Source organism: Sinorhizobium sp. Y406 (genome assembly GCF_058732025.1).
In genome coordinates, this window is record NZ_CM178974.1 from 3,352,501 (window position 1) to 3,410,171 (window position 57,671).

43 protein-coding genes, 1 tRNA gene, 2 rRNA genes and 2 pseudogenes (1 of these 48 running past the window's edge) are annotated in these 57,671 nt (G+C 62.5%); 30 read left to right on the top strand and 18 right to left on the bottom strand.

Features of this window, described 5'->3' with window-relative positions; translation table 11 throughout:
* The first annotated feature begins 89 nt into the window (after positions 1-89).
* The 17 genes and pseudogenes from AC4P1R_RS15750 to deoA all read left to right on the top strand — a co-directional run bounded on the left by AC4P1R_RS15750 (position 90) and on the right by deoA (position 19,462).
* Positions 90-2,886: ribosomal RNA gene (locus AC4P1R_RS15750) — 23S ribosomal RNA — on the top strand.
* A gap of 236 nt (positions 2,887-3,122) precedes the next feature.
* Positions 3,123-3,237, top strand: a 5S ribosomal RNA gene (rrf, locus tag AC4P1R_RS15755).
* Between the two features lie 222 nt (positions 3,238-3,459).
* Positions 3,460-3,536, top strand: a tRNA-Met gene (locus tag AC4P1R_RS15760).
* A 479-nt stretch (positions 3,537-4,015) separates the two neighbouring features.
* Entirely contained in the window at positions 4,016-4,276 is a 261-nt protein-coding gene (locus AC4P1R_RS15765) for a DUF4212 domain-containing protein (RefSeq protein ID WP_069459975.1), read from the top strand.
* A 15-nt stretch (positions 4,277-4,291) separates the two neighbouring features.
* Complete coding sequence (locus AC4P1R_RS15770; protein WP_151611822.1) at positions 4,292-6,058, top strand: sodium:solute symporter family protein; 1,767 nt, start codon at positions 4,292-4,294, stop codon at positions 6,056-6,058.
* A gap of 92 nt (positions 6,059-6,150) precedes the next feature.
* Positions 6,151-7,980 carry a DUF294 nucleotidyltransferase-like domain-containing protein gene (locus AC4P1R_RS15775; RefSeq protein ID WP_151611823.1) on the top strand — a complete coding sequence of 610 codons (1,830 nt, stop codon included), beginning with the start codon at positions 6,151-6,153 and terminating at the stop codon, positions 7,978-7,980.
* Positions 7,981-7,991: 11 nt separating this feature from the next.
* Complete coding sequence (locus tag AC4P1R_RS15780) at positions 7,992-8,516, top strand: hypothetical protein (RefSeq protein WP_151611824.1); 525 nt, start codon at positions 7,992-7,994, stop codon at positions 8,514-8,516.
* Positions 8,517-8,529: 13 nt separating this feature from the next.
* Positions 8,530-10,668, top strand: a complete 2,139-nt coding sequence (locus AC4P1R_RS15785) for a 3'-5' exonuclease (protein WP_192803724.1) — start codon at positions 8,530-8,532, stop codon at positions 10,666-10,668.
* Positions 10,669-10,820: 152 nt separating this feature from the next.
* Positions 10,821-12,010, top strand: a protein-coding gene (locus AC4P1R_RS15790) for an IS3 family transposase (RefSeq protein WP_106407708.1) whose coding sequence is annotated in 2 segments (ribosomal slippage) — positions 10,821-11,073 and positions 11,073-12,010 — 1,191 coding nt in all. Because the reading frame shifts where the segments join, the coding sequence is not laid out codon by codon here.
* Between the two features lie 232 nt (positions 12,011-12,242).
* Positions 12,243-12,401 carry a hypothetical protein gene (locus AC4P1R_RS15795; RefSeq protein WP_192803725.1) on the top strand — a complete coding sequence of 53 codons (159 nt, stop codon included), beginning with the start codon at positions 12,243-12,245 and terminating at the stop codon, positions 12,399-12,401.
* Between the two features lie 294 nt (positions 12,402-12,695).
* Positions 12,696-12,891, top strand: a pseudogene (locus tag AC4P1R_RS15800) (hypothetical protein); the annotation flags it as partial.
* Positions 12,892-13,301: 410 nt separating this feature from the next.
* Positions 13,302-14,837, top strand: a complete 1,536-nt coding sequence (locus AC4P1R_RS15805; protein WP_492177182.1) for an ABC transporter ATP-binding protein — start codon at positions 13,302-13,304, stop codon at positions 14,835-14,837.
* Positions 14,834-15,967: an ABC transporter permease gene (locus tag AC4P1R_RS15810; protein WP_069459966.1), complete on the top strand. Its 1,134-nt coding sequence runs from the start codon at positions 14,834-14,836 to the stop codon at positions 15,965-15,967. Before AC4P1R_RS15805 ends, AC4P1R_RS15810 begins: the two co-directional genes overlap by 4 nt.
* A 3-nt stretch (positions 15,968-15,970) precedes the next feature.
* Complete coding sequence (locus tag AC4P1R_RS15815; RefSeq protein ID WP_151611827.1) at positions 15,971-16,942, top strand: ABC transporter permease; 972 nt, start codon at positions 15,971-15,973, stop codon at positions 16,940-16,942.
* 3 nt (positions 16,943-16,945) lie between these two features.
* Positions 16,946-17,341, top strand: a complete 396-nt coding sequence (locus AC4P1R_RS15820; protein WP_151611828.1) for a cytidine deaminase — start codon at positions 16,946-16,948, stop codon at positions 17,339-17,341.
* Complete coding sequence (locus AC4P1R_RS15825; protein WP_151611829.1) at positions 17,338-18,135, top strand: purine-nucleoside phosphorylase; 798 nt, start codon at positions 17,338-17,340, stop codon at positions 18,133-18,135. Before AC4P1R_RS15820 ends, AC4P1R_RS15825 begins: the two co-directional genes overlap by 4 nt.
* A 16-nt stretch (positions 18,136-18,151) precedes the next feature.
* Positions 18,152-19,462: a thymidine phosphorylase gene (gene deoA / locus AC4P1R_RS15830; RefSeq protein ID WP_492177184.1), complete on the top strand. Its 1,311-nt coding sequence runs from the start codon at positions 18,152-18,154 to the stop codon at positions 19,460-19,462.
* On the opposite strand, the gene AC4P1R_RS15835 is transcribed toward deoA, so the two are convergent.
* Both AC4P1R_RS15835 and upp read right to left on the bottom strand, forming a co-directional pair.
* On the bottom strand, positions 19,455-19,979 hold the full coding sequence (locus AC4P1R_RS15835) for a retropepsin-like aspartic protease family protein (RefSeq protein WP_492177185.1): 525 nt from the start codon (positions 19,977-19,979) through the stop codon (positions 19,455-19,457). The two genes, deoA and AC4P1R_RS15835, sit on opposite strands and share 8 nt — an antisense overlap.
* 226 nt (positions 19,980-20,205) lie before the next feature.
* Positions 20,206-20,835: a uracil phosphoribosyltransferase gene (upp, locus tag AC4P1R_RS15840; RefSeq protein ID WP_069459960.1), complete on the bottom strand. Its 630-nt coding sequence runs from the start codon at positions 20,833-20,835 to the stop codon at positions 20,206-20,208.
* A gap of 545 nt (positions 20,836-21,380) precedes the next feature.
* Between upp and AC4P1R_RS15845 the strand changes: the two genes are divergently transcribed.
* From AC4P1R_RS15845 to AC4P1R_RS15855, 3 genes are all read left to right on the top strand, one after another.
* Positions 21,381-22,589 (top strand): efflux RND transporter periplasmic adaptor subunit, encoded by a 1,209-nt coding sequence (locus AC4P1R_RS15845; protein WP_106407902.1) that lies wholly within the window; start codon positions 21,381-21,383, stop codon positions 22,587-22,589.
* 10 nt (positions 22,590-22,599) lie between these two features.
* Positions 22,600-25,740, top strand: a complete 3,141-nt coding sequence (locus tag AC4P1R_RS15850; RefSeq protein WP_151611833.1) for a multidrug efflux RND transporter permease subunit — start codon at positions 22,600-22,602, stop codon at positions 25,738-25,740.
* A gap of 162 nt (positions 25,741-25,902) precedes the next feature.
* A complete protein-coding gene (locus AC4P1R_RS15855; protein ID WP_492177186.1) occupies positions 25,903-26,562 on the top strand; it encodes a TetR family transcriptional regulator in 660 nt (219 codons plus the stop codon).
* A 44-nt stretch (positions 26,563-26,606) separates the two neighbouring features.
* Here the strand turns inward: AC4P1R_RS15855 and AC4P1R_RS15860 are convergent, their stop codons facing one another.
* Both AC4P1R_RS15860 and AC4P1R_RS15865 read right to left on the bottom strand, forming a co-directional pair.
* Positions 26,607-26,993: a response regulator gene (locus AC4P1R_RS15860; protein WP_151611835.1), complete on the bottom strand. Its 387-nt coding sequence runs from the start codon at positions 26,991-26,993 to the stop codon at positions 26,607-26,609.
* Entirely contained in the window at positions 26,977-30,465 is a 3,489-nt protein-coding gene (locus AC4P1R_RS15865) for a chemotaxis protein CheB (protein ID WP_273362826.1), read from the bottom strand. The genes AC4P1R_RS15860 and AC4P1R_RS15865 overlap by 17 nt, the downstream gene beginning before the upstream one ends.
* 285 nt (positions 30,466-30,750) lie before the next feature.
* On the opposite strand from AC4P1R_RS15865, the pseudogene AC4P1R_RS15870 reads away from it, so the two are divergent.
* Positions 30,751-31,766 (top strand): annotated as a pseudogene (locus AC4P1R_RS15870) (chemotaxis protein CheB).
* Between the two features lie 63 nt (positions 31,767-31,829).
* Here the strand turns inward: AC4P1R_RS15870 and polA are convergent.
* Positions 31,830-34,844 (bottom strand): DNA polymerase I, encoded by a 3,015-nt coding sequence (gene polA / locus AC4P1R_RS15875; protein WP_225190767.1) that lies wholly within the window; start codon positions 34,842-34,844, stop codon positions 31,830-31,832.
* 416 nt (positions 34,845-35,260) lie between these two features.
* Here polA and AC4P1R_RS15880 point away from each other — a divergent pair, with 416 nt between their 5' ends.
* The 3 genes from AC4P1R_RS15880 to AC4P1R_RS15890 all read left to right on the top strand — a co-directional run bounded on the left by AC4P1R_RS15880 (position 35,261) and on the right by AC4P1R_RS15890 (position 38,428).
* Entirely contained in the window at positions 35,261-35,704 is a 444-nt protein-coding gene (locus tag AC4P1R_RS15880; RefSeq protein ID WP_034853331.1) for a MarR family winged helix-turn-helix transcriptional regulator, read from the top strand.
* Positions 35,705-35,820: 116 nt separating this feature from the next.
* Entirely contained in the window at positions 35,821-37,212 is a 1,392-nt protein-coding gene (locus AC4P1R_RS15885; protein ID WP_151611838.1) for a dipeptidase, read from the top strand.
* A 268-nt stretch (positions 37,213-37,480) separates the two neighbouring features.
* Entirely contained in the window at positions 37,481-38,428 is a 948-nt protein-coding gene (locus tag AC4P1R_RS15890) for a lysylphosphatidylglycerol synthase transmembrane domain-containing protein (protein ID WP_151611839.1), read from the top strand.
* 56 nt (positions 38,429-38,484) lie between these two features.
* Here AC4P1R_RS15890 and AC4P1R_RS15895 read toward each other — a convergent pair whose 3' ends face one another.
* Entirely contained in the window at positions 38,485-39,876 is a 1,392-nt protein-coding gene (locus AC4P1R_RS15895) for a leucyl aminopeptidase family protein (RefSeq protein WP_492177187.1), read from the bottom strand.
* Between the two features lie 222 nt (positions 39,877-40,098).
* Between AC4P1R_RS15895 and AC4P1R_RS15900 the strand changes: the two genes are divergently transcribed.
* Entirely contained in the window at positions 40,099-40,923 is an 825-nt protein-coding gene (locus AC4P1R_RS15900) for a tetratricopeptide repeat protein (RefSeq protein ID WP_492177188.1), read from the top strand.
* 389 nt (positions 40,924-41,312) lie between these two features.
* Here the strand turns inward: AC4P1R_RS15900 and AC4P1R_RS15905 are convergent, their stop codons facing one another.
* The 9 genes from AC4P1R_RS15905 to AC4P1R_RS15945 form a co-directional block, all read right to left on the bottom strand.
* Entirely contained in the window at positions 41,313-42,296 is a 984-nt protein-coding gene (locus AC4P1R_RS15905) for a type II secretion system F family protein (RefSeq protein ID WP_492177189.1), read from the bottom strand.
* A 12-nt stretch (positions 42,297-42,308) separates the two neighbouring features.
* Positions 42,309-43,319, bottom strand: coding sequence for a type II secretion system F family protein (locus tag AC4P1R_RS15910; protein WP_069459948.1), 1,011 nt, complete (start codon positions 43,317-43,319; stop codon positions 42,309-42,311).
* Positions 43,320-43,361: 42 nt separating this feature from the next.
* Positions 43,362-44,840 (bottom strand): TadA family conjugal transfer-associated ATPase, encoded by a 1,479-nt coding sequence (locus AC4P1R_RS15915; RefSeq protein WP_069460042.1) that lies wholly within the window; start codon positions 44,838-44,840, stop codon positions 43,362-43,364.
* Between the two features lie 43 nt (positions 44,841-44,883).
* On the bottom strand, positions 44,884-46,164 hold the full coding sequence (locus AC4P1R_RS15920) for a CpaE/TadZ family protein (protein ID WP_069459947.1): 1,281 nt from the start codon (positions 46,162-46,164) through the stop codon (positions 44,884-44,886).
* Positions 46,165-46,212: 48 nt separating this feature from the next.
* Positions 46,213-46,857: a CpaD family pilus assembly protein gene (locus AC4P1R_RS15925; protein WP_069459946.1), complete on the bottom strand. Its 645-nt coding sequence runs from the start codon at positions 46,855-46,857 to the stop codon at positions 46,213-46,215.
* A gap of 56 nt (positions 46,858-46,913) precedes the next feature.
* Positions 46,914-48,461 carry a type II and III secretion system protein family protein gene (locus AC4P1R_RS15930; RefSeq protein WP_069460041.1) on the bottom strand — a complete coding sequence of 516 codons (1,548 nt, stop codon included), beginning with the start codon at positions 48,459-48,461 and terminating at the stop codon, positions 46,914-46,916.
* 18 nt (positions 48,462-48,479) lie between these two features.
* Positions 48,480-49,289, bottom strand: coding sequence for a Flp pilus assembly protein CpaB (cpaB, locus tag AC4P1R_RS15935; RefSeq protein WP_492177190.1), 810 nt, complete (start codon positions 49,287-49,289; stop codon positions 48,480-48,482).
* Between the two features lie 135 nt (positions 49,290-49,424).
* Positions 49,425-49,937, bottom strand: a complete 513-nt coding sequence (locus AC4P1R_RS15940; RefSeq protein WP_069459944.1) for an A24 family peptidase — start codon at positions 49,935-49,937, stop codon at positions 49,425-49,427.
* A 113-nt stretch (positions 49,938-50,050) separates the two neighbouring features.
* On the bottom strand, positions 50,051-50,233 hold the full coding sequence (locus AC4P1R_RS15945; protein ID WP_069459943.1) for a Flp family type IVb pilin: 183 nt from the start codon (positions 50,231-50,233) through the stop codon (positions 50,051-50,053).
* A gap of 251 nt (positions 50,234-50,484) precedes the next feature.
* Here AC4P1R_RS15945 and AC4P1R_RS15950 point away from each other — a divergent pair, with 251 nt between their 5' ends.
* The 5 genes from AC4P1R_RS15950 (at position 50,485) to AC4P1R_RS15970 (ending at position 54,717) form a co-directional block, all read left to right on the top strand.
* Complete coding sequence (locus AC4P1R_RS15950; RefSeq protein WP_069459942.1) at positions 50,485-50,910, top strand: pilus assembly protein N-terminal domain-containing protein; 426 nt, start codon at positions 50,485-50,487, stop codon at positions 50,908-50,910.
* A 159-nt stretch (positions 50,911-51,069) separates the two neighbouring features.
* Positions 51,070-51,690: a TadE/TadG family type IV pilus assembly protein gene (locus AC4P1R_RS15955; RefSeq protein ID WP_069459941.1), complete on the top strand. Its 621-nt coding sequence runs from the start codon at positions 51,070-51,072 to the stop codon at positions 51,688-51,690.
* A 157-nt stretch (positions 51,691-51,847) separates the two neighbouring features.
* Positions 51,848-52,312: a TadE/TadG family type IV pilus assembly protein gene (locus tag AC4P1R_RS15960; RefSeq protein ID WP_492177755.1), complete on the top strand. Its 465-nt coding sequence runs from the start codon at positions 51,848-51,850 to the stop codon at positions 52,310-52,312.
* Between the two features lie 213 nt (positions 52,313-52,525).
* Entirely contained in the window at positions 52,526-53,746 is a 1,221-nt protein-coding gene (locus AC4P1R_RS15965) for a phosphopentomutase (RefSeq protein WP_069459940.1), read from the top strand.
* Positions 53,743-54,717: an adenosine deaminase gene (locus AC4P1R_RS15970; RefSeq protein ID WP_492177191.1), complete on the top strand. Its 975-nt coding sequence runs from the start codon at positions 53,743-53,745 to the stop codon at positions 54,715-54,717. Before AC4P1R_RS15965 ends, AC4P1R_RS15970 begins: the two co-directional genes overlap by 4 nt.
* A gap of 14 nt (positions 54,718-54,731) precedes the next feature.
* On the opposite strand, the gene AC4P1R_RS15975 is transcribed toward AC4P1R_RS15970, so the two are convergent.
* The 3 genes from AC4P1R_RS15975 to AC4P1R_RS15985 all read right to left on the bottom strand — a co-directional run.
* Positions 54,732-55,766, bottom strand: a complete 1,035-nt coding sequence (locus AC4P1R_RS15975; protein ID WP_225190771.1) for an ABC transporter ATP-binding protein — start codon at positions 55,764-55,766, stop codon at positions 54,732-54,734.
* A 117-nt stretch (positions 55,767-55,883) separates the two neighbouring features.
* On the bottom strand, positions 55,884-56,948 hold the full coding sequence (locus AC4P1R_RS15980; protein ID WP_225190772.1) for a Gfo/Idh/MocA family protein: 1,065 nt from the start codon (positions 56,946-56,948) through the stop codon (positions 55,884-55,886).
* Positions 56,945-57,671, bottom strand: partial view of a carbohydrate ABC transporter permease gene (locus AC4P1R_RS15985; RefSeq protein ID WP_069459936.1) — the 3' portion only. It continues 113 nt past the right edge of the window; 727 of the gene's 840 nt are visible here — the last part of the coding sequence; the start codon falls outside the window, past its right edge; it ends in the stop codon at positions 56,945-56,947. Before AC4P1R_RS15985 ends, AC4P1R_RS15980 begins: the two co-directional genes overlap by 4 nt.

A 57,671-nucleotide genomic window follows, 5' to 3' on the forward strand; every position in this document is an offset into this window, starting at 1 on the left:
GGATAGTCAGGTTTGGCTGCCCCATGAGCGCAAGTGAATGGGATAAGCTTAGCCAAATCCAAATAAGGATGAGCATTGGCAATGAGAACGATCAAGTGTCAAAAGGGCATTTGGTGGATGCCTTGGCATGCACAGGCGATGAAGGACGTGATACGCTGCGATAAGCCGTGGGGAGCTGCGAATGAGCTTTGATCCATGGATCTCCGAATGGGGCAACCCACCTTAAATACTTGGAAAATTTAAGCCGTGCGCGAGCACGGCTTAAGTTTCCAAGTATTGTTACAAGGTATCTTATTCTGAATACATAGGGATAAGAAGCGAACGCAGGGAACTGAAACATCTAAGTACCTGCAGGAAAGGACATCAACCGAGACTCCGCAAGTAGTGGCGAGCGAACGCGGACCAGGCCAGTGGCAATGCGGAATGAAGTGGAATGATCTGGAAAGGTCGGCCGTAGCGGGTGACAGCCCCGTACACGTAGAACACGCATTGTCCTTGAGTAAGGCGGGACACGTGAAATCCTGTCTGAACATGGGGAGACCACTCTCCAAGCCTAAGTACTCGTGCATGACCGATAGCGAACAAGTACCGTGAGGGAAAGGTGAAAAGCACCCCGACAAGGGGAGTGAAATAGAACCTGAAACCGGATGCCTACAAACAGTCGGAGCCCGCAAGGGTGACGGCGTACCTTTTGTATAATGGGTCAACGACTTAGTGTGACATGCAAGCTTAAGCCGGTAGGTGGAGGCGTAGCGAAAGCGAGTCTGAAGAGGGCGCCTTAGTATGTCGCATTAGACCCGAAACCGAGTGATCTAGCCATGAGCAGGTTGAAGGTTGGGTAACACCAACTGGAGGACCGAACCCGCATCTGTTGCAATAGATTGGGATGACTTGTGGCTAGGGGTGAAAGGCCAATCAAACTCGGAAATAGCTGGTTCTCCGCGAAATCTATTTAGGTAGAGCGTCGACCGAATACCCCCGGGGGTAGAGCACTGGATGGGCTATGGGGACTCACCGTCTTACTGATCCTAACCAAACTCCGAATACCGGGGAGTACTAGTCGGCAGACACACGGCGGGTGCTAACGTCCGTCGTGAAGAGGGCAACAACCCTGACCTCCAGCTAAGGTCCCCAAGTCATGGCTAAGTGGGAAAGGATGTGAGGATCCCAAAACAACCAGGATGTTGGCTTAGAAGCAGCCATCATTTAAAGAAAGCGTAACAGCTCACTGGTCTAAACAAGGGTCTTTGCGCCGAAAATGTAACGGGGCTGAAGCCATGCACCGAAGCTGAGGATACGTCGCAAGACGTGTGGTAGCGGAGCGTTCCGTAAGCCCGTGAAGGGATACCCGTGAGGGGTCCTGGAGGTATCGGAAGTGCGAATGTTGACATGAGTAACGATAAAGAGGGTGAGAGACCCTCTCGCCGAAAGACCAAGGGTTCCTGCTTAAAGTTAATCTGAGCAGGGTTAGCCGGCCCCTAAGACGAGGCGGACACGCGTAGTCGATGGGAACCACGTTAATATTCGTGGGCCTGGTGGTAGTGACGGATCGCTTGACTTGTCCGGACTTATTGGATTGTCCGGGCTTGGACGCGGTTCCAGGAAATAGCTCCACCGTATAGACCGTACCCGAAACCGACACAGGTGGTCAGGTAGAGTATACCAAGGCGCTTGAGAGAACTATGTTGAAGGAACTCGGCAAATTGCACGCGTAACTTCGGAAGAAGCGTGACCCCATTATGGGCAACCATGATGGGGTGGCACAGACCAGGGGGTAGCGACTGTTTATCAAAAACACAGGGCTCTGCGAAGTCGCAAGACGACGTATAGGGTCTGACGCCTGCCCGGTGCTGGAAGGTTAAGAGGAGGGGTGCAAGCTCTGAATCGAAGCCCCAGTAAACGGCGGCCGTAACTATAACGGTCCTAAGGTAGCGAAATTCCTTGTCGGGTAAGTTCCGACCTGCACGAATGGCGTAACGACTTCCCCGCTGTCTCCAACATAGACTCAGTGAAATTGAATTCCCCGTGAAGATGCGGGGTTCCTGCGGTCAGACGGAAAGACCCCGTGCACCTTTACTATAGCTTTACACTGGCATTCGTGTCGGCATGTGTAGGATAGGTGGTAGGCTTTGAAGCGGGGACGCCAGTTCTCGTGGAGCCATCCTTGAAATACCACCCTTATCGTCATGGATGTCTAACCGCGGTCCGTCATCCGGATCCGGGACAGTGTATGGTGGGTAGTTTGACTGGGGCGGTCGCCTCCGAAAGAGTAACGGAGGCGCGCGATGGTGGGCTCAGAGCGGTCGGAAATCGCTCGTCGAGTGCAATGGCATAAGCCCGCCTGACTGCGAGACTGACAAGTCGAGCAGAGACGAAAGTCGGTCATAGTGATCCGGTGGTCCCGCGTGGAAGGGCCATCGCTCAACGGATAAAAGGTACGCCGGGGATAACAGGCTGATGACCCCCAAGAGTCCATATCGACGGGGTTGTTTGGCACCTCGATGTCGGCTCATCGCATCCTGGGGCTGGAGCAGGTCCCAAGGGTTTGGCTGTTCGCCAATTAAAGCGGTACGTGAGCTGGGTTCAGAACGTCGTGAGACAGTTCGGTCCCTATCTGCCGTGGGTGTAGGAATATTGACAGGATCTGTCCCTAGTACGAGAGGACCGGGATGGACATATCTCTGGTGGACCTGTTGTCCTGCCAAGGGCATAGCAGGGTAGCTATATATGGAAGGGATAACCGCTGAAGGCATCTAAGCGGGAAACCCACCTGAAAACGAGTATTCCCTCGAGAACCGTGGAAGACGACCACGTTGATAGGCCGGGTGTGGAAGTGCGGCAACGCATGAAGCTTACCGGTACTAATCGTTCGATCGGCTTGATCGTTCCCATTGCTCATGCTCATCGAAGATGAGCTTTTAGCCCTCACGGCGATCCGCTGTCGCGGATGCCTCCGGGAGGGCGCGCCAAAAGGCGCGACGGCCTTTGGCCTTGCGGAGCTAAAGCTCCGATGAGTGCCCCAAGCGCCGTCGAAGACGTGTTCAAAAAAACGAAGCAATCGCTTCACCAGCTTCTCGAAATCAATTTGCGCCCTTAGGGCGCAAAAGCTTGCGCTTTGCCGACCTGGTGGTTCTGGCGGGGTGGCTGCACCCGTTCCCATTCCGAACACGGCCGTGAAACGCCCCAGCGCCGATGGTACTTCGTCTCAAGACGCGGGAGAGTAGGTCGCTGCCAGGTCTGCAAAGCGCAACAAAAACGCCGCTCCCCTTCACGGCAAAGCCGTGAAGGACAAGGCAGCGGCGAAAACAAAAAACATCTTCTCTCACACGCCGACAAAACGGCGAAACAAACCATTCGAACCATAACGCGGGGTGGAGCAGCCCCGAACGCCCGCAGGCCGAACGGCCGAGGACGGGCAAACAGACAAACAACCGGGCAAGAAAACCCGGACAAGCATAACGCGGGGTGGAGCAGCCCGGTAGCTCGTCAGGCTCATAACCTGAAGGCCGCAGGTTCAAATCCTGCCCCCGCAACCAAACTACACAACGCCCCGTAAAGGGGCGTTTTTGCGTTCGGCGACACCGGCTTGAAGGCCACGCCACCATTCGACGGCCGCGAGCGGCTTCCGCTTGCCGGCGATACGTTGTCGTCCGCCGGCGCATCGGCTCAGAGATCCGAACGGCTTCTCTGTTCCTCCCGAAGTACGACGCTCAGTCTCAAAAGCCTGCACCAGCGCCGTGCGCCCCGATAAACGCATGTGCTTGCAATCCCTTTTTGACCTTTTGTCGTTTGCGCCATCCCAGTCGTGCCGGTGACACGGGGGAGCGGATGCATCGGCCGATGCCCTGACCGGCGGCAGGCGCCGGCGTTCCGCAAGCGATCTGCGACTAACGACGAATATACCAAAGGTTTCGGAAAGGTTACTTGTTGTTATTCGTCCATTCCTGCGTGGAGGCGGGACGGGTGGGGAGAAACGGCGCCCGCCGGGCGCCAATCGTGAAAGGGAGGAGCACACGTGGCGGACACATCTTCGTCCAATGCCTACTGGGCAGCCAATATTCGCATAATCTACATTTGCCTGGCGATCTGGGCGATCGTTTCCTATGGATTCGGCATCCTGTTGCGCCCGGCGCTTTCGAGCATTGCCGTAGGCGGAACCGATCTCGGCTTCTGGTTTGCGCAGCAAGGTTCGATCGTCGTCTTCATCGCGCTGATCTTTTTCTACTCGGCGTATATGAACAAGCTCGACCGCCAATTCGGCGTCGACGAGCAATAGGGGCGGGACACGGTTATGGATCAGTATACCCTCAATCTGCTGATAGTAGGCGCGTCCTTTGCGCTCTACATCGGCATCGCAATCTGGAGCCGGGCAGGCTCAACCGCTGAGTTCTATGCGGCGAATCGCGGCGTCAATCCGGTCATGAACGGTATGGCAACCGCCGCCGACTGGATGTCGGCTGCCTCTTTCATTTCGATGGCCGGCCTTATTGCGGGTGTCGGCTACATCAACTCCACCTACCTGATGGGCTGGACCGGCGGTTATGTGTTGCTCGCGCTTCTGCTTGCGCCCTATCTGCGAAAGTTCGGAAAGTACACGGTTCCGCAGTTCATCGGTGATCGTTTTTACAGCCAGACCGCGCGCCTCGTGGCGGTTGTCTGCCTGATCATCATCTCGATCACCTACGTAATCGGGCAGATGACCGGCGCCGGCGTCGCCTTCTCCCGCTTCCTCGAAGTCGAGGGCTCAACCGGCCTGTGGATCGCCTCCGCCGTGGTATTCGTCTATGCCGTTCTGGGCGGTATGAAGGGCATCACCTATACACAGGTGGCCCAGTATGTGGTCCTAATCATCGCCTATTCTATCCCGGCGATCTTCATTTCCATGCAACTCACGGGCAACCCGCTGCCGTGGCTCGGACTCTTCTCGACCCACACGGAGTCGGGTCTGCCGCTCCTGCAGAAGCTGGACCAGGTCGTCACCGACCTCGGCTTCAATGCCTATACGGCACAGGGCTCCATGCTCAACATGACGCTGTTCACCCTGTCGCTGATGATCGGTACGGCCGGTCTGCCGCACGTCATCATCCGCTTCTTCACGGTGCCGAAGGTGGCTGATGCGCGCTGGTCCGCCGGCTGGGCGCTGGTCTTCATCGCGCTGCTCTACCTTACAGCTCCGGCCGTCGGCGCCATGGCACGACTGAACATCATCAACACGATCTTCCCCGGTGGTCCGCAGGCCGAAGCCGTCCTTTACGATGACCGGCCCGACTGGATGCGTAACTGGGAAGTTACGGGTCTCCTGAAGTTCGAAGACAAGAACGGCGACGGACGTATCCAGTATTACAACGATGCGGCTGCCGGCTTCGCAGAAACCGCGGCCTCGCGGGGATGGAGTGGCAACGAGCTGACGATCAACAACGACATCCTCGTTCTCGCCAATCCGGAAATCGCACAGCTTCCGGGCTGGGTCATCGGCCTCATCGCCGCCGGCGGTCTGGCTGCGGCGCTGTCGACGGCTGCGGGCCTGTTGCTTGCAATCTCGTCCGCCATCAGCCACGACCTCATCAAGGACTGGTTGAAGCCCGGCATCTCGGAAGCAGGGGAGCTCATGACCGCGCGCGTGGCGATGGCAGGCGCGATCCTGGTGGCCACGCTGTTGGGCCTCAACCCGCCTGGCTTTGCCGCCCAGACGGTGGCTCTCGCCTTTGGTCTCGCGGCCGCCAGTATCTTCCCGGCGCTGATGATGGGCATCTTCTCGAAGCGCATCAATGCGGCGGGGGCAACGATCGGCATGCTGGTCGGCCTGATCGTGACATGCCTCTACCTGTTCACCTATCTGGGCTGGTTCTTCATCCCGGGTACGAACATGCTCGAGAACGATCCGGCCAATTATCTGTTCGGCATTCCGCCGACGGCATTTGGCCCGATCGGCGCCTTGCTGAACTTTGGTGCCGCCTACGTCATTTCGGCGATGACTGAGGCTCCGCCGCGCCACGTACAGGAGCTTGTCGACTCGGTGCGCGTACCGCGAGGCGCCGGTACAGCGACGAGCCACTGACCGTCAGTTGAAAAGCGGGAGCGGGCGGCGTCAGCCGCCCGCTCTCCCCTTCCTCAAGGGCACGGCCGCCGGGATGGCTGCGCGAGGACACAATGGAAGACACGTACCCGGACATCGCACGGTTCCTGGAAACCGCTCATCCCTACGACAGCCTTCCGCGGGAGGAACTGGAGCACATAGGCCGGCAGTTCCGAAGGCTCCTTTTTCCTGCAGGCAGCGAGATCTACAAACGAGGCGATCCGCTTCCGGGTCTGTTTCTCGTGATGCAAGGCGCGGTGGAAGTCCGCGATGCCTCCGGTACGGTCGTTTCGCAGCTATTTCCGCGCAACTCGCTGGGCGAGCGCGGGCTTCTGGCCGACGGCCGCGCGGTTACCAGCGCTTCCGCATTGCAGGATACCATTCTATTGATGCTGCCGGTGACCGAATTCAGGCGGCTGATGGCCGAGCATCCGGTCTACAGCCGCTTCTTCACCCGCGGCCGCGAGGCTGCCTCCCGGCGCGCCGACGTCACGATGCGCAAGGTGAAAGACCTCATGTCCTCACCGCCCCGCTTTTGCGCGCCATCCGACAGCGTCCGTGCCGCGGCGGAGATGATGCGAAAGCTGAAAATCTCCGGCCTGGCGGTGGTGGAGCACGGCAAGCTGACCGGCATCGTGACGACGCGCGATCTGACCGCGCGGGTCCTTGCAGAAGGGCTCGACCCGGCGGCGACCCCTGTTTCCGCCGTCATGACCGCAAACCCCCTCAGCCTGGAGCAGGAAGCACTGGGCTCGGACGTGCTCAACCTCATGCTGGAGCGAGGAGTCGGGCATTTGCCGGTCGTTGCCGGAGAGCGGCTTGTCGGCATGATCACGCAGACGGACATCACGCGGTTTCAGGCATTGTCATCCGCACTCCTGATCGCGGACATTTCCGCGGCGGAGACGGTCGCCGACTTGCGGGCGAATACCGCGCATGTTCCGCAACTGCTTCTCCAGCTTGCCGGCGCCAATGCGCCGCACGAGGTGGTGACAAGGCTGATCACGGACGTGACGGACGCGGTCACCCGCAGGCTCATCGCCCTTGCAGAACGCGAACTGGGTCCGCCGCCGGTCCCCTATGTCTGGTTGGCTTGCGGCAGCCAGGGCCGGCAGGAGCAGACGGGGATCAGCGACCAGGACAATTGCATCTTTATCGACGACGCCTTCGAGGAGGCGGCGCACCGGCCCTGGTTCACGAAGCTCGCTCACTTCGTCAGCCACAACCTCGATGCATGCGGCTATGTCTTTTGCCCCGGCGACATGATGGCCACCAACCGGCGTTGGTGCCAGCCAGTGCGCACCTGGCGGGAGTATTTCTATCATTGGATCCATGTTCCCGAGCCGATGGCTCAGATGCTTGCAAGCGTGATGTTCGACCTGCGGCCGATCGCCGGAGAGGCGACGCTCTACCGCGACGTTCAGACTGAAACCCTGGAGGACGCCAGCCGGAATTCGATATTCGTGGCGCACATGGTGAGCAACTCCCTGAAGCACGCACCGCCTCTGGGGCTCTTGCGCGGCTTTGCGACCATTCGCGGCGGCGAGCACCGCAACCAGATCGATATGAAGCACAACGGCGTCGTGCCGGTCGTGGATCTTGGTCGCGTCTACGCCCTGCTGGCGCGCCTCAAGCCGGTGAATACCCGTGCGCGCCTTCTCGGAGCCGAAGAACGGGGTGTGATTTCAGGCGCGGGCGCTCGCGATCTGATCGCAGCCTACGATCTGATCGCCGAGATCAGAATTCGCAATCAGGCGATGCAGATCAAGGCCGGACAGCGGCCAACCAATCACCTTGCTCCCTATGATCTGGGGGAGTTCGAACGATCCCATCTTCGGGATGCGTTCGTCGTGGTACGCACGATGCAGTCGGCGCTTGCCAATTCCGGCATGGCGCCCATCTAGAGGAAAAACGCATGTTGTTCGAGTTCATCGCAGCCTTGGTTGCCGGCGTGGCCCTCGCAGGGATCATGATGCTGATCCGTTGGATGAGCCGCGGGCGCCTGCCGCGATGGGTGGTGCCGGCTGCAGCCGGCATCGGCATGCTTTCCTATGCGGTCTGGAGCGAATACAGTTGGTTCGCGCGCGCCACCAATGCATTACCACCCGGGACTGTCGTGACGTGGAAGAACGAGTCACGCTCTTTCTGGCGTCCCTGGTCCTATTACGCGCCGGTCGTTAATCGTTTCACGGCTGTCGACGTGGCGCACGCGCAACGACACCCCAACCAACCGGGCCTGGTCATGGCCGACCTCTTGTTTTCGGCGCGCTGGAAGTCACCGGCTCGTATGAAGACCGTCTTCGATTGCAACGGCAACCGTCGCGGGGATCTGCTGGGCGAGAATGTTTCAGTGGCAGAGGATGGAGCGATTGTCGGGGCGGACTGGGTCGCGGTGCCGGCGGACGATCCTGCCCTGCAGGCGGCCTGCCGGGAAAGCTGAGGAAGCCATGGTCATGCGACTGGGTTTGCGAAGTCGGATTTTGCTTTTCTTTGTCGCCATCGCCGCGGGCGCGACAGGGGCGCTCGGCCTCGGCCTATGGGGTGCCTACCACCACGCGGCCACCCCAGAAGTAGTCGAAGCTCTCCTCCAGGTTGCAGCCGTGGGAAGCGTCGGCATGTTTGTGATCGTCGCCTGTATCTGGCTGCTGTTCGACCGCCATCTGGCCCGTCCGATCGAGGCGATCGCTTCGGCCATGCGGGCGCGGGCGCATGCAAAGGTCGAGCAGGAGATTGACCACCATGAGGTGCGCTATCTCGGTGACCTGGCCGCGGCCGCTTCGATGACCACGGCCGCATTGAGCGAGACCCGGAATGCACTGGCCGAAACCGTGGCGCGCGAAACGGCCCGGCTTTCCGCCGACAATCAGAAGCTGGCGCAATTGCTGGCCGACGTGCCGCCGGCGGTTCTCTTATGCACCGGGCGTCATCATCTCGCATTCTACAATAGCTCCGCCCAGGAAATGCTGGCGACGGCCGAGATCCCGGTCTGTCTCGGCCGGAGCCTGTTCGACTACCTGAGCGACGGTGCCCTCAGGTCTGCATATCAGCGCCTTGTCGAGATGAATACCCCGGACGCGATATTGGAATTTGTTTGCACCGCTCCACGGCGGCGGCGACTTGCCGGCCGAATGCGACTGACCGGCGGCACCGGTCATGACGCCGGCGCCTACGTGCTGACCTTGCGCGACGTGACGGAAGAGGTTGCCGCCTGTGCAAGGCGCGACGTGCTGCTGAGCGACGTCTTCTTGACGATCCGGCCGGCAATCGAAGCGCTGAAAGAGAGCGCCCATCGTCTTGAGGTCGCGTCCGGCGACGGCGGCGAAGCCTTGATCATGCGCGACATCATCGGCCTCGAGCATGCAGTGCAGGCGCTCGAACCTCGTTTTGAAGCCTGTCAGGCCGATAGCTGGCCCATGGCATGGGTGGACGCCAGCGAACTCGCACATCAGGTACGAAGCGAATTGTCTGTTTCCGGCATTGCGGTCGACATCGATGCCGATGCGCTTGCGGCGCGGTGCAACATGCCCGATATCGTGTCGCTCTTTGCACATCTCGCCCGGCAGATAGCGCGGGATCGGGCTGTGCGTAAGTTCGTCTTCTCCGTCCGCGAGTTCCAAGCCGAAGGAAGAGCAAGTCTGGAGTGGGGCGGGCCGGCTCTCTCCGTTGGCTTGTTGCAGCAGTGGCTCCGTGAGCCTGCGGATGATCAGTCGCCGGCACCGGATGCGATTCTTCGCGCTCATCGAACGACACTCTCCTCGAGCTTCAGGGAGGGCCGATCATCCCTGAGCATGAGTCTGCAGCAGGTGAAGAAGCTGCAACCGGTTCCGGCCCGCCTACCCCGAACCGTCACATACGATTTCGAACTTCTGTCCCTTCCGCGCTACGACAGGATTGCCGAGGCTCGCCTCGACGATCTTGCCTATGTCGTGTTCGACACGGAGACCACTGGCCTGTTCCCCGAGCGGGGCGATGAGATCGTGCAGATTGCCGCGGTCCGCATCGTCAATGGAAAGCGCGTCGAAGGGGAAACATTCGAATCGCTGGTCAATCCCGGCCGGCGCATTCCCGCGGCCTCGTCTGCGGTCCACCGAATCACCGATACCATGGTCGAGGATGCACCGGGCGCGGCCGACGTCGTTCGGCGATTTCACCGCTTTTGCGAGGGCGCGGTACTCGTCGCCCACAATGCGCCGTTCGACATGGAGTTCCTGTACCGGCGGGAAAACGAGCTCCGCATAAGCTTTGCGAATCCGATCCTCGATACGGTTCTGCTGTCCGCAGTTGTTTTCGGTCGGCAGCAGGCCCATACGCTGGATGCACTTTGCCAGCGCCTTGGCGTCAGCCTGACGGAAGCGGTGCGCCATACGGCGATGGGTGATGCGGTTGCCACGGCGGATGCATTCTTGCGATTGCAGGCGATAATTGCCGGACGCGGGCTCGAACGTCTCGGTGATCTGCTCGCGGAAGTCTACCGCCATCGCAAGCTCGTGCCCGGAAGTCCCCCGGAGGTCACGCGTGCAATGAAGTCGAGGTTGGCTCCCCATTCAAAGCAACGGCGCTTTCATCCAACCCGGCATGCGCGTGGAGCATGAGGGAAATGTAATGCTCCGGCCACTATAGAGTAATGCCGGAGCGCCCAAGTTGAAGATGATGCTGCATCTGCGAAAGCAAATGTGACGGAGTGACCTGCCACCGAGAATTTCCTCCAGAATGGATTAGAGTCCGGCCCACTGAGGACGGACGTATGAAGAAGCAGAGATTTACGGAAGAGCAGATTATTGCGGTGCTGAAGGAGCAGGAGGCTGGCGCGAAGGTGGCCGACCTCTGCCGCAAGCACGGAATTTCAGAAGCGACGTTTTATAATTGGAAAGCCAAATACGGCGGCATGGAAGTCTCCGAGGCGAAGCGGCTGAAGGCGCTTGAGGACGAGAACGCGAGACTGAAGAAGCTGCTGGCCGAACAGATGCTGGATGCAGCCGCACTTCGCGAGCTTCTTGCAAAAAAATGGTAGGGCCTGCCGCCAAGCGTGAAGCCGTCACGCATCTGAAGGCCGTCATGGGCCTCTCGGAGCGGCGGGCCTGCCAGATCATATCCGCCGACCGCAAGACGATCCGTTATCGGTCAAGTCGACCGCCGGAGGTAGAATTGCGGGCGAAGCTGCGCGACCTCGCCAATGAGCGACGGCGTTTCGGCTACCGGCGACTGTTCGTCCTGCTTCGGCGGGACGGAGAGCCGTCCGGCGTCAACCGCATCTACCGGCTCTATCGGGAGGAAGGTCTTTCCGTTCGCAAGCGGAAAGCCCGGCGGCGTGCCGTCGGCACGCGTGCACCGATCCTGGTCGAGGCGAAGGCCAACGCCCGCTGGTCGCTGGACTTCGTGCATGACCAGTTTGCCTGCGGCAGACGCTTCCGAGTTCTCAACGTCGTCGACGATGTGACGCGCGAATGCCTGGCAGCGATCCCGGACACGTCTATCTCTGGTCGGCGTGTCGCCCGAGAACTGACGACGCTGATCGAACGACGCGGCAAGCCAGGAATGATTGTCTCCGACAACGGCACCGAACTCACGTCGAATGCCATCCTTGCCTGGTCGAAAGATCACAAGGTCGAATGGCACTACATCGCGCCAGGAAAGCCGATGCAGAATGGCTATGTCGAGAGTTTCAACGGGCGCATGCGCGACGAGCTACTCAACGAAAGCCTGTTCTTTGGCCTCGATCATGCCCGAAGCGCCATTGCTGAATGGGCTGAGGATTATAACCATTTCCGGCCGCACTCCTCGCTCGGATACAAAACCCCGGCAGACTTTGCCGGGACCATCGCCGCAACCGGCTCCAACGCTGCGCAAGATGAAGGCTACGCGTTTCCGCCGGTTGCTCCCACCGCGCCACTTGGCGTATTCAAAACCGCCGGGGCTCTAGTCGCCGCTGGATGAAACTTCGGTGGCAGGTCAGGAGTGCTCAACCATGGGTCCAACACGGAATATTCTTGTTTTTCAAGGCGGTGGCGCGCTCGGCGCCTATCAGGCCGGAATATAAGAAGCGCTTCACAAGCACGGCATCAAGCCCGATTGGCTAGCAGGCATATCCATCGGCGCGATCAAATCGGCGATCGTCGCCGGCAGCCCGGAGGAGCGCAGGGTCGAAAACCTGCGGGAATTCTGGCACATGGTTTCCGCTGGTCTCGATTTCGACTTCCTCCCCGAGGATGATTTCAACAGGCGGCTGTTCAAGGACTGGGCGGTTCTGGGCTCGATCACGGGTGTTCACGGCTTTTTTCTCCCCGGCTTTTCACGCCCTCTCAGATCCTGCTCAATCCGGATCTGAGGATCAGCCATTACGACACGGAGCCGCTGATCAAGACCTTGGAGTGGCTGGTCGATTTCGAGCGCGTCAACCGGGGCGACGTGCGCCTGAGCCTAGGCGCGGTCAATGTGGAAACCGGCAATTTCGCCTATTTTGACAACCGGGACACGGTGCTCACGGCGCGGCGCGTCGCCGCTTCCGGCGCGCTTCCGCCCGGTTTCCCACCGGTCGAAATCGAGGCCGAGTATTGTTACGCCCTGCAATATGTGCTTGCGGCCGACGGGTGCGATGCGGAGACGATACGTCGAAGATGGCGCCCTGGTCGCGACCGTGCCGCCGATGGTCTTCGGGTGGGCTCTGGCAGGACTGGCTTTACCGCTCGCTCGCGCTGCTGCTGCTCGCCTGTCCGTGCGCACTCGTCATCTCAACGCCTGCTGCAATCGCCGCGAGCCTGTCGGCGGTTGCGCGCCGGGGCCTTCTGATCCAGGGCGGCGCCGTGCTCGAAAAGATCGCGGCGGCCGATGTCGGCATCGCCATGGGCGGCGGCGCGGATGTCGCGCAACGCCATGCGTCCGACAAAACGCCGTGCATGAGCTCGTTTTCGCGTCGAAAACGGCCCTTCTCTCCTGTGCATATTCGCGCTGGACTCTCAGCAATGATGTGGAGAGAGTGTAAGGAGTTCGCGATTTGACCGGACGCGAAGGCGTGGTGCGGCCAAGCGCCCAGTCGCTTGACCGGGTGTCCCGTGACCGGGATGACGCGCGGCGATCGGACGTTCTTGAATCGAACCGGTTCAGAAACATCGCGATCGAGGCTTTCGCGCCGCAAATTCGATGATAAACTTATACCAAATGGTAAAAAACCTGGCACGGTTCAAGAACGAGGGACCGAAGCGGGAGAACAGGGGATCGCAGGGCCAATATGGATGATATTGCCATCGAATTGCGGGGAATCGACAAGAGCTTCGGTCCGGTCCACGCCAACAGGAACATCAATCTCACCGTCAGAAAAGGCACGATTCACGGCATAATCGGCGAGAACGGCGCGGGAAAATCGACGCTGATGTCGATCCTTTATGGCTTCTACCAGGCCGACCGCGGTGAAATCCTCGTCGGCGGCAGGCCGGTTGCAATTCGTGATCCGAACGCGGCGATCGCTGCCGGCATCGGCATGGTGCACCAGCATTTCATGCTGGTCGAGAATTTCACCGTGCTCGAAAACGTCATGCTCGGCGCCGAGGACAATCAGATCCTCAACAAGGGTATCGCCAAGGCGCGCAGCGAACTGAAGCGGCTCGAGCGGGAATATGCACTCGAGGTCAATCCCGATGCGCTGATCGAGGATTTGCCCGTCGGCCTGCAGCAGCGGGTGGAAATCCTGAAGGCGCTCTATCGCAAGGCCGATATCCTGATCCTCGACGAACCGACGGGCGTGCTGACGCCGGCCGAGGCCGACCATCTCTTCCGAATCCTTGCGCAACTGAAAGCGCAGGGAAAGACGATCATCTTCATCACCCATAAGCTGCGCGAGATCATGGCGATCACCGACGAGGTCTCGGTCATGCGGCGGGGCGAAATGGTCGCGACCCGCACGACCGGCGAGACCTCGGTTGAGGAGCTTGCGGAGCTCATGGTCGGCCGCCGCGTCCTGCTCCGCGTTGAGAAGGGCGATAGCAAGCCCGCAGATGTGAAGCTCGCGGTCCAGGGCCTGACGGTCAAGGACAGCCGCAGCGTGACCATGGTCGACAACGTGTCCTTCGAGGTGCGCGCCGGCGAGATCGTCGGCATTGCAGGGGTGGCCGGCAACGGGCAGTCGGAGCTTTTGGAGGCGATTGCGGGCATCCGCAGGGCGACGTCCGGCAGCGTTCATCTGAACGGCAGGCCCGTCGATGTCACCGGCCACGCCGATCCGGCCGATCTCAGGAGCCGCGGCCTTGCCCATGTGCCCGAGGATCGCCACCATGTCGGTCTGGTCCTGAAATTCGAGGAGAGCGAGAACGCGATTCTCGGCTATCATCATGATCCGCGCTATTCGAACGGCGTTTTCCTGAACATCGACGCGATCCGCAAGGATGCCGAGGAAAAGATCGGCAAATATGACATCCGCCCGCCGAATGCGCGGCTGAAGACGGCCAATTTCTCCGGCGGCAACCAGCAGAAGATCGTGCTGGCGCGCGAAATGGAGCGCGATCCGGATGTCCTGATCATCGGCCAGCCGACTCGCGGCGTCGATGTCGGGGCGATCGAATTCATCCATAAGCGCATCATCGAGATGCGTGACCAGGGCAAGGCGGTGCTTCTGGTGTCTGTCGAGCTCGACGAAATCCGTTCCCTTTCCGACCGAATTCTCGTGATGTTTGCCGGCCGCGTCGTCGGCGAGCGCAGCCCCGAGGCGACGGAAGGCGAACTCGGCCTCCTGATGGCAGGCGTCGAAGGCCGCAAGGAGGCAGCTGAATGAGCGTTCCCTATGCGAAACTCCCGGGCTGGGTCGAGTACGGCCTAGTCCCGCTGGTCAATCTCGCCGTCGCCTTCCTGGTTGCCGGCCTCGTCGTGCTGCTCGTCGGCGAAAATCCGCTCGAAGCCGCCTATCACCTGATCAACGGTGCTTTTGGCCGCGGCGAATATATCGGCTTCACGCTCTATTATGCCACGACCTTCATCTTCACCGGGCTGGCCGTCGCCGTCGCCTTCCATGCCGGACTCTTCAATATCGGTGGCGAAGGCCAGGCCTATGTCGGCGGGATCGGGGTGGCGCTCGCCTGCCTCTGGCTCGACAAGTTGATGCCCTGGTACGTGGTTTTCCCGCTCGCGATGGTCGGCTCCGCCCTTTTCGGCGCGCTTTGGGCCTTCCTGCCCGGCTGGTTGCAGGCCAGGCGCGGCAGCCACATCGTCATCACCACCATCATGTTCAACTTCATCGCCTCGAGCCTGATGGTCTATCTGCTGACGCGTGTCCTGAAGCCGCTCGGATCGATGGCGCCCCAGACGCGCACCTTCGCCGAAGGCGGTCAACTGCCGAAACTCGACTGGCTGCTTTCGATCTTCGGGCTGAATGTCGGCACGGCTCCGTTCAACATTTCCTTTCTCCTGGCGCTTGCTGCCGCATTCGCCGTCTGGTTGCTGATCTGGCGCACCAGGCTCGGCTACGAGATGCGCACCATGGGCCATAGCCCGTCGGCTGCCCGTTACGCCGGCATTCGTGAAAGCCGGATCATCGTCATCACCATGATGATCTCGGGCGGCCTTGCCGGAATGATGGCCTTGAACCCGATCATGGGCGAGCAGTTCCGCATGCAGCTCGACTTCGTCCAGGGCGCCGGCTTCGTCGGCATCGCCGTCGCTCTGATGGGGCGCTCGCACCCGGCCGGCATCATCCCCGCCGCGATCCTGTTCGGCGTGCTCTATCAGGGCGGCGCGGAAATCGCCTTCGAGATGCCGTCGATCTCGCGTGACATGATCGTCATCATCCAGGGCCTCGTCATCCTCTTTGCAGGGGCGCTCGAAAACATGTTCCGTCCGGCGATCGCGCGCGCCTTCGCCATGCGCGGCCAGCGGGCGGCGGCCCTCGTCGAGACCAAGGGAGCCTGAGCCATGGATTTCTTCCACGTCCTCGTCGTGCTCCTCGAATCGACGATCCGCGTTTCGGTGCCGCTGGTCTTTGCCGCACTTGCCGGACTTTTTACAGAGCGCGCCGGCGTCTTCGACATCAGCCTCGAAGGCAAGATGCTCGGAGCCGCTTTCGCGGCGGGCGCTGCGGCGGCCGTTTCCGAGTCTGTCTGGGTCGGCCTTGCCGCGGCTGTCCTGGTTTCCGTTTTGCTGTCGCTCGTCCACGGCTATGCCTCGATCACCCAGCGCGGCAACCAGATCGTCTCAGGCGTGGCGATCAATTTCATCGTCGCCGGTGCGACGGTGATCCTTGGCGAGGCCTGGTTCCGGCAAGGGGGACGGACGCCTGCGCTCGTCGAGGGCGCGCGGTTCCAGATCGTCAATTTCCCTGGAGCGGACGCGATCCGCGACGTTCCGGTTCTCGGACCGATCTATGCGGATCTTCTGTCCGGGCATTTTCTGCTGACCTATCTCGCCTTCGCCATGGTGCCGATCAGCTGGTGGATCCTGTTTCGCACGCGCTTCGGCCTAAGGCTCAGGGCCGTCGGCGAGAATCCCGGCGCAGTCGATACGGCCGGCATCTCGGTGATCTGGCTGCGCTACCGCGCCGTTATCTGCTGCGGAATTCTCTGCGGCTTCGCCGGCGCCTATCTGTCGCTTGCCATGACGGCCGGCTTCGTCAAGGGCATGACGGCCGGCAAGGGCTATATCGCGCTCGCGGCACTGATCTTTGCCAAATGGCGGCCGGTCAACGTCATGTTCGCCTGCCTGCTCTTCGGGTTCCTCGATGCGCTGGCGATCCGGCTGCAGGGCGCACCCTTGCCGCTGATCGGCCAGGTGCCGGTACAGCTGATGCAGGCCTTGCCCTATATCCTTACTGTCGTGCTGCTTGCCGGCTTCATCGGCAAGGCCATTCCGCCCAAGGCGGGCGGCGTACCTTACGTGAAGGAGCGTTGACCAATGCCCCAGGCCGAACTCTTCGTCGCGGCGCGTGATGCCATGGCAAAGGCGCATGCGCCCTATTCCAAGTTTCCCGTGGGCGCGGCCATTCGCGCCGAGGACGGGAAGATTTATACGGGTGCCAATATCGAGAACCTCTCCTTTCCGGAGGGGTGGTGCGCGGAAACGACGGCGATCAGCCACATGGTGATGGCCGGCCAGCGCAAGATCATGGAGGTGGCGGTCGTCGCCGAGAAGCTTGCGCTTTGCCCGCCCTGCGGCGGCTGCCGCCAGCGCCTGGCGGAGTTTTCCGGCGCCAGCACGCGCATCTATCTCTGCGACGAGACCGGTATCAAGAAGGCGCTGGCGCTTTCCGACCTGCTGCCGCACAGCTTCGAAACCGAGATGCTCGGATGACGGCGGCAGCGGACTATTTGAAGGAGAAGCTCGGAGCGCTCTCGCCGCGCTACGGCATCGTACTCGGCTCCGGTCTCGGTGCGCTGGTCGAGGCGGCGGCGGAGCCGCTCCGCATTCCCTATGCGGACATTCCGGATTTCCCGGTGAGCAGCGTTTCCGGCCATGCGGGCGAACTCGTCGTCGGCAAGCTCGGCGACGTGCCGGTCGCTATGCTCTCCGGCCGCGTGCACTACTATGAACGGGGCGACGCGGGCGCGATGCGCCTGCCGATCGAGACGCTGAAGCGGATCGGCGTCGAAAACCTCATCCTCACCAATTCGGCCGGCTCGCTGCGCGAGGACATGCCTCCGGGCTCGGTCATGCGCATTGCCGATCATATCGCCTTTTCGGGCTCTAACCCGCTGATCGGGGTCGAAAGCGACAGTCGCTTCGTCGGCATGACGAATGCCTATGATGCGGCGCTTTCCGAGCGCATGGAGGAGGCGGCCGATCGTTTGTCGATTCCGCTGTGGCGGGGCGTCTACATGTGGTTCTCGGGCCCGAGCTTCGAGACGCCGGCGGAGATCCGGATGGCGCGGATAATGGGAGCCGACGCCGTCGGCATGTCCACCGTGCCGGAGGTCATTCTCGCCCGCTTCTTCGGGCTCAGGGTCGCGGCCGCCTCCGTCATCACCAATTTCGGGGCCGGCATGACCGGCACCGAGCTCAGCCATGAGGAAACCAAGGAGATGGCGCCGCTTGGCGGCGAGCGCCTGTCGGCGCTCCTCAGGGAAATGATCGCGAGCAAAGGCTGAACGGCGGTAATCGGCCATGATCCCACAGGAAATCATCCGGAAGAAGAGGGATGGCAGCGTGCTCGAGGCGACCGAAATAGCCGCCTTCGTAAAGGGGCTCGCCGACGGATCGATTTCCGAAGGTCAGGTCGCCGCCTTCGCCATGGCGGTCTGGTTTTCCGGCATGGCTCGCGCGGAATGCGTGGCGTTGACGCTTGCCATGCGCGATTCCGGCGAAACGCTCGATTGGGGCGAACTTGGCCGGCCCGTCGTCGACAAGCATTCCACCGGCGGCGTCGGCGACAATGTCTCGCTGATGCTGGCGCCGATCGTCGCTGCCTGCGGTGTCGCCGTGCCGATGATCTCGGGCCGCGGGCTCGGCCATACAGGCGGAACCCTGGACAAGCTCGAATCCATCCCCGGCTACGATATCCGGCCTTCGCCCGACCGGTTTCGCAAGGTCGTCGACGAGGTCGGCTGTGCGATCATCGGCCAGACGGCCAATCTCGCGCCCGCCGACAAGCGCCTTTATGCGATCCGCGACGTGACGGCCACGGTCGATTCGGTACCGCTGATCACCGCCTCGATCCTCTCGAAGAAACTCGCCGCCGGACTGCAATCGCTGGTGCTCGACGTGAAGCTCGGCAATGGCTCCTTCATGAGCGATCCCGATGAAACCGAAGTCCTGGCCCGCTCCCTGGTCGACGTCGCCAATGGCGCGGGTGTGCGGACTTCGGCCTTGATCACCGATATGGACGAGCCGCTTGCGGATGCGGCGGGCAATGCGCTCGAGGTCGAGAATTGCCTTGCCTATCTGCGCGGCGAAAAGAGGGGAACGCGGCTGGATCAGGTGGTCATGGCCCTTGCGGCGGAAATGCTCGACGCGGCGGGCGTCGCACCTGACAGGGCTGGGGCGGAGGCTATGGCGCGCCGGGCCTTGGAGAGCGGGGCTGCGATGGAGCGATTCGCCCTCATGGTCCGGTGCCTCGGTGGGCCGGCGGATTTCGCCGATCGGCCCGAAACCTATCTCCCGAAGGCACCGGCCGTCGTACCGGTGCCGGCCGGCCGCGACGGTTATCTGGCGGCCTGCGAGACCCGCGAACTCGGCATGGCCGTGATCGCGCTCGGCGGCGGGCGCACGCGCCCGGATGACCGGATCGATCACAGGGTCGGTCTCTCGCGTCTGGCGCCGCTCGGGACGAAAGTCGAAAAAGGTCAGCCGATCGCTCTGGTGCATGCCGCCGACGGATCACAGGCCGAGGCGGCGCGGCAACGGATCGCAAGCCTCTATACGATTGCCGACGCGAAGCCCGAGCCGCGTCCCGTCGTCCGGTCTAGGATTACTTGATGAGGTGCAGCGCGCCGTTCTCGACGCGATAGGAGGAGAGGCGGCCGAGAAAGGACATGCCGACGAGTGTGCCGGAAAGCGCCTTGTCCGGCAGCACCATGGCCTCGACATCCTTCAGCGAAATGCCGCCGATCTCGACGCGGTCGAGGCGGACATGGGCGGCTTCCACGACGCCGTTTGCCGTCTGTGCCCGTGCGTTGAACGAAAGGCTCCCAACGGTAATGCCGAAGCGCCGGGCAGCCGAGCTGTTGATGGCGATCACACTGGCACCAGTATCGACCAGCCCTGTTTCCAAGCGCCCATTGATGCGAAATGTGCCGACGAAATGGCCGGAGCGATCGGCCTCGAGGACCACGCCCTTGCTACTCGCGTAGCTCGCCGTTGCCGATGCTGCGGTAGAGGTTCGAGGCGCCGCGGCAGTCTCTTCCGTGCGGCCGAGATAGCTGGAGGCAAGTTCCGGAACAATGAGGGCGAGGGCGGCAAGTCCACCGGCGAAAGCGAGGAGGCGTGTGATCATGTCCGGTTCCGTCTACAGCGCCGCGCGTCTTTTCAGACGCGCAAAGGTCGCTGTAACTCTTTGAATTTGCGCATCGAGCTTTCCGAAAACCGGGTACGATTTTTCGGGCTGATGCGCTAGCATAAGGCGCGTTGGAACATATCCCCGGATCATTTAACAACCGCACAAGAAAGCCGCCGGAAAACCGGCGGCTGTCGCCTGTTCTTCCTGTCTGGTTAAGAAAACCCTACTTCGTGCCGTACATGCGGTCGCCGGCATCGCCGAGCCCCGGCACGATGTAACCTTTCTCATTCAGGTGGCTGTCGACCGAGGCGGTGAAGATCGGCACGTCCGGATGCGCCGACTGGAAGTTGCGGATGCCTTCGGGGGCGGCCAGCAGGCAGAGGAAGCGGATATTTTTCGCGCCGCGTTCCTTGAGCTTGTCGATCGCCGCGATCGAAGAGTTGCCGGTCGCAAGCATCGGATCGACGACGATGACGAGGCGTTCGTTCAGATTTTCCGGCGCCTTGAAGTAATATTCGACAGGCTGCAGCGTCTCGTGGTCGCGGTAGACGCCGATATGCGAGACGCGTGCGGAGGGCACGAGTTCCAGCATGCCTTCGAGCAGACCGTTGCCGGCGCGCAGTATCGAGGCGAAGACCAGCTTCTTGCCTTCGAGCACCGGCGAGTCGGTTTCCGTGAGCGGCGTCTCGATTCGCTCGATGGTGAGTTCCAGATCGCGCGTGACCTCGTAGCAGAGGAGCGTCGAGATTTCCTTCAGCAGCCGGCGGAAGCCTGCGGTCGATGTCTCTTTCTTGCGCATGATGGTCAGCTTGTGCTGCACCAGCGGATGATCGATCACTGTCACGCCGTCCATGGCTCACCTTCCTCGACAAATAGGATATCCGCCCTCTTTTCCATGGAATGACGGGAGGCCGCAAGAGCATTGCTCGAACTTGCCTGCGGAATGCTTCCCATTGGGCCTGCAGCCACCTTCTCCGGGGATTTCCTTTGCGGGTGCCAGGAAAAGGACGTCGGTGCTGCGGAACCGAACCCGCCATTCGATTCCGATCACACCTTCGTGATCAGAGCAGATGAGCAGCGGCGAAGTTATTGCGTTCCCACAGCGCCGCGCGTTTTTCTGAGACGCATTCAGACGCCCAAGGGGCACAGTAACTCTTTGAATTTGTGCGTCTACCCTTCCGAAAATCGGATACGGCCTTCGGGTCGATGCGCGGGCCCCATTCGCCCTTTCCGGGTGGCCGGCAAAACTGTTGCGCTACGGTAGAAATTAACATACATTGATGTATGTATATTAGCTGTCCGGTATTTTCCTCCTGGATACCGGGCGCTTCACCTTTTCGGAGCGAGCAGCACTGCAAGACCGTGGCTGCGAGCAATCCTCTTCTTATGGACATCGCAATGCATATCGACAGACCGACACTGGCCGCGCTGCTGGCAAGCGTGATTTTTCTCGCCGGATGCCAGAAGAGCGAAGAACAGCAGGCGGCGGCCCCGGCCTTTCCTCCGGCCCAGGTCGCCGTCTTCACGACGGCTGCCGAACCGCTGCCGATCACCAACGAGTTGCCGGGGCGCATCACGCCGACGCGTATTGCTGAAGTGCGACCGCGGGTATCCGGCATTATCGTCGAGCGAGTGTTCCAGCAGGGCTCCATGGTGAAGGAGGGCGACGTACTGTACCGGATCGATCCTGCCCCCTTCCAGGTCAGGGTAGACAGTGCCCAGGCGACGCTGAAGCGTGCCGTGGCCGTGCGCGACCAGGCCAGGCAGACGGCCGAGCGGCAGTCGCGGCTGAAGGAGGCGCAGGTGGCGGCGGTTCAGCAATATGACGACGCGGTCGCCGCACTCGCCCAGGCCGAGGCCGATGTCGGCATAGCCGAAGCGGGATTGGCGGAAGCGAAGCTCAACCTCGAATATGCCAATGTCACGGCGCCGATCAGCGGCCGCATCGGGCGGGCGCTGATTACCGAGGGTGCGCTCGTCAGCGCCAACGGCTCGGACAACCTCGCGACGATTCAGCAGCTCGACCCGATCTATGCGGACTTCACGCAATCGGCGACGGATCTCATCCGTCTGCGCAAGGCGCTGGAGGACGGGCAACTGATCAGCGCCGATCACGAGGCGCCGGTGCAATTGATCCTCGACGACGGAACCCGTTACGCCCACGAGGGCCGACTGCTGTTCTCCGAAGCGGCCGTCGATGCGACGACGGGCCAGGTGACGCTGCGCGGCGAGTTCCCAAATCCGGATGGCGACCTGCTTCCGGGCATGTACGTGCGGGTCGAGATCGAGCAGGGGCTCGAGAAGAACGCCATTACTGTTCCGCAACAGGCGGTGCAGCGCAACAATGCCGGCCAGTCGCAGGTTTATGTCGTGACGCCTGAGAAGAAGGTCGAGTTCCGCAACGTCACGCTCGGGCGGACTGTCGGCAGCCGCTGGCAGGTGACCTCCGGTCTCGGGGCCGGCGAAAAGGTCATGGTCGAGGGCTTCCAGAAGGTCGGTCCCGGCGCGCCGGTCGAGCCCTCCGCATGGGACCCGAATGCAAAGCCCGAGACGGCGCAGGCCGCCTCGGCCGAGGCCGGCGAAAACTCCGCCACCGCACTGAAGTGAGATCTCGCCAATGCCCAGTTTCTTCATCGACAGGCCGATCTTCGCCTGGGTGGTGGCGATCTTCATCATGGTCGCCGGCATCATCGCGATCCCGCTCTTGCCGGTATCGCAATATCCGGACGTCGCCCCGCCGCAGATTTCGATAAACGCGACCTATCCCGGCGCCTCGTCGCAGGACACCTATCAGAGCGTCACGCGGCTCATCGAGAACGAGTTGAACGGCGTCGAAGGGCTGATGTATTTCGAATCGACATCGAGTGCTTCCGGCTCGGTCGAGATCAACGCCACATTTGCCCCCGGAACCGACCCCAGCCAGGCCTCGGTCGATATCCAGAACCGTGTGCAGCGTGTCGAGCCGCGCTTGCCCGATTCGGTCCGGCAGCAGGGCGTGCAGGTGGACGAAGCCGGCTCCGGCTTCCTTTTGATCGTTTCGCTCACCTCGACCGACGGTTCCATGGACGCGATCGGCCTCGGCGACTATCTGAGCCGCAACGTGCTGAATGAGATCCAGCGCGTGCCGGGCGTCGGCCGGGCCCAACTCTTCGCGACCGAACGCTCGATGCGCATCTGGCTCGATCCGGACAGGATGCTCGGACTCAACCTGACCGCCGCCGATGTTACCGCCGCGATCCAGGCGCAGAACGCCCAGATAGCCTCGGGCTCGATCGGCGCCCAGCCGAACCCGATCACCCAGCAGATCAGCGCCCCGGTGGTGATCAAGGGACAGCTTTCAACACCTGAGGAATTCGGCGCCATCGTGCTGAGGGCAAATGCCGACGGCTCGGCCGTGCGCCTGCGCGACGTCGCCCGGGTCGAGATCGGCGGCGAGAGCTATTCTTTCTCGACTCGTCTCAACGGAAAACCCTCCGCCGCGATCGCCGTGCAGCTCTCACCCGGTGGCAATGCGATGTCGACCTCTGCGGCGGTCAAGGCGCGCATGGACGAGCTTGCGCAGTTCTTCCCGGCGGGGCTCGAATATTCCATTCCCTACGACACCTCGCCCTTCGTGAAGGTTTCGATCGAGAAGGTGGTGGAGACGCTCGTCGAAGCCGTCGCGCTCGTCTTCCTGGTAATGCTCCTCTTCCTGCAGAACATCCGCTACACCATCATCCCGACGCTGGTCGTGCCGGTCGCCCTTCTCGGCACCTGCGCGGTGATGCTGGCGATGGGCTTTTCCATCAACGTGCTGACGATGTTCGGCATGGTGCTGGCGATTGGCATCCTCGTCGACGATGCGATCATCGTCGTCGAGAATGTCGAGCGCATCATGTCGGAAGAGGGGCTGACGCCGAAGGAGGCGACCCGCAAGGCGATGAAGCAGATCACCGGCGCCGTCATCGGCATCACGCTGGTGCTCGCCTCGGTCTTCATTCCGATGGCCTTCTTCCCGGGGGCAGTCGGTGTCATCTATCGCCAGTTCAGCCTGACCATGGTGGTCTCGATCCTGTTCTCGGCGCTGCTCGCGCTGTCGCTGACGCCGGCGCTCTGCGCAAGCTTCCTGAAACAGGTGCCGAAGGGTCATCATCACGCCAAACGCGGCTTTTTCGGCTGGTTCAACCGCGGCTTCGACCGGACCTCTCGCGGCTATACGCGCGTCGTTGGCGGCCTCGTCGCCCGCACCGGCCGCCTGATGCTCGTCTATCTGGCCCTGCTTGCGGGCCTCGGCTGGGCCTTCCTCCAATTGCCCTCCTCCTTCTTGCCGGACGAGGACCAGGGCTATGTCATCGTCATGATGCAACTGCCCTCGGAAGCGACGGGCAACCGTACGACCGAGGTGATCGAACAGGCGGAGCAGATCTTCGGCCAGGAGCCGGCGGTCAATCGAATCGTTGCCATCAATGGCTTCTCCTTCTTCGGCACCGGCCAGAATGCGGGGCTTGCCTTCGTGACGCTGAAGGACTGGAGCGCGCGCGACGCCGACAATTCGGCCCAGGCGATCGCCGGCCGCGCGACAATGGCGATGAGCCGGATCAAGGACGCGATCAGCTTCGCGCTGTCGCCGCCGGCGATCCAGGGCCTCGGCACCACCGGCGGCTTCTCCTTCCGCCTGCAGGATCGCGGCGGTCTTGGCGAAACGGCGCTTGCGGAAGCGCGCGACCAGCTTCTCGGGCTTGCCGCACAGAGCAAGGTCGTGACCGGCGTTCGCTTCGAGGGCATGCCCGATGCCGCGCAGGTCAGCGTCACCATCGACCGCGAGAAGGCCAACACCTTCGGGGTGACCTTTGCCGACATCAACTCGACGATCTCGACCAATCTCGGCTCGTCCTATGTCAACGACTTCCCGAATGCCGGCCGCATGCAGCGCGTGACGGTGCAGGCGGACGAGATGAAGCGCATGCAGACGGCGGACCTCCTCAACCTCAATGTCCGCAATACGAACGGCGGCATGGTCCCGCTCTCCGCTTTTGCAACGGTCGAGTGGATCAAGGCACCGACGCAGACCGTCGGCTATAACGGCTATCCCGCCGTCCGCATCAGCGGCAATGCGGCGCCCGGCTACTCCTCCGGCGATGCCATCGCCGAAATGGAACGCTTGGCCGGCGAGTTGCCGGCGGGTTTTGGTTATGAATGGACTGGGCAATCGCTGCAGGAAATACAGTCGGGCACCCAGGCGCCGCTGCTGATCGCGCTCTCCTGTCTGCTCGTCTTCCTTTGCCTGGCGGCACTCTACGAAAGCTGGTCGATCCCCGTCTCGGTGATCATGGTCGTGCCGCTCGGCGTAATCGGTGCGGTGCTGGCGGTGACGATGCGCGACATGCCGAACGACGTCTATTTCAAGGTGGGCCTGATTGCGATCATCGGGCTCTCGGCGAAGAACGCCATCCTGATTATCGAGTTCGCAAAGGAACTCAGGGATCAGGGCAGGTCGCTGATCGACGCCACCATGGAGGCGGTGCACCTGCGCTTCCGCCCCATCCTGATGACCTCGCTCGCCTTCACGCTCGGCGTGGTTCCGCTGGCGGTCGCGACGGGCGCAAGCTCTGCCAGCCAGCGCGCCATCGGCACCGGCGTCATGGGGGGCATGATTTCGGCGACGGTGCTGGCGATCTTCTTCGTTCCCGTCTTCTTCGTGTTCATCATGAAGATTTTCGCACGCAGGAAAGCCGCGGACGCGGCGCCTGAGACCGGCTCCGCAAGCCCCGCCGAATAGGGCATGTTCGCGGCCCGTCCTCAACGGCGGGCCGCTTTACCGCGCCGCGCCCCCTCATTGGACGTGCGGCACTACGGCGCCGCGCGGCGCTGTATGAAAACTGCAGGTCTTTGTCCTTGAAGCGAGCGGCATTTGAGGAGAGATGCAGTCAAGGAGACTGCCATGCGCCGAACCAAGGCCGATGCCGATGCGACCCGGAAGAAGATCCTGAACGCCGCCGAGCGCATGTTTTACGAAAAAGGCGTCTCCAATACGACACTCGAGCAAGTGGCGAGTGAAGCGGGGGTCACGCGCGGCGCCGTCTACTGGCATTTCGCCAACAAGACGGATCTTTTCCTGGCGCTCTACGAAGCGGTGCCGCTGCCCCATGAGGACATGATCGTGCGCGACATCGAGGCCGAAGCGTTCGACACGCTGGCCATCGTCGAAAGGGCCACCGGTGATTGGCTCGAGACGCTCGCCAGGGACGAGCAGCGACAGCGCATCCTTTCGATCATGCTCCGCTGCGACTACGACCGCGCCATGTCGGCCGTGCTGGCAAAGCAAAGGGAAATCGACGAGCGGCACAATACCATGCTCGAACTCGCCTTCTCTCGCGCGCAGGAGAGAGGGCAGTTGCAAGAGCGCTGGACGCCCGCCTCTGGCGTCCGCGTTCTGCACTGGATGATGATGGGGCTGTGCACCGACTGGCTGCTCTTCGGCCGTAGCTTCGACCTCGTGGCAGAGGGGCGCGAGGCGCTTCGGCGCCTCTTTTCAGGTTTCAGGTGCGAGGGGACGAGCCGATCGGCATTCTCGGCCGAGCGTGTTGAGGATGCGCGATAGCCGCTTACGCGTGTGCGAGCCTTCGACCTCCTGCCTTCAAAAACTTATGCCGCTAGAACTCTGACAGCCGCACTGACGATGTCGTCCTGGGTTGCCGGTTTGTCGATCAGCACGGCGTCACCCCACTTCCTTTGCATCTCGGCGGTCAATTTTTGCCCGCTATAGAACAGGAACGGGATGCCTCGGTCGGCGAGCAGGTCACTCACCGCCTCCGTCGTCGCCGTTCCTAGCCGGATATCAAGAATCGCTATAGAAACCGGCTCGCTCCCAGCTGCCTGCAAAGCCTCTGGAAGCGTCATGAACGGCCCGATGATCTCGGCCCCGGCGTCGCGAAACGCCGCTTCGAGGTCGAGAGCGATGAGAATCTCGTCCTCGGCAATCAGGATCCTGATGCCTTGTAGCGGGCGATGCTCGTCAATCTTCCGCTCCATTGTTCTGGGTCTCCGGAAGCTCGATGTCGATCGTGCAGACCATCCCGCCCGGCCGAAAATCTCGGTGGACCGTCGTTCCCGGCAAACTCTTCTCGATCAGAACCCCGCCAAAACCAGCATGGTCCGGCGGCTTCACCGGCGGCCCGCCACGTTCCTCCCAAGTAACCGCCACACGTCGCCCATTGTTCCGAAGTTTCCAGGTGAGAATCACCTGGCCGTCCTCCGTCGCGAAGGCTCCGTATTTTGCCGCATTGGTGGCAAGCTCGTGGAGCACGAGCCCGAAGGGCGTCGCGATGTCGGGCGGCAGCACGACGCTTTCTCCCTCGACCCGCAGCTTCTGCCGGTCGCTGCCCCCATAGGCCTGAAGCTGGCTCAGCGCCAGCTCGCCGAGCTCCGCGCCCCTCCAGTCGGAGGCGACGAGAAGCTTGTGCGCTGCGGCCAGCGCGGAAAGGCGCCCTTCGAATCGCTCGACGAAGTCTTCGCTTGAATCGGCGCTTCTGAGCGTCTGCCGCGCGAGTGACTGGACCACAGCCAGCGTATTCTTCACCCGATGGCTCAGTTCGCTCAAGAGCAACTGCCGCCGTTGCTCCCAGCGCTTGAGCTCCGTAACGTCGCGCGTGCTTTCGAGAACGAGCCGCCGATCGCCGAGCGGGAGAAGCTCGATCTGGCTCTCCACCGTCAGCACCTGGCCATCCTTGGTGGTGTGACGCAATTCACCGCTCCAATGGCCCTTTTCCATTAGCAACTGCCGCAGGGCTTCGAAGGAGGAACCGGGGACGACGGTCTTGAGCAGCTCTTCCTTCTGCTTCCCGAGCGCCTCGTCGCGCGAATAGCCGTAAAGCTCCTCGCTACCGCGGTTCCACTGTTTGATGCCGTCGTCGAAATCCCAAACGAAAATCGGTGAACGGGAAAGCTCGACGAGCCGCATTTCCTGCTCGAGGCGCTGCTTGCTTTCGCGTGCATTCTCCTCGGCGCGGCGGCGCTCGGTGATATCGACGAAAGTCGCCACGACGCCGTCGATCTTGTCGTCGATGGTCCGATAGGGGCGCATGCGCACGAGATACCAGCGGCCATTGCGATTCTTGACCTCACGCTCCACCGGCGCGAGATCTTTCAGCACCGCGTGCGCGTCGTCGGCCAGGCTGGGATAGTCGAGTTGATGGGTGAAGTCGGTGATCGAACGCCCCTCGTCGTTCTGGGTGACATTGAATATGTCCATCAGCCGCGGCGTGAAGCGTTTGATCCGCAGCGATTGGTTGACGAAGAGCGTCGCGACGTCGGTCGCCGCCATCAGGTTCTGCAGATCGCTGTGGGCACGCGAGATGCTTTCCAGCTTCAGCTTGAGCTCGTTGTTGACCGTCTGCAGTTCCTCATTAATGGATTGAAGTTCCTCCTTGCTCGTCTCGAGTTCCTCGGCCGTCGAACGATATTCCTCGTTCATCGACTGGAGCTCTTCATTGGCCGCACGCAATTCCTCGTTGGCGGCCTCGGACTCTTCCCTCGTCACCCGCAGCCGGCTCTGTGCAAGCTGCAGTTCCTCCTGCAATTGCCGGACTGCCTGGCTCGTCGCCGGGCGGTCGTCGGGTGCCTCGGACGGCGCACCATCCGCCCCGACCATTGCCTCGCCTTCGACGAACAGGACGAGCGCATGCCGTGCCGAGTCGCCATTCTGGTTGACCGGCTTTACCTGCAGGTAGACACGGTGCGGTTGACCGTCAAGTTGCGCAAGAATCGGCAGGGTCAGGGTGGCTTCGTTGCGCTCGAAGGCGCGATGAAGCGCGGCCCGCAAGTCGAAGCGAAATTCTTCGCGCACGAGATCCGCCGCGTCCGTGCTGACCGGTCCGCCGGAGGGCCGGAGAAAGCGCCCGGCACTTTCCGACAGATGTATTGCTCGGTGACCCTCATCCACCAGAATACTCGGCGGAGCGATCCTCTCGAGCATCTGGCGATGCAGGGCGGCGTCGCTGACATTGCCGGCGGGCGAGGGCAGGCGGGGAACCTGCGGCGCCCGCCCCGCTGTTTGGTGCGCACCAAGCAGCACGGGCAGGGCCGGGCGTCCGGCGCCCGCAACCGAGCGGTAGATGCGTGCCTCCCGGTCAAGCATACGGAAGAGGCCGGCGGGATGATCGGCGCTTTCGGATGATCCGAGGAAGAGGAAGCCGCCGGGGTTGAGCGCGTAATGGAACGTGTTGCAGACCTGCTGTTGCAATTGCCGGTCCAGATAGATCAGCAAGTTGCGGCAGGAAACCATGTCGAGATGCGAGAAGGGCGGGTCTCTCAGCAGGCTGTGGCTGGCGAAGAGCACGATGTCGCGCAATTCGCGCCGCACCCGGTAGTACTCGCCCTCCCGCTGGAAGTAGCGGCGCAGCCTCTCTTCCGTGAGATCCGCTTCGATCGCCGCCGGGAAGCGCCCCTCACGCGCGATCGAGAGAGCTGACGAATCGAGATCGGAACCAAAGACCTGGATTTCCGGCGTCACGTCTCGCCGCGCGGCTTCCTCGAGCAAGAGCATGCCGATCGTGTAGGTCTCTTCCCCCGTTGCGCAGGCAGGAACCCAGATCCTGATGCTGCTGCCGGCACTCTTTCCCTCGAACAGTTGCGGAACGACGTTTTCCGCAAGCGATTGGAAAGCGGCCGGATCGCGAAAGAAGGTGGTCACGGAAATCAGGAAATCACTAAAGAGCGCCTGGGCCTCCTCCGGGTTCTCGCGAAGATAGGTGTAGTATTCGCCGAGCGTTTCCTTTCGGGTGACTTGCGCCCGTCGACCGATGCGGCGCAGGATCGTGGCGCGCTTGTACTGGGAGAAATCATGGCCGGTCCTGACGCGCACATGGGCCAGAATGCGGCCAAACATATCCTCGTCGCCCGAATGGCCTTGGGTGGATTCGACAGTGGCTCGTGTTGCGATCAGTTCGCTGAGCCGATCGGGAACCTCGCGGATCGGCAGCACGAAGTCGGCAGCTTCCGTGGCGATGGCGTTGCGCGGCATCGAGGCGTATTCCGCCTCGTCCGGATCCTGAACGAGCACGATGCCGCCGGCCTCCTTGACCGCTTTTACACCGATTGCGCCATCCGACCCCGCGCCGGTGAGAACGATGGCGAAAGCGGTTCCGTCATGCTGTTCCGCGAGAGATCGGAAGAAGAGGTCGATCGGCGCCCGATGCGCTTGCGGTTCCTCAAAAGGAAGCGCGGCTATCCTGCCGTCGGCGAGTTTCAGCCGCCGATTGGGCGCGATGACATAGACGTGGTTGCTCTCAAGGCGCGCCTCGCCTTCAACCTGTTTCACTGGCATGGGCGTGCGTAGTGCTAGAATATTGGCCAGCTCGCTCCTCGCGTCGGGATCCAGGTGGAGGATCACGACAAAGGCGGCACCCGTATCGTCGGGCATCTGGTCGAAGAAGGTCTGGAGCGCGTGGACGCCACCTGCCGAAGCCCCGATCCCGACGATCGGCGGATTCTCTTCCTGCTCCATCCTTCACCTCCCCGGCAGCCTCGCGTCGCGATTCTCGTCGATCGCTGCTCGCGGGGCGAGATTCTCGGCAAATTGCAAAGCCGGAATAGCGGCAATTCTACACCCGGCGGACGTCTCTGGCACGACTCATATAACGGCCGATGCGTTACGGCCAACACAGACATGGGAGAATCTTCCTGACGAAGGCATCGACTTGCGCGTCCTCAGGTCGCGTGGGTTCGTATGGGAATTTTGCCATCGAACTTATGGGCCAACTGCGCGTTGTGGGTGAAATGGAGCAATGTCATGGGCCGCCGCGACGTCATAGCCATAGGGGGGTCGCTGGGCTCGGTCGATGCCGTCAAGCAGCTTCTTCGTGATCTTCCTGCCGATTTTGATGCCGCTGTTTTCGTCGTCATTCATGTCGGCGCCAGCGGCAAGGATTTGCTTGCCGGAATATTCAACGATCGCGCGGCGATCCCCGTGCGCACCGCGACCGATGGCGAACCGGTACAGCCCGGCCGCGCCTACGTTGCGCCCGCGGATAACCATCTCCTCGTTATGGACGGCACTGTGCGATTGGGCCGCGGCCCGCGCGAAAATCTTGCCCGACCGGCGGTCGATCCTCTCTTTCGTTCTGTCGGCATGAGTTTCGGCCCGGGAGCGATCGGTCTCATCCTTACGGGAATGTTGAACGATGGGGCCGCGGGACTGGCCGACCTCAAGCGATGCGGCGGCGTAGCCGTGGTCCAGAACCCGGCGGATGCCGTTGCTCCCGACATGCCGCTTGGAGCGCTCTCGGCGGCGGAGGTCGATTATCGCGCTCCGCTCTCGGACCTGCCGTCGTTGCTTGCCAAGCTGGCCGGCGAAGAAGCAGGGCAGGCGGTGCCCGTGCCGGACGATGTTCGGTTGGAGGTCGATATCGCCCTCGGCCGCCGCGCCGACCCGCGAAGATCAGTGTCATTGCCGACCCGGTGCAATTGTCGTGTCCCGCCTGTGGAGGGGTTCTTTCGCAGGTGAGAAGATCGCCGCCATTGCGGTTCCGCTGTCAGGTCGGACATGCATTCACCTCCTCAATACTGGCGGAGACGAGCGAGAATACCGTCGACGAGGCGATGAGGACCGCGCTTCGGATTATCGAGGAACGCGTGACGCTCAGCGAGAAGATGGCCGATGACGCGCGCCGCAGCGGCCTGGACGCGGCCGAAGCCGCGTACCGACGGCGGGCCGAGGAAGCCCGTGAGCATGCGGAGGTGCTGCGTCGCACCTTGATCGAAAAGAAAGCGGCACCGCCGGCCGATGAAGTCGAGACGGCGGAGTAGGGAATTTATGTCCGGCCGAAATCGTCTAGCGCATCCGCCAGAAAGCTCGATGCGCTGTAGCGTCTAGTGCGCCTCGTCCCAGTTGTGTGCTGCGCGCGCGTCGACTTTCAGCGGCACCTTCATGCTCAGCGCCGGCATCGCGGCGTTCTCCATCACCGAGACGATCACCGGAATGGCGCGCTCGATCTCGCCGTCCTCCACCTCGAAGATCAGTTCGTCGTGAACCTGAAGCAGCATTCGGGCGGTAAGCTTCGCCTCCTCGAGCGCCGGCTCCATCTTGACCATGGCCCGGCGGATGACGTCGGCGGCTGACCCCTGGATCGGGGCGTTGATCGCGGCGCGTTCGTTGAAGGCGCGCATCGAGGGGTTGGAGGAGCGGATATCCGGATAATGGGCTCGACGCCCGAAGATCGTTTCCACATACCCGTGCTCGCGCGCGAAGGCCTTGGTGCTCTCCATGTAGTCGCGGATGCCGGGGAAGCGCTCGAAATACCGCTTGATGTAATCGCCCGCTTCCGACCGTTCGATCGACAGCTGGTTTGCGAGGCCGAAGGCGGATATGCCGTAGATGATGCCGAAATTGATCGCCTTGGCGCGGCGGCGGATCTCGCTTGGCATGCCTTCGACAGGAACGCCGAACATTTCGGAGGCGGTCATCGCATGGATGTCGACCCCGTCCGCGAAGGCCTGGCGCAGCTGCGGGATGTCCGCCACATGCGCGAGAACCCGAAGCTCGATCTGGCTGTAGTCCGCCGAGACCAGCTTATGCCCCGGCGTCGCGATGAAGGCCGTGCGGATACGGCGCCCCTCGGCGGTCCTCACCGGAATATTCTGCAGGTTCGGCTCCGAGGAGGAGAGGCGGCCGGTCGTCGTCGCGGCCAGCGCATAGCAGGTGTGGACCCGCTTCGTTTCGGGATGCACGAAACCGGGGAGCGCATCCGTATAGGTCGATTTGAGCTTGGTGAGCTGGCGCCAGTCGACAATCTTGCGCGGCAGTTCGTGGCCGATCGCGGCCAGATCCTCGAGCACCTGGGCGGAAGTCGACCACTGGCCGGTCCTGGTCTTTGAACCGCCGGGCAGGCCCATCTTGCCGAACAGGATGTCGCCGAGCTGCTTCGGCGAGCCGATGGTGAAGCTTTCGCCCGCCAGCCGGTAGATCTCGTCCTCGAGCGCCGCCGCCCCCTGCGCCAGCTCCCCGGAGAGGCGCGAGAGGATCTGGCGGTCGACGGTGATGCCGCGCTCCTCCATCCGCGCGAGAACCGCGATGAGCGGCCTTTCGAGCCGCTCGTAAACGCGCGTCAGGCCTTTGGCGGCAAGCCGCGGCTTCAGCACGTGCCACAGCCTCAGCGTGACGTCCGCATCCTCGGCCGCATAGGCGGTCGCCTTGTCGATCTCGACGAAGTCGAAGCTCACGGCAGCCTTGCCGCTGCCGGCTATGTCCTTGTAGGCGATCGGTGTGTGGCCGAGCCAGCGTTCCGAGAGCGAATCCATCCCATGCGCGCCGGTGCCGGCATCGAGCACATAGGACATCAGCATCGTGTCGTCGAAACTCTCGACGGTGATGCCGTGCCGCCTCATGACGAGGTAATCATATTTCAGGTTCTGCGCCACCTTGAGAACGGAAGGGTCCTCGAGAAGTATCTTTAGCCGGCTCAAGGCCTCGCCAGCCGGTACCTGGTTTTCGACGAGGCCGCCGCCCAGCAGATCGCCGACGCCGCTCTTGTGAATGAGCGGCACATAGGCGGCACGGATCTTCGTGCCGGACGGGCCGTTACCGTAATTGGCGATCGCCAGCGAAAAGCCGACGAGATCGGCCCGCATCGGATCTAGCGAGGTCGTCTCCGTGTCGAAGCCGACAAGCCCCGCGTCGCGCCCGGCGGAAATCCAGCGGTCGAGCGTGTCGAGATCGCGGATCGTCACATAGCTGGCAGGATCGAAGGGCGCCTTGGCGAAGATGTCGGCGCGCGTCTGCGCCAAATCCTGCGGTGTCGCCCCCGTGGCGTCGACATCGCCCCTGCCGGCGGCAAAAGATACCGCCGCCTTTGCCGCGTCTCCGCGCGGCGGGGCGGCACTCGACGAACCGGGCGACGGCGGCGGGCCGGCGGCCTCGCCGGCGTCGAGATCCGGACCATGCGCCTCGGCGCCCCACTCGACCGGCACGTGAGCCGCCTCGATCGCCTCCGCATCCGTCTCGGTGGCGGCCGCGACGCGGCGCGTCAGCGTGTTGAACTCCATCGCCTTGAGAAAGGCGATGAGCTTCGGACCGTCCTGCGAATCGAGCCTGAGATCGTCGAGGTCGACGTCGAGCGGCGTGTCCCTCTTCAAGGTGACCAGTTCGCGCGACAGCCGCGCCATTTCGGCATTGGCGATGATCGACTCGCGCCGCTTCTGCTGCTTGATCTCGCCCGCACGGGCAAGCAGCGTGTCGAGGTCGCCATAGGCCTCCAGAAGCTGGGCTGCCGTCTTCGGTCCGATGCCGGGGATGCCCGGCACGTTGTCGGTCGAATCGCCGGTCATCGCCTGGAGGTCGATCATCTTCTCCGGCGGTACGCCCCATTTCTCGATGACGTCGGGAATGGTGATCTGCTTGTCCTTCATGCTGTCATACATCGACACCTTCGGCGTCACGAGCTGCATGAGGTCCTTGTCCGACGAGACGATCGTGACGTCGGCGCCCGCCTCCTCGGCGAGGCGCGCATAGGTGGCGATCAGATCGTCCGCCTCATAGCCTTCCTTTTCGATGCAGGGCAGGTTGAAGGCGCGGGTGGCATGGCGAATCAGTCCGAATTGCGGGATGAGGTCTTCCGGCGGCGCGGTGCGGTTCGCCTTGTACTGGTCGTAAAGCACGTTGCGGAAGGTCTTCGAGGAATAGTCGAAGATCACCGCGAAATGCGTCGGCGTCACGCCGACGGAGGTGTCGCGCGCATCCGTCAGCAGCTTCCACAGCATGTTGCAGAAGCCGGCCACCGCATTGACCGGCAGGCCGTCCGATTTGCGGTTGAGCGGCGGGATGGCGTGGAACGCCCGGAAGATGAAGCCCGAGCCGTCGACGAGGAAGAGATGATCACCATTTTTCATGTGGGCATGGATAGCGCGGGGGGAAAGAAAGGTCCATTGCGGTTTTGCTTGTAGCCATCGTCGGCAATCGCCATTTCCAGTGCATCGCAGCGGCCGTGGCTCTCACGCAAACGTTACGCATTTGTAATGCGCGATTCAGTCGGGCAATCCTTGAAAAGCCACATTTGAATCCTCAAATCATCGACACCGGCACCCAAATGATGCCGTCGTCTGGTGATTGGCCTGTCCCCCGCCCGCACCAGATGTGGACAAAGGCCTTATCCCCCTCTCCGGGCCTTTGTCCCGCTTTCACAAAGCCGCCACGGTGCCGCCTCCGCGCCGTGGCGGCTTTCGGTTTGGCCTTGCGCGGCTTCAGGGGCGGATACTTGCCTCTTTGTAACTTGTCTTCGCCGGCGTTCGCGCGTACGCATTAGGCCATGGCCTTCAATCGTATGGAATCTGCGAGCTATCTGGCCAGCCTGCTGGCAAAGAGCTTCTCTCGCGCTCTGCAGGAGCGAGGGCAGAAGCTTGGCTTCGCGCCGGGGCAGTTTCCCATCCTGCTGGAATTATGGGCCGAGGACGGCCTCACGCAGAAGCAGTTGCTCGAGCGCATCGACGTGGAGCAGGCGACTATGGCCAACACGCTTGCCCGTATGGAGCGCGACGGCCTCATCGTCCGCCGCAAGCACCCGAGCGACCGGCGCTCCCAGCAGATATTCCTCACCGATCGCGCCCGCGACATCGAGGCGGCCGCGAAGGAAGCGGCTGCCGCCGCGGAGCAGTCGCTGCTTTCCGGCTTTCGCCGTTTCGAGAAAGAACTCATGCTCGAATATATGCGCATGGCGCTCGCCAATTCGCCGCGTGGCAACGGCGCCTCCTGAGGCCGCCCTCCATCCCTCGCAAGTCCTGAACCCATCTTTCGTGTTCGCCGAAAAGGCGGTTCCGCCTTTCGGGCCGATGCGCTAGGTTCGCCCGCGACACCCACCCAAGGATTCGCATGATGGCAGATATCACCCCGGTCCTCGAACGCGCAGACGCAAATCTCCCGGAAAGCCTCGAACGCCTCTTCGACCTCCTCCGCATGAAGTCGATCTCCACCGATCCGGCCTACAAGACCGAATGCCGCAAGGCGGCCGAGTGGCTGGCCCGGGAGTTGCAGGCGCTCGGCTTCGATGCCGCTGTGCGCGACACGCCCGGCCATCCGATGGTCGTCGGCCATCACCCCGGCGAAAGGCCGGACGCACCGCATCTGCTCTTCTATGGCCATTACGACGTGCAGCCGGTCGATCCGCTGGAGCTTTGGGAAGCGCCGCCTTTCGAACCGGGGTTCAAGGAGGTGGAGCCCGGCCGAAAGGTTATCACCGGCCGGGGCACGTCCGACGACAAGGGGCAGTTGATGACTTTCGTCGAGGCGCTGCGCGCCTATAAGGAGACCAAAGGGGCGCTTCCCTGCCGAATCACCATTCTCTTCGAGGGCGAGGAGGAGTCCGGCTCGCCGTCGCTCAAGCCCTTCCTCGAGGCCAATGCCGATGAACTCAAGGCCGACTACGCGCTGATCTGCGACACCGGCATGTGGGACCGCGAAACGCCGGCGATCTCGGCGGGGCTGCGCGGCCTGGTCGGCGAGGAGATCATCGTCCGGGCGGCGGATCGCGATCTGCATTCCGGCCTTTACGGCGGTGCGGCGGCAAACCCGATCCATATCCTCGCCGACATCCTGGCCGGGCTGCACGACGAGACCGGCCGCGTCACGCTCGAGGGTTTTTACGAAGGCGTCGAAGAAACGCCCGCCGAGGTCAAGGCGACTTGGGAAAACCTCGAGAGTGCGGCGGAGAAGCTTCTCGGCGAGGTCGGGCTCTCCGTGCCTTCCGGCGAAAAGGGCCGATCGGTGCTCGAACTGACCTGGGCACGCCCGACGGCGGAGGTCAACGGCATTGTCGGCGGCTATACGGGCGATGGCTTCAAGACGGTAATTGCGGCCCAGGCCTCCGCCAAGGTTTCGTTTCGCCTCGTCGGCAGCCAGGATCCGGTGAAGATCCGTGAGAGCTTCCGCGCCCATGTGCGCGCTGGAATCCCGGCGGACTGCTCCGTCGAGTTCCACCCGCACGGCGCTTCGCCGGCGATCCACCTGGCTTACGATTCGGCGCTGCTCAACACGGCCAAGGCCGCGCTTTCGCAAGAATGGCCGAAGCCCGCCGTCGTCATCGGCATGGGCGGGTCGATCCCGATCGTCGGCGATTTCCAGAGCATGCTCGGCATGGAATCTCTGCTCGTCGGTTTCGCCCTTGCCGACGACCGCATTCACTCGCCGAACGAGAAATACGAGCTTGCATCCTTCCACAAGGGCATCCGCTCCTGGATCCGCATATTGGACGCGCTGGCGGCGTGAGCCCGCGTGGCCCGCGGCGCCGCGCACTTCCCAATGCGGCCAACAAACTCATGGGAGCGCGCGATGGCGTGATCGCTGCTTGACCTGCAGCGTGTGGGATGCTTCCCTTTTTAGAACAAACAAGAATGGGTACCGGGCTATTGGCAAGGGCGAACGAAGAAACGCGCTCCGGGCGCGATCTTTTCAAAATGCAGCGCGAAGATGACGGTTCCGGCCTCGCTCCGACCCGTGGTGGCCTCTTCGATCCAGCCCGTGAACCGATGCCGGTATGAAACGGGTGCAGAGATATTTCTGGCCCGTTGTCGGGCTGGCGGCGATTCTCCTGTCGGTAAATGCGCTCTATCACGAGCTGCGCGGCCTCTCCCTCGACGCGTTCATCGCGAGTTTCCAGGCCATATCCTTGCGCAGCTGGCTGCTGGCGATCGGGTCGACCCTGATCGCCTATGCGGCGCTGGCCCTCTATGACCGGCTGGCCCTCGACCATCTCGGCCACCGCATCTCGCTTTGGTTCATCACGGTGTGCTCGTTCACGACTTACGCGCTGTCGCACAATCTCGGCGCATCGGTGTTTTCCGGGGCGGTGGTGCGCTATCGGGCCTATCGGTCGAAGGGACTGACGCCCGGCGAAATCGGGGTGCTCGTCGCCTTCTGCTCATTCACCTTCGCCCTCGGCACGCTGATGCTGTCGGCGATCGTGCTGCTGTTGAGACCCAACATCATCGAGCGTTTCTCGGAGTTCCTGCCGATCGAGATGTCTCTGACGACCGGCGGCCTCATCCTCGCGCTCATCGGCCTCTATGTCCTGGGAAGCCTGATCGGGCTACGGCCGGTGCACACGCGCTGGTTCCAGCTGCAATATCCCCGGCCTTCGATCGTCGCGAGGCAGCTGATCATCGCTCCGGTCGAACTTCTCGGCGCCGCGGGGATCATCTATTTCGCGCTGCCGGAGGCCGCCAATCCGGGCTATATCGTCGTCCTCGGGATATTCCTCGCCTCCTTCTCGGCCGCCTTGCTCTCGCATGCGCCGGGCGGCCTCGGCGTGCTCGAACTGGTCTTCATAGCCGCCTTGCCGGAGGTCGACCCCGCCGACGTGCTCGCCGCGCTCGCGATCTTCCGCTTGCTCTACCTGCTTATCCCCTTCGTCATGGCGCTTGTCGTCATCTTCGTCTTCGAGCACTCACGACTTCTCGAGCAGCGAAACGAAACGGGGCCGTAGGCCGCCTGCGGCGCGGTCTTATCAGGCGTGCAAAGGTTCGTTGCAGGCGACGCCACCTACCCGGCGATCCGGCGGATATGGTGATAGAGCGCCCGAATCGCCTGGGCCTCGCCGCCGACCGGCGAATGCGGACGCTCCGCCTGAGCCCAGCCGAAGATGTCGAAATGTACCCAGCTCCTGGCATTCGTGACGAAGCGCTTTAGGAACAGCGCTGCGGTGATCGAACCGGCCATGCCGCCCGAGGGAGCGTTGGTCAGATCCGCGATGCGGGCGGAAATGTCCTTGTCGTAGCCCATATGGAGCGGCATGCGCCACATCGGGTCGTCGGCCGTAAGGCTTGCCTCGGTCAGGTCCTGCGCCAGTTCTTCGTCGTCGGTGAAGAAGGGCGGCAGATCGGGGCCGAGCGCAACGCGGGCCGCACCCGTCAGCGTCGCCATGTCGACGATGAGGTCGGACGTCTCCTCGTCGGCATAGGCGAGCGCATCGGCCAGGATCAGCCGGCCCTCGGCATCGGTGTTGTCGATCTGCACCGTCAGGCCCTTGCGGCTCCTGTAGATGTCGCCCGGACGGAAGGCGTTGGAGGAAATCGAATTCTCGACGACGGGAATGATCAGGCGCAGGTCGACCTTCAGCTTCGCGTCCATGATCATCAGCGCCAGGCCCATGACATTGGCAGCGCCGCCCATATCCTTCTTCATCAGGAGCATCGAGGAGGCCGGCTTGATGTCGAGGCCGCCCGTGTCGAAGCAGACGCCCTTGCCGACGAGCGTTACCCGCCTGTGGCCCTTCTTGCCCCAGCGCAATTCCAGAAGCCGCGGCGCTTCGGCGCTGGCGCGGCCGACCGTGTGCACCAGCGGGAAATTCTGCGTGAGCAAGGCTTCGCCGGATATCACCGAGACGTCCGCCTTGTAGTGGTCGGCGAGAGCGCGGAAGGCTGCCTCCAGCGCCTCCGGTCCGAGGTCGTTGGTCGGCGTATTGATGAGGTCGCGCGCCAGAAAGACGCCGGCGAGCTGCCGTTTGATGTCGCTGGCGTCCGCATCGGCCGGTATCGACAGCGTCGGCGCCTCCGCCTTCGGCTTCTTGTAGCGCTCGAAACGGTAGGAGCCGAGGCCATAGCCGAGCGCCAGCCGATTCGCGGTCAAGGGCGCCGTCTCTATATGCCATTTGCCGGCCGGCAGCGCGCGGGCGAGCTTGCCCGTCAGGAAAGGCGCGTCGGAGGGATTGGAGCCGAGACCGAACAGCGCGCCGCCAAGATGGCCGTCCGCCGAGGGAATGAGGAGTACCGCACCGCGTTCCGCCTTGAACCCGGCCTTGCGCGCCCAGTCGAGGGCGATCGGGTCGATCGATCCCGTCTCGATATGCGCCGGCGTCACCGCGAAGATCGGCAGCGTCTTGCCGTTGCCGGTGCTGAACGGCGACGGCCGTTCGATGAATTGATAGGGGGCCATGGACTTCCTCGATTGGTGGTATGGATCGACGCGATTAACGCTCTGTTAGGGTTAACAGATTATTGCTGGAGTGAAAGTTGCGCCGTCGTTGTTGGAGTTCCGGGGCGAAGCGATCGGGGGCGGGCAAGGGTAAGCGGCCACTGGCCTGCAGCCGCTCTGAACACTTGGAATCGATCACGATGTTTCGGTTTTGCCCGAAATCGTGGTCCGGGGCACCGACTGATGACGACACCACATATCTTCTCCGCCTATCTTCGTCGCCTGGCTCAGGGAACTGCCGTCGCAATCCTGGCGATCTCGGTTGCAGGCTGTGCCGGACAGCAGGGCAAGAAGGAACTGACAACCGGTTCCATTCCGAAGCTTTCGAAACCGGTCGCCGCGATGAACGCCAGCGAACTCACGGCTGCGGCGGAAAACATCGGCCAGGCCTATGAACGCAATCCCAAGGATCGCGACGCGGGTCTCAACTATGCCAATCTGCTGCGTATGACCGGGCGTAACGAACAGGCGCTCGCAGTCATGCAGCAGGTAGCGATCAACCACCCGACGGATCGTGAGGTCCTCGGCGCCTATGGCAAGGCGCAGGCGGCGGCGGGGCAGCTGGAACAGGCGCTGGCGACGGTCAAGCGCGCCCAGACGCCCGATCGCCCCGATTGGAAACTGAAGTCGGCGGAAGGCGCGATCCTGGACCAGCTCGGCCGCTCCTCCGAGGCGCGGCTGCGCTATCGCGAGGCGCTGGACCTGCAGCCCAACGAGCCCTCCGTGCTCTCCAATCTCGGCATGTCCTACCTGCTGACGAAGGATCTGAAGACGGCGGAGACCTATCTCCGCTCGGCCGCTGACCAACCCGCCGCCGACAGCAGCGTCCGACAGAACCTCGCTTTGGCCGTCGGCCTTCAGGGACGCTTTCAGGAAGCCGAAACGATCGCGCGGCAGGAACTGACCCCCCAGCAGGCGGAGGCGAATGTCGCCTATCTGCGCTCGATGCTGTCGCAGAAGGGCGCCTGGAACCAACTCGCCAAGGCGGACGATGGGAATACGAACTGACGATTGTGTGTCCGTGCGGGGGGCCACTTCGATGTGCTACGACCATTGCGCGCCTGATATGTCGCCTGATGGTCAGGGAAGTTGCCGCAACTGCCCAGTCCCCTCCTGGTCGTCGTCAGGCTTGCGCCTGGATCCTCGGGTCAAGCCCGAGGATGACGGAAAGAGGGGCGTCGGCAATGTCTCTTTACAGCGAATGTGCCGCCGCCTTCCCTGGTCTGCTGCAGGGCGGTCGTCAGTCTTTCGGCGGAGAGCGGGCGCTGGTAGGCGGTTACAGGCTTTCGCGACCACCTCTCCATGGCGTCATCCTCGGGCTTGACCCGAGGATCCAGACGCAAGCTCTGGGATGGCGATCAACCATTCCGCGGCCAGCCACCTCCGAAGTCGTCGCCTCAGAACTTATCCGCCACCTGTATGCCCGCGGGGCCGAGGATAACGGCGACGAGGACGGGCAGGAAGAACAGGATCATCGGCACCGTCAGCTTCGGCGGCAGGGCGGCGGCCTTCTTCTCCGCGGCGGTCATGCGCTGGTCGCGGCTTTCCTGCGCGAGCACGCGCAGCGCCTGGGCAATGGGCGTGCCGTAGCGATCTGCCTGGATCAGCGCCTGCATCACCGATTTGACTTCCTCGAGCCCCGTGCGCATGCCCAGGTTTTCCAGCGCGACGCGTCGATCCGGCAGGAAGGAGAGCTCCGCCGTCGTCAGCACCAGTTCTTCCGCGAGCTGCTGAGACTGGTCGGCGATTTCGTCTGCGACGCGGCGCAGGGCGATTTCCATCGAGACGCCCGATTCCACGCAGATGAGCAGAAGATCGAGCGCATCCGGCCATGCGCGGCGGATCGAATGCTGCCGTTTGGAGATCGCGTTGGCGATGAAGATGTTCGGCGCGTAGAAGCCGAGGTAGCCGAAGCCGATGGTGAACAGCAGCCGCATCATCGTCGGCTTTTCGGCAAAGTTGCCGAGCACGAAAATATAGACGACCGCGGCCACCAGAAACAGGAAGGGCAGGCAGAAGCGGGCGAAAAGAAACGTATTCAGCGCATTCTGCGAGCGATAGCCGGCCGTCTTCAACCGATTGACCGTATTCTCGTCCACCAGCGCCTTCCTGAGGTTCAGCCGTTCGACGATCTGCCGCACCGAGGTGTTTTGCTGCGACCTGAGGCTGGCGCGGCTGCTGGACGCCTCGGCGTTGAGACGAGAGCGTTCGCGGGCGCGAATCTGCTCGCGTTCGGTGGCGACGGCCTTCATCCGCTTCGCGAGATCACCGCGCTCCAGGAAGGGAACGGCGAGCGAATAGAAGGTCGCGAGCACGGCCATCGACACGAGAGCGGCGACGATGATGTTCGGATCGGTCAGTGTGTCTATCCAGCCGTTCACCGTCAGAGCCCTTCAGATGTCGAAATTGATCATGTTGCGCATGACGAGGATGCCGATGCTCATCCACACGGCCGATGCGCCCATGATGATATGGCCGCGCGGGTCGGTGAAAAGGACCATCATGTAGTCCGGCGATGTCAGGTAGACGAGCAGCGAAACGATGAAGGGCAGCGCGCCGATGATGGCTGCGGAAGCCTTGGCCTCCATCGACAGGGCGCTGACCTTCGCCTTCATCTTCTTACGCTCGCGCAGCACCTTGGAGAGGTTACTCAGCGCCTCGGAAAGGTTGCCGCCGGCCTGCGCCTGGATGGCGATGACAATGGCGAAGAAGTTCACCTCCGGCAGGGGAACGCTCTGGATCATGCGGGCGCAGGCTTCCGGAACGTTGAGGCCCACCTGCTGGGATTCGACGACGCGGCGGAACTCCGTCTTCACCGGCTCCTGTCCGTCGCTGGCGATCAGCCGCAACGCATCGTTCAGCGGCAGACCGGACTTGATCGAGCGGACCATGACGTCGAGCGCATTCGGGAACTCGTTGAGAAACTTCATGCAGCGGCGCTTGACCAGGAAGCCGACCGTCCAGCGCGGCAGGCCGGCCGCGGCAATCAGCCCGACGCCGAGCGCGATCCACGGGCCGGCGCCGGCAAGCAGGACGAAGAACAAGGCGACGAAGCCGAATAGCGCGCTGAAGACGTAGAATTGCGTCAAGGAGATCCTGAGATCGGCCTGCATAAGCCGCCCCTTCATCGATGGGGCGGTCTTCGCCGACTTTTCCTGCTGCTTCTTTTCGAGCTCCTTCAGCGAATCCTGCACGGACTTGCGCCGTTTCGACATTTCGTTGACGCGGTCGCGCGCCGCCTTCACGCTGGCCCGGTCGGTTTCCGACGCGCTGACGCGGCGCAGCCGTCCTTCCGCCTTCTTCTCGCTCTCGATGCGGGAATAGAGCACGCCATAGGCAAGCGCCGCCGCCGCGATCGCGACGAGGACGGCCACTGCCAGAACGGTGATGTCTATGCCGAACATCGGTCGGTCTTCTCCTTCGTTAGTGGCAGGCTCCGCTTGCCGCTAATTTTTTTCCATCGCGTCGAGGGTGGCGGCGAGCCGCTTGTCCTCGTTGAAGTAGCGGGCGCGGTCCCAGAAATTCGGCCGGCCGATGCCCGTCGAGACATGGCGACCGATGATCCGCCCGTTGGCGTCCTCGCCATCGATCTCGTAGCGCATGAGGTCCTGGGTGACGATCACGTCGCCTTCCATGCCGGTGACCTCCGTGACATGGGTGATACGGCGCGAACCGTCGCGCAGGCGCGAGGCCTGGATGATGATGTCGACCGATCCCGCGATGATTTCGCGGACGGTCTTGGCCGGCAGCGTATAGCCGCCCATGGCGATCATCGACTCCATGCGGCTCAGGCACTCGCGCGGCGTGTTGGCGTGGATCGTTCCCATGGAGCCGTCGTGACCGGTGTTCATCGCCTGGAGCAGGTCGAAGACCTCCGGTCCGCGCACTTCGCCGACGATGATTCGTTCCGGGCGCATGCGCAGGCAGTTCTTGATGAGATCGCGCATGGTGATCTCGCCCTCGCCCTCGATGTTCGGCGGGCGGGTTTCGAGACGAACGACGTGCGGCTGCTGCAGTTGCAGTTCGGCCGAGTCCTCGCAGGTGATGATGCGCTCGTCGCTGTCGATGTAGCGCGTCAAACAGTTGAGCAGCGTCGTCTTGCCGGAACCGGTGCCGCCGGAAATGACGATGTTGCAGCGGACGCGGCCGATGATCTGCAGGAGTGTCGCGCCCTCCGGGGTGATCGAGCCGAAACGGACGAGCTGCTCCAGCGTCAGCTTGTCCTTCTTGAACTTGCGGATCGTCAGCGCCGTTCCGTCGATCGCCAGCGGCGGCGCGATGACGTTGACACGCGAGCCGTCCGGCAGGCGCGCGTCGCAGATCGGACTCGATTCGTCGACGCGGCGGCCGACCTGACTGACGATGCGCTGACAGATCGACAGGAGCTGCGCATTGTCGCGGAAACGGATGTCGGATTCCTCGACCTTGCCGGCGACTTCGATGAAGGTCTGGCCGGCGCCATTGACCATGATATCGGCAATGTCGTCGCGCGCCAGCAGCGGCTCGAGCGGGCCATAGCCGAGCACGTCGTTGCAGATGTCGTCGAGCAGTTCCTCCTGCTCGGCGATCGACATTGCGAAATTCTTGATGGTGATGATGTCGTTGACGATGTCGCGGATTTCCTCGCGCGCGCTTTCCGTATCGAGCTTGGCGAGCTGCGACAGGTCGATCGTGTCGATCAGCGCCGAGAAGACCTGCGATTTCGTCGAGTAATAGTCCTCCGCCCGCGGCGAACGCCGGCGTGCGGGCGGAGCGGCGGGCGCGGGCGGCTGGGGACGGGGAGCGGGAGCCGAGGGCTCGCTCAGAACCGGCGCAGCCGCCGGACGCTCCATGACCGCCGACTGTGCGACCGGCATCGACGGCGGAACAGCGGCAGCCTTTCCGCCCATCTTTCCAAACCCTTCATTTCCGCGTTTGCCAAACATCATTTCAATCCGGTTGCTTCATCGATCCTTTGATGCGGGATGCCTATTTCCGGCCAAGTCTCGCCAGGACCTTTCCAAGACTGCCCGTGCGCGCCTTCTTGATGGTGGCGCGGCCGGTCAGGAGATGGGCGAGTTGTGAAAAAGTTTCGGCAGCGGGGGCCTTCCTGTCGATCTCGGCGATCATGCGTCCGCTGTTGGCGGCATTGCCGAAAAGGACCGCGTCGAAGGGGATAATCGCGGCCGCCTCGACCTCGAGCGATTCGCAGAATTCGTTCGGGGCGATCTCCGGTCGCTTGGGCATACCCACCTGGTTGAGGACGAGATGCGGTGCCCGGTCGTTCGGCCGAAGCTTCTTCAGCGCATCGAGCAGGTTCTTGGCGTTCCGAAGATTGGCGAGATCCGGGACGGCGGTGATCACCACCTCGTCGGCTTCCGCAAGCACGGAACGGGTCCAGTCCGACCAGCCATGCGGAACGTCGAGCACCGAGACCGGGGCGCTGCGCTGCAGGATTTCCAGGATCGGCTGGAAGGCGCCGGACTCGAAATCGTAAGCGCGGTCCAGCATGGAGGGCGCGGCGAGCATCGACAGGTGCTCGGAGCATTTGGTCAGCAGGCGATCGAGAAACACCTCGTCCAGCCGGTCCGGGGCGGAGACCGCCTCGGCGATCCCCTGCGGCGGATCCTGGTCGAAGTCGATATTGGCGGTGCCGTAAGGCAGATCGAGATCGGCGAGGATGGTCTCCGTCGAGAAAAGGTTGGAAATGCCCCAGGCGCAATTGTGCGCGATCACCGACGAGCCGCAGCCGCCCTTGGCGCCGATGAAGGCGAGGCTTCGTCCGACGGGCTCGGCCTCCGGATCGACGAAGATCGCCGAAATCGCCGAGAGAATATCCGCCATCGTCACCGGCGCGACCATATATTCGGAAATGCCGTTGCGGATGAGTTCGCGGTAGAGCGCTATATCGTTGTGGCGGCCGATGATGATGACCTTGGTGCTCGGATCGCAGACCTCCGCCAGCGGCGCCAGTTCCGTAAGCAGCGACCTCGGCTCCGTTGCGGTCTCCAGAATGATGAGGTTCGGAGTCGAGACGCTCGCGAACATGTTCGCGGCGACGGCGACGCTGCCGCCGGTGATGCGCAGGCTGACCTTCGCCATGCGGCGGTCCTGGCCGCAGCGCTCCATGAGGCGCTGCATGGCCTCGCTCTCGCAAAAGGCGTGGATCGAAATGCGGGGCAGCGGTCGAAGCTGGTCGAGATCGCCCGGTCGCGCCGCCTCGGCGTGATCCCCCGCTCCATTGTCGATGCTGTATTCAATCGCGTTCATCTCTTTTCCTCGAATAGCCGCGTCCCGGACGATTGCCGCTTCCGAATCCTAATTGTCGCGCCAGCTTTCGATCACTTCTGCGCGCTGCTCGGCGTCGACCGGCGACATCTGGCGCGGACCGATGAGGTCCGTCGGATTGGCGATCTGGGCGGCAAGGTTGGATTGGGTCGCGCAGCCGAAATTGTAGTAATTGCGGTTCTGGACGGTGTTGAGCGTGAGGTCCTCGGGCCACTCGCCGCAGGGGCCCGTCTGCGCGGTGATCGCGACATAGCTCAGGCGAATGGGTGCGGCGTCGCCCGTGGCGGCGGCCTCGTAGCCGGTTTCGATCATCCGGTTCGCCGGCACGCCGGCTGCCGCAAGGATGCGTCGAATGTCCTTGCGGAGCACCTGGGCGGCATGGCTGTTGGCCGAACCGCGCGGCAGCATGATCTGGATGACGCCGCTCGATGCATGGCGATATTCGGCGGCAAAGCCGCGGATCACGTCGCGCGTGCCCTGGGTCAGGTGCCGGTCGCCGGATGCAACCGGAATGTCGATGGCGTGCTCCGCCTCGGCGAGCACGATCGGATGCCTGGTACGGTAGTCGTCGGGTATGGCGCCGGTCGCCTGGTTGTCCCTGGTGCCGCAGCCTGCAAGCAGGCCGGCAAGGATCGCCAGAGCGGCCAGCCGGACGGTCGTGCGGGTCGGAGACATGGGCTTATGCCTTTCCAAACGGTTTTGTGCTGCGTCCTGGTTTTTCATGTCCCGCCCTATTTGTAGATGAAGCCGACATTGCCGTGGTAGCGGCCGGCGGGCGCTTGAGCTTCCGGACGTCCGTAGATCCTGTTGACGCGGCCGAGGAAGAAACTGTCGAGATCGTTGGCCGGATTGAAATTGTCGTCGGGCCTGGACAACGCGCTTCGGGCGACCGGCCGCACCAGATAAGGTGTGGCGATGATAACGAGCTCCGTCTCGTTGCGCTGGAAGTCCTTGCTGCGGAACAGCGTACCGAGAATCGGAATCTTCGAGGCGCCGGGCACGCCCGAAAGAGCCTGGCGGATATTGTCCTGCACCAGGCCGGCGATGACGATCGAGCCGCCCGACGGCAGTTCGACGCTGGTCGAAGCTTCCCGCCGACGGATGCCGAGGAAGGTGTTTCCGGGAATGCCCGGGTTGGCGCTTCCCCAGTTGTTGCCGGTGACAACAGAGCCCTCATAGGTCGGCTCCGATACATTGGTCTCGATCTGCAGGCTTATTCGACCCGCACCAAGAACGACCGGTTTGAAGTTCAACCGGATGCCGTATTCGACGTCGTTGACTTCGCGCTCAACCGTTGGAGAACCGGTGTCGTCGTCGGCCGAGACTTCCTGTGTTCCCGCAAGCCGGAACTCACCGCCCACGTAGAACTTCGCCTCCTGACCGGAGATTGCCGTGAGGCTGGGTTCGGCAAGCGTACGCATGACGCCCGCCTGCTCCATGGCATTCATGTAGCTCGATATGGTCGTCCCGCCGATTGAACCGCGAATTGCGGCATTGGCGAACAAGCTGACCGCATCTCCCAGGTTGGCCGGATTGCGAAAGCCGATGCCGCTTTCACCGTCCGAGACCCGGCCATTGAAGCCAAGCTGCTTCAGCACCTGCCGGCTCACCTCGGCAACGGTGACCTTCAAGGTCACCTGGTCCTCGCCCTCGATCGTCAGCAAATTGACGATCTGCGAGGTTTGGCGGTCTTCGGCGAAAATGTCCGCGTCACCATTGGTGCCCTGCGCCGTGATGCTGCGGGTGGTCGCTTCGCCACCCTTGAGGAACGCACGGGCCAGGTCGATGGCCCTGTTGGAATCCAGCGGCGTGCGCACGGTTCCGGTCAGGACGACGTTGTCGGAGACGATCTCGACCTTGATGTCGGAGTCCGGAATGAAACGGCGCAGGTTCGCCTCGAGTCCGGCGACGTCGCGCTCGACGGCGATCTCGAGGCTGACGATTTCCTCGCCATTCGGGCCAAAGACGAAGATATTCGTCTGGCCGACGGCCTTGCCGAACAGATAGATGCGGCGCGAGGTGCGGGTGATGGCATCGGCGAGCGAGGGATCGGCGACGAGGATGTCATGCGCATCGGTCGGCAGATCGACGACCACCGCCTTGTTGAGGCCGAGATTGACCTTCCTTTTCACCCCCGGCCCGCTTTCGCCAAGCCGGACGACCGAGGAAGCAGCGGCTTGCGCGGCCGGAACAGTCGGCAGCGTGATGCCCGAAAATGCCAGGCAGAAAGACAGGCAGGCCGCGACAGACGCCCGAAATTTGTTTGGATCCCGTTTCACGTTGCGCCCCACTCGATGCTATCTCTGGTTCTGGATTGCGCCATCGGTCTTGACGATGGAGCCCGACTTGATGACCTGGATGCTCGGCTGCCCATCGCCACTGAGCAGGTAGTCGGCCGCGACGGTGTCCGGCTCCTGGGCGTCGGCGACGCTGCGCAGCGCCAGCGATATGCGCTCGGCCATCTGCTGGGCGACGGTCATCACCTTCGATTGCTCCGGCGTCAATTCGAGTGTCGCCGTGGTGCCGAGGACGGATTTGGAGCCGTCTTCCTTCACCTCCACCTGCTGGTCGATCGCCAGCACCCGGACGTTGCTGAGCACCGTTTCGGTCAGGTAGAGCCCGTTGCCGTCGGATTTGCGCACCATGATGACATCGACCCGGTCGTTCGGCAGGATAAAGCCGCCGGCCCCGGTCGCGACCGTGATCTCGGTCGCCACGGCCCGTTTTCCGGCAGGCAGCAGCGACGACATGATGCGGTTGGAAGCATCGGCGATTTTTTCCGGCCGAACCGGTTCGCCATTGAAGATCGGCAGGCGCACCACGGCGCCGGAGAGATCGTCGACCGCCGCCGGCCGGTTCTCCTCGGTGATCATGCCCTCGGCAATATTGTCCTTCGGCCAGGCCATCCAACGAATGGACTCGGCCCCGAGCCGCGCACCCACCGGCAGGCTCTTGCTGGCAACGAGCACATTGATGGTCGGTTCCCGCTCGATGACGGGCGCGGCGATCTGCGGCGCCCGTCCCCGGGTGAGCTTCATCACGAGCAGCCCGGCGATTGCCGCCGAGCCGACGGCCACCGCCAGAATAATGATGCGCACCGGTTTCATGATCTACCCAAGCCCCTAGAAATCCCAGGGGCCAGATTGATCAGCAATTGGTGTAATTATGGTTAACGAGCTGCTTATGTAGATGGTTAACAGATATAGATAGCACTGTTCAGTGCAGCGCTCTTTCAGGGCGAGCTAGGACAGTTGCGCGAAGGCTGCCTGCATCAACGGCGAGGACGGAAAGGCTGCAAAGCCGCCGAGCGCGATTGCAACGCCGTAGGGTATTTTCTCCGCCGTCAGCAACACACGAGGAAAAGGGATGCCGCTGGCAAGAATCGTATTCTCCTGCCGACGCAGGAAGAGAACGACGATTGTTAGCAAACCGCCGAACAGCGCGACATAGAGGAGAAATGTTACGAGCGAGGCGTTCAGGCCAAACCAGACGGCGCTTGCGGTAAGAAGTTTGGCATCGCCGCCACCCATAACATTTGCCGCAAAAAGAAAAAAACATACGGCGAAAACCAATGCGGCTGCTGCCATATGCAGGCCAATCTGGCTCATCCCAAGCCCCGCCAACGGCGCAACGATTACAAAGGTCCCCAACAATATCGCGGAGATGCGATTAGGGATCGTCATAGTGAACAGATCCGAGAACGCCGCGAGTGCGAGGCAGAGTGGAAGAATGACGAAGATTCCAGCGATTGTCATGTCATACCGCCCTCTATTTTGGAACCGAAGATTTCCGTTGAGGCACATCACAAAAATAGAGAGCCGCTCCGGAAGGAAACGGCTCTCGCGTTCAGCTCAGGGCTGACATTCGATTACATGTTGCCTTCAGCGGTCGTCAATTCGGTACCGATGGCGTTGAATACGTTCTCAAGGCTATCGCCGACTGTCGTGGCGCCGGCGATCAGAGCAACCGAGATCAGGGCTGCAATCAGGCCGTATTCGATGGCGGTTGCACCGGATTCGTCTTTCAGCAGGCGAGCGAAAATGGTCTTCATGGGAGTTCTCCTAACTTCACTTGTTGTCAGCACTTCCGCCAACTGTTGCCGTTGATCGGATGTCCCTGAATTTAGTGGGGCCCAATTGCCATCGGCTTAAGGAACCCGGTTAGCGCCGGGTTAACGAGCGACCGCTCTTTCTTGGGTAAATATTCTGGAAAGGAGTGCGGTAAATTGCGCCGGGCGAGCGTAACCATTCATTCACCAAAAAGCGCCAAGATGCGGGCCATCACTCGCCATCGGGAAGCGCCATGAAAACGTCTCTTGCGGCCAGCCATGCCGCCACGCTTGCACTGACAATCGCCGGGCTTCTTGCGGTCTCCGCTCCGGATCGCGCGCGTGCGGCCGAGGAGGTAATGCGCGTCTATATGGATCACGCGCGCGTGCTGAAGCTGGACCGGCCGGTGAGCAAGGTGATCATCGGCAATTCCGATGTCGCGGATGCAACCGTTGCCGATGCCAGGACGATCGTGTTGACGGGGCGCAGTTTCGGCACGACGAACCTCGTCATCCTCGATCAGGACGGCAACGCCATCGTCGACGAGCGGGTTCTCGTGTCGATCGACGAAGGCAACACGCTCCGCGTCTACAAGCAGACCGCTCGCACCGTCTATTCCTGCTCGCCCAATTGCGAGCGCCATGTCGAGCGCGAGGCAGCGGCCGCGACCAGTGATTGAGAAATCAAAAACCACTAAAATTCTTCGGGTCGTCGCAAACGAAATTTCAACAGTCGCGGCTTAATCTCACGCCGATCGATTGCACAGGCGCGGAATGCGGTCGGATGCGCATGCATTACTGAACCGCCCCGGCCGCACGGGACGTGATGGAACGGCGCAATGTCGACAGAAACGAAAGCATGCCTGCGTAAGCGCGCACGGCGCGGCCTCTTTCCCCGTCTCATGGGCGACAGGAAGGGCGCGACGGCGATCGAATTCGCCATCCTCGCCTTGCCCTTCTTCCTCGTCGTCTTCGCGTCGATCGAGACATTCGTCGCCTTTGCCGGCGAGCAATTGCTGGCGAACGCGACCGATACGCTGGCACGCAAGATCCGCACCGGCGAGATCACCTTCAACCAGGGCAAGGCGACGGACATGACCGAGGCGGAGTTCCGCCAGGCATTTTGCGACGAAATCTCCATCCTCATGACCTGTTCGTCGACCGAGGCCAGCCAGCCGCAAAAGCTCTTCCTCGACATCCGCGAGATCGCGGACCTGGCAACGATCCCGGCAGCGGTGCCGCGGGTCGGTTCCTCCTCGTCCTCCGATCTCGACACCAGCGGCTTCAGCTTCGCTCCGGGCGGTGCGGCAAGCTTCACCATGGTGCGCGCCTATTATCGCTGGGAAGTCATAACCGATCTCGTCCGGCCCTACATCACAAATCTGCGCCCCGCCGGCACGAGCATGCCGCGGGATTTCCTGATGGTCGCCACCGCGACTTTCCGAAACGAGAACTATTGAGGGTGCTATGAGGAAGTCCGATAGATCTTCGTTCACCCGGCGCGTTTTCGGACCCCTGTCGTTCCGGGCTGTTTCGTTTGAGGTTTTGGCGCGTTTCTTCCGCGACCGGCGGGGCGTCGGCGGGGTGGAATTCGCAATCGTCGCACCGCTCCTGATCATGACCTATATCGGCGCCTTCGAGCTCTCGCTCGGCTTCACCGTGCTGCGCAAGGTCGCGCGCGCCTCGAGCGCCGTCGCCGATATCGTCACGCAGGAACAGGATGTTAACAAGGCTTTCATCGACGACGTGAAGAAAGTCGCCGAAAGCATCCTCGCCCCCTACGAAAGCTCGAACTACACGCTGAAGATCACTGGCATTCAGGTCAACGGAACCACGACCGGGAAGGTCGTCTGGTCGCGCGACCAGGCCGGCGGCACGCCCTATGCCGCCAATTCCACCACCACGGTTCCCGCGGATCTCGAAGCCGTGAACGCCTTCGTCGTGCGGACCGAGCTCGTCGTGCCGCACAAGCTCCTGCTTTTTGCGCCGAATCTCGACAGCACCGTAAGCACCATCGACCTCTCCAAGACGGCCTATTACCGCCAGCGCTTCGGAACGACGATCGCCTGCACGGATTGCTGAGCCGACGCCCCGCGCCGCATCCCCCATCGGGCTCAATTGCATTGGACGAGCCGGCACGCTATCTCTGCCGGATTGCGCGGTTTGTCTTCGCGCGCGGTTCCTAAGCAGACTTGCGTTGGCAGGCCAACGCTTCACCCGCTTAGTTCTTTGTTTTAACGCAGGTTCTTTTCGGAACGCCGTGTAATATTTTTCCGAACCCCGCTTAGGTGTCTCATGGCGCGTGCTTTTCTCTTCGTCCTCGACTCTTTCGGCATCGGCGGCGCGCCGGACGCGGAGGCCTTCGGCGATCTCGGCGCCGACACGCTCGGGCACATCGCGGAATTCTGCGCCGCCGGCGCCGGCGATCGCGTGGGCCTGCGCGAAGGGCCTTTGCATCTTCCGAACATGTCGGCGCTCGGCCTGCTTCACGCGGCCAGGCTCGCGACCGGACGCCTTCCGGGCGGAATGCAGGTGCCGGAACGGGTCTATGGCGTCTATGGCGCAGCAAGCGAGGTCTCGCGTGGCAAGGATACCCCCTCCGGCCACTGGGAGATTGCCGGCACGCCGGTGAAGTTCGACTGGGGATATTTTCCGGCGGAAGGCAATGCCTTTCCGCCCGACCTCGTCGAAGCGATCTGCCGCGAGGGCGATGTTGCGGGCATCCTCGGCAATTGCCACGCCTCCGGCACCGAGATCATCGCCCGCCATGGCGAAGAGCACATGCGCACGGGCAAGCCGATCTGCTACACATCCTCGGACTCGGTCTTCCAGATCGCGGCCCATGAACGGAGTTTCGGTCTGGAGCGGCTCCTCGAGCTCTGCCGGATCGTTCGCCGGCTCGTCGACGACTACAACATCGGCCGGGTGATTGCCCGCCCCTTCGTCGGCGACAATCCCGGCAATTTCGTTCGTACCGGCAACCGACGCGATTATTCGGTGCCGCCGCCGGAGCCGACGATCCTCGATCGGCTGGAGGAGGCCGGCCGGACGGTGCATGCGATCGGCAAGATCGGCGATATCTTCGCGCATCAGGGTGTGACCCGGCTTACCAAGGCCAATGGCAACATGGCGCTTTTCGATGCGAGCCTCGCCGCGATCGAGGAGGCGGAAGACGGCGACCTCGTCTTTACCAATTTCGTCGATTTCGACATGCTCTACGGCCATCGCCGCGACGTGCCTGGCTATGCCGCGGCGCTCGAGGCCTTCGACGCGCGCCTGCCCGACCTCGACCGTCGCCTGAAGCCGGGCGACATTGTCATCCTCACCGCCGACCACGGCTGCGATCCGACCTGGCGCGGCACCGACCACACGCGCGAGCGCGTGCCCGTGCTGATGTTCGGGCCGTCGCTCAGGAGCCGCTCCTTCGGCATCGCCAACAGTTTCGCCCATATCGGCGAAACGGTTGCCAGACATCTCGGCATCGCGCCGGGCGCGCATGGGAGAAGCCTTATTTGACTGCACACTTGAAGAAAGCCGAGCTGCATTGCCACATCGAAGGCGCCACGCCGCCGGAACTCGCCTTGCGGCAGGCACGGAAATACGGAATCGACATCGGCGGCATCATCCGCGACAACGCCTATGTCTGGGACGATTTCACTAGCTTCGTGAAATGCTACGATGCCGTCGCCTCGCTGTTCCGCACCGAGGGCGACTATGCGCTTCTCGCCGAAACCTACCTGACGGAACTTGCCGAAGCCGGAACGATCTATAGCGAGATCATCGTCTCGCCCGATCACGGCAACACGATCGGACTCGGTGCCGATGCCTATATCGAGGGGCTGGCGGCCGGCATGGAAGCCGCCCGGGCAAAGACCGGAATCGAGTCGCGCATGCTGATCACCGGCATTCGCCATCTCGGGCCGGAATCGGTGGTGAAAACCGCGGAATACGCGGCGATGCGCCGCCACCCGCTCGTCACGGGCTTCAATCTCGCCGGCGAAGAGCGCATGCACAGCGTCGCCGAATTCGCCCGCGCCTTCGACGTCGTTCGCGATGCCGGTCTCGGGCTCACCATTCATGCCGGCGAACTTTCCGGCGCCTTCAGCGTGCGCGATGCTCTCGACCATGTGCGCCCGTCGCGCATCAGCCACGGTGTCAGAGCGATCGAGGACGGCGATCTCGTCAAACGCCTGGCCGAGGAGGGCGTAGTGCTGGAGGTGTGCCCCGGCTCCAACATCGCGCTCGGCGTCTTTCCGGATTTCGCCTCGCACCCCTTGCGCCGGCTTTTCGAGGCCGGCGTCCGCGTGACGCTCAATTCCGACGACCCGCCCTTCTTCCATACTTCTCTCGCCCAGGAATACGAGATCGCCGTCCATGCGATGGATTTCGACGACAGCGAGATCGACCGGATGACGAGGACGGCCATCGAGGCGGCCTTCGTCGACGAGCCGACAAGGGAGCGATTGCTCGCCGCCTTGCACGTCTGAAAACTCCCCGAAGATCAAGCGTCCGGGAGGATTCTTGCCTGCTCCCCGGAAGCAATCGCCCGGCCATCGGAATCGAAGCGATGCGTGGCCCCGATCACCGGGGTAGCGTGGACGATCTCATCGGGCTCATAGCGGTGCTCGCCAAAGAGGCGCACGGTGAGCGGGCCGACCTTTTCGGTTTCGAGATAGACGATGGTGTCCGCGCCGAGATGTTCGACATGGACGACCTTGCCCGTCCAGTCGCCACGCTCGCGCGAGAGGCCGATATGTTCGGGGCGGATGCCGACCGTCTTTGCCGCCGCGTCGCCAAAGCGCTCGCCCTCGATGAAATTCATTTGCGGCGAGCCGATGAAGCCGGCGACGAAAAGGTTTGCGGGCCGGTTGTAGAGTTCCATCGGCGAGCCGACCTGCTCGATGCGGCCAGCGCTCAGAACGACGATCTTGTCGGCAAGGGTCATCGCCTCGACCTGGTCGTGGGTCACATAGATCATCGTCGCCTTGAGGCTGCGATGCAGCCGGGCAATCTCCAGCCGGGTGTTGACGCGCAGCGCCGCGTCGAGATTCGAGAGCGGCTCGTCGAAGAGGAACAGTTTCGGCTCGCGCACGATGGCGCGGCCGATCGCCACGCGCTGGCGCTGGCCGCCGGAAAGCTCGGCCGGGCGCCGGGCGAGATAGGGCTCCAGCGACAGCATGCCGGCGGCCTTGGCGATCTTCTCGTCGATCACGGCTCTCGGTACGCCGGCCTGCTTCAGCCCGAGGCCCATATTGTCCTTGACCGTCAGGTGCGGATAGAGCGCATAGGACTGGAAGACCATGGCGATGCCGCGTTTGGCGGGCGCGACATGGCCAACCTCGTCGCCGTCGATCCGGACGCTGCCCGAGGTCGCGTCCTCGAGGCCGGCGATGGTGCGCAGGAGGGTCGATTTCCCGCAGCCCGAGGGACCGACGAAGATGACGAATTCGCCGTCCTTCACTTCCAGGTCGATGCCCTTCAGCACCTCATGGCCGCCGAAGGCCTTGCGGATGGATTTCAGTTGCAATGATCCCACGTTTCGCCCCTCTTGGCTTAGAGCGGGATGCGCTCAAATACTTTCGCGCGGCCGCTCTATCTGTTTGTCTTGCCGCATTTCTGCGACCTCAGGTGATTCCACCTGACTGCAAATGCTCTAAAGTTTGACCGGCCTGCCGGTCCGCACGCTTTCGTCCGCCGCCAAGCAGATTTTCAGCGATTGCACCGCATCCTCCATGTGCCGGTCGAGATTGATGTCTTCGCGGATGGCCTTGAGCACGAAGGCCTGCTCGCGATCGCAGAGGTCCTGGTGGCCAGGCTCGCCTTCCATCCGCAGGTCCTCGTCGGGCCTGAGGAAACGGCCGTCCGGTCCGGTCGCGGCGTCGTGCAGGCGGATGACGGCGGTCTTCGTATGCGTGTCGATATCGTCGGACCTGGCGTTCTGGTCCATGACGATCGACACCGAGCCGTTCGGCGAGATCACGTCCTTCACGAAGAAGGCGGTCTCGGAGATCATCGGGCCCCAGCCAGCCTCGTACCAGCCGACCGAACCGTCGTCGAAAATGACCTGCAACTGCCCGTAATTGTACATGTCGGCGGCGATCTCGTCCGAAAGCCTCAGGCCCATGCCGCGGACCTCGACCGGTTTCGCGTCGGTGATCTGGCACATGACGTCCACATAGTGGACGCCGCAGTCGACGATCGGCGGCGTGGTCTGCATCAGCGCCTTGTGCGTCGCCCAGGTCGCGCCGCTCGACTGCTGGTTCAGGTTCATGCGGAACACATAGGGCGGTCCGAGTTTGCGCGCCTCGGCGATCAACCGCATCCAGGAGGGATGGTGCCGGAGGATGTAGCCGACGATCAGCTTGCGGCCGTTGGCACGGGCGCAGGCGACCACGCGTTCGGCATCGGCGACCGTGGTTGCCAGCGGCTTCTCGACGAAGACGTGGCAGCCGGCCTCCATGGCGGTCACCGCATAGGCTGCATGGCTGTCCGAATAGGTGTTGATCGAGCAGAGCTCCGGTCGGAATTCGAGAAGCGCTTCCGGGAAGGACGGGCGGTACTCGTAGCCTGTAAAGGATTCCGGCAGCTCGACCTTCGAACGGTTGACGAGGGCGGCGATTTCGAAGCCGGGGTCGCGGTGATAGGCGAGTGCATGGCTCAGGCCCATATTGCCGAGGCCGGCGACGAGAACGCGGATCGGGGTTGCGGAAGAGGTCATTTGACTGCTCCTGCCGTAATGCCGCGGATCAACTGCCGCGAGAAGATGACGTAGAGGACGAGCACCGGGAAGATCGCCAGCGACAACGCCGAGAGCACGGCGTTCCAGTTGGTGACGAACTGGCCGATGAAGATCTGCGAGCCGAGCGTGATCGTCTTCGTCGATTCGGCCGGCGCGAGGATCAGCGGGAACCAGAGGTCGTTCCAGATCGGGATCATGGTGAAGACGGCGACCGTCGCCATGGCCGGCCGTATCAGCGGCAGCACCAGCCGGAAGAAGATCGCGTACTCGGAAAGCCCGTCTATGCGTCCGGCATTCTTCAGGTCGTCGGAAACCGTGCGCATGAATTCCGACAGGATGAAGACCGCGAGCGGTAGGCCCTGCGCCGTATAGACGAGGATCAGCGCTGTCAGCGTGTTGACGAGGTTCGTCGCCACCATGCCCTGCAGGATTGCCACCGTGCCGAGCCGGATCGGGATCATGATGCCGAGCGCGAGATAGAGGCCCATCAGCGTGTTGCCGCGGAAGCGGTACTCCGAAAGCGCGAAGGCGGCCATGGCACCGAAGATGAGGACGAGCGCGATCGAGACGACCGTGACGGCGACGCTGTTTTGGAAGTAGCCGATGAAGTCGCCCTGTCTCAGCACCGTCTCATAGCCGATCAGGCTGAACGTCTCTGGCGTCGGTACCGCAAGGGGCTCGCGGAAGATCGCATTGCGGCTC

Bases quoted from the DNA above. Each gene is read 5' to 3' on its own strand.
- AC4P1R_RS15795 (WP_192803725.1), top strand. From the start codon at position 12,243: ATGGTTTCCGCTGGTCTCGATTTCGACTTCCTCCCCGAGGATGATTTC.
- AC4P1R_RS15855 (WP_492177186.1), top strand. From the start codon at position 25,903: ATGCGCCGAACCAAGGCCGATGCCGATGCGACCCGGAAGAAGATCCTG.
- AC4P1R_RS15860 (WP_151611835.1), bottom strand. From the start codon at position 26,993: ATGGAGCGGAAGATTGACGAGCATCGCCCGCTACAAGGCATCAGGATC.
- AC4P1R_RS15815 (WP_151611827.1), top strand. From the start codon at position 15,971: ATGGATTTCTTCCACGTCCTCGTCGTGCTCCTCGAATCGACGATCCGC.
- AC4P1R_RS15950 (WP_069459942.1), top strand. From the start codon at position 50,485: ATGAAAACGTCTCTTGCGGCCAGCCATGCCGCCACGCTTGCACTGACA.
- AC4P1R_RS15835 (WP_492177185.1), bottom strand. From the start codon at position 19,979: ATGATCACACGCCTCCTCGCTTTCGCCGGTGGACTTGCCGCCCTCGCC.
- AC4P1R_RS15895 (WP_492177187.1), bottom strand. From the start codon at position 39,876: ATGGCCCCCTATCAATTCATCGAACGGCCGTCGCCGTTCAGCACCGGC.
- AC4P1R_RS15810 (WP_069459966.1), top strand. From the start codon at position 14,834: ATGAGCGTTCCCTATGCGAAACTCCCGGGCTGGGTCGAGTACGGCCTA.
- AC4P1R_RS15955 (WP_069459941.1), top strand. From the start codon at position 51,070: ATGTCGACAGAAACGAAAGCATGCCTGCGTAAGCGCGCACGGCGCGGC.
- AC4P1R_RS15960 (WP_492177755.1), top strand. From the start codon at position 51,848: ATGACCTATATCGGCGCCTTCGAGCTCTCGCTCGGCTTCACCGTGCTG.
- AC4P1R_RS15965 (WP_069459940.1), top strand. From the start codon at position 52,526: ATGGCGCGTGCTTTTCTCTTCGTCCTCGACTCTTTCGGCATCGGCGGC.
- cpaB (WP_492177190.1), bottom strand. From the start codon at position 49,289: ATGAAACCGGTGCGCATCATTATTCTGGCGGTGGCCGTCGGCTCGGCG.
- AC4P1R_RS15825 (WP_151611829.1), top strand. From the start codon at position 17,338: ATGACGGCGGCAGCGGACTATTTGAAGGAGAAGCTCGGAGCGCTCTCG.
- AC4P1R_RS15845 (WP_106407902.1), top strand. From the start codon at position 21,381: ATGCATATCGACAGACCGACACTGGCCGCGCTGCTGGCAAGCGTGATT.
- AC4P1R_RS15925 (WP_069459946.1), bottom strand. From the start codon at position 46,857: ATGTCTCCGACCCGCACGACCGTCCGGCTGGCCGCTCTGGCGATCCTT.
- AC4P1R_RS15980 (WP_225190772.1), bottom strand. From the start codon at position 56,948: ATGACCTCTTCCGCAACCCCGATCCGCGTTCTCGTCGCCGGCCTCGGC.
- AC4P1R_RS15915 (WP_069460042.1), bottom strand. From the start codon at position 44,840: ATGTTTGGCAAACGCGGAAATGAAGGGTTTGGAAAGATGGGCGGAAAG.
- AC4P1R_RS15770 (WP_151611822.1), top strand. From the start codon at position 4,292: ATGGATCAGTATACCCTCAATCTGCTGATAGTAGGCGCGTCCTTTGCG.
- AC4P1R_RS15880 (WP_034853331.1), top strand. From the start codon at position 35,261: ATGGCCTTCAATCGTATGGAATCTGCGAGCTATCTGGCCAGCCTGCTG.
- AC4P1R_RS15865 (WP_273362826.1), bottom strand. From the start codon at position 30,465: ATGGAGCAGGAAGAGAATCCGCCGATCGTCGGGATCGGGGCTTCGGCA.
- AC4P1R_RS15890 (WP_151611839.1), top strand. From the start codon at position 37,481: ATGAAACGGGTGCAGAGATATTTCTGGCCCGTTGTCGGGCTGGCGGCG.
- AC4P1R_RS15805 (WP_492177182.1), top strand. From the start codon at position 13,302: ATGGATGATATTGCCATCGAATTGCGGGGAATCGACAAGAGCTTCGGT.
- upp (WP_069459960.1), bottom strand. From the start codon at position 20,835: ATGGACGGCGTGACAGTGATCGATCATCCGCTGGTGCAGCACAAGCTG.
- polA (WP_225190767.1), bottom strand. From the start codon at position 34,844: ATGAAAAATGGTGATCATCTCTTCCTCGTCGACGGCTCGGGCTTCATC.
- AC4P1R_RS15820 (WP_151611828.1), top strand. From the start codon at position 16,946: ATGCCCCAGGCCGAACTCTTCGTCGCGGCGCGTGATGCCATGGCAAAG.
- AC4P1R_RS15940 (WP_069459944.1), bottom strand. From the start codon at position 49,937: ATGACAATCGCTGGAATCTTCGTCATTCTTCCACTCTGCCTCGCACTC.
- AC4P1R_RS15850 (WP_151611833.1), top strand. From the start codon at position 22,600: ATGCCCAGTTTCTTCATCGACAGGCCGATCTTCGCCTGGGTGGTGGCG.
- AC4P1R_RS15920 (WP_069459947.1), bottom strand. From the start codon at position 46,164: ATGAACGCGATTGAATACAGCATCGACAATGGAGCGGGGGATCACGCC.
- AC4P1R_RS15910 (WP_069459948.1), bottom strand. From the start codon at position 43,319: ATGTTCGGCATAGACATCACCGTTCTGGCAGTGGCCGTCCTCGTCGCG.
- AC4P1R_RS15785 (WP_192803724.1), top strand. From the start codon at position 8,530: ATGCGACTGGGTTTGCGAAGTCGGATTTTGCTTTTCTTTGTCGCCATC.
- AC4P1R_RS15780 (WP_151611824.1), top strand. From the start codon at position 7,992: ATGTTGTTCGAGTTCATCGCAGCCTTGGTTGCCGGCGTGGCCCTCGCA.
- deoA (WP_492177184.1), top strand. From the start codon at position 18,152: ATGATCCCACAGGAAATCATCCGGAAGAAGAGGGATGGCAGCGTGCTC.
- AC4P1R_RS15945 (WP_069459943.1), bottom strand. From the start codon at position 50,233: ATGAAGACCATTTTCGCTCGCCTGCTGAAAGACGAATCCGGTGCAACC.
- AC4P1R_RS15900 (WP_492177188.1), top strand. From the start codon at position 40,099: ATGACGACACCACATATCTTCTCCGCCTATCTTCGTCGCCTGGCTCAG.
- AC4P1R_RS15885 (WP_151611838.1), top strand. From the start codon at position 35,821: ATGATGGCAGATATCACCCCGGTCCTCGAACGCGCAGACGCAAATCTC.
- AC4P1R_RS15775 (WP_151611823.1), top strand. From the start codon at position 6,151: ATGGAAGACACGTACCCGGACATCGCACGGTTCCTGGAAACCGCTCAT.